Below are 57,671 nucleotides of genomic sequence, written 5' to 3'. Positions count from 1 at the left end.
AAAGTTGACTTTTTTGTATACCAGCAGCTTCACATTGCTGAATACGCTGCTGAAAAAAGTCCACAATATCTGCCACGACATCTTCGTAGTGCGGGTCTGCTTGCATCGTTCTGGGTTGGCCTTGCATATGCATCAGGCACACCTTCACGCCAGCTGCTGCCGCCGCGGTTAGCGCACCCGGCTCCTGCAGTGCACGAATGTCATTGATCATATGAGCACCAGCAGACACAGCTTCCGTCATGACATGGGCTTTGCTTGTGTCAACGGACACTTTAACGTCAAGCTGAGTTCGAATACGCTCAATCACTGGGATCACGCGATCCAGCTCCTCCTGAACTGACACTTCAGAGGCACCTGGACGCGTTGACTCCCCCCCTATGTCCAGCCAATGGGCGCCATCAGCCACCATTTGTTCGGCTTGAAGCAAGGCTGTATCTATATTATTGAATTGACCGCCATCGGAAAAGGAATCTGGCGTTACATTGAGAATACCCATCACCTCTATGGGCAAAGTAGGACCTGGCATGGTTTGTGACTCCGCTGCATGGGTTAAAAAAAGAAGCAAAAAAATACCCCGACTTGCGGGGTATTTTAACGTTAACCTGCTGGTGATTCACCGGGTTTTGTTAAACAGGCATCTGGTTTTTTCTCATCTTTTACAACTTTGTTGCCAGAGTCGCCCGACGAGGGGTCATTCGAGTTGTCGTGCCAACTTGCTGGCTCACGAACAGGACGACGTTCCATTAAATCGTCTATTTGTGCCGCATCTAACGTCTCGTATTTCATAAGTGCGTCTTTCATCGCATGCAGAATATCTTTGTTTTGCTCGAGAATCTCTTTTGCTCGGTCATAGTTTCTGTCACAAAGCTCACGAATTTCCGCATCAATTAAGTCCATAGTTCTGTCAGACATCTGCTTGTTTTGTGCAACAGAACGACCTAAAAACACTTGATCGTCTTCTTCGGCGTATAATAAAGGACCCATTTTCTCAGACAAGCCCCACTGAGTGACCATCTTACGCGCGATATCTGTCGCTCGCTCAATGTCATTTGAGGCGCCTGTTGTCACATGCTCGTCACCATAAATGATTTGCTCGGCAATACGGCCACCGTACAAACTTGAAAGCATGCTTTCTAAGTGACGCTTGCTGTGGCTCACACGGTCTTGCTCTGGCAAGTACATAGTGACACCTAAAGCACGTCCTCGCGGAATAATGGACACTTTATACACAGGGTCATGGTCTGGCACAATGCGCCCAACAATGGCATGGCCTGCTTCATGGTAAGCGGTCATTTCTTTTTCAGACTCTGACATCACCATAGACTTCCGCTCGGCACCCATTAAGATTTTATCTTTTGCCATTTCAAGTTCTGCCATTGAAATAACACGGTGTCCTTCACGCGCAGCAAACAGGGCCGCTTCGTTCACTAAGTTAGCAAGGTCCGCACCTGAGAAGCCTGGCGTTCCACGGGCTATCAGTGCCGCTTCCACGTCATCTGCTAAAGGTACTTTACGCATGTGTACCTTCAAAATTTGCTCTCGGCCACGAACGTCTGGCAGCCCAACCGTTACTTGACGGTCAAAGCGACCAGGACGAAGTAACGCTGGGTCTAGCACGTCTGGGCGGTTTGTTGCAGCAATAACAATAATACCTTCATTCCCTTCAAAACCGTCCATTTCAACTAGCATTTGGTTTAGAGTTTGTTCACGCTCATCGTGCCCACCACCTAATCCTGCGCCACGTTGGCGACCTACTGCGTCTATTTCATCAATGAAGATAATGCACGGAGCGGCTTTTTTCGCCTGAGCGAACATATCACGCACACGTGAAGCCCCCACACCCACAAACATTTCAACAAAGTCCGAACCTGAAATAGTGAAGAAAGGGACTTTCGCTTCACCTGCTACCGCACGCGCCAGCAAGGTTTTACCTGTACCCGGTGGTCCCACCATCAGAACACCTTTCGGTATTTGACCACCTAAACGCTGGTACTTCGACGGGTCACGTAGGAAGTCTACTAGTTCTGCAACTTCTTCTTTGGCTTCTTCACAACCTGCAACATCTGCAAGCGTGGTTTTAATTTGGTCTTCGCCCATTAAGCGCGCTTTGCTTTTACCAAAGGACATCGCGCCTTTGCCACCGCCACCTTGCATTTGGCGCATGAAGAATATCCACACCCCAATAAGTAGCAGCATGGGGAACCAAGAAATAAAGATAGAGCCTAGTAAACTCCTTTTTTCTGGCTCCGCATACACCACACGGACATTGCCTTGGGTTAACAGCTCATTCAGTAAGTCTGGATCTTGACTTGGCATAACAGTATTAACTTTTTCACCGCTACGCTTTGTCGCTGTTATCATTTTTTGCGCTTCGTTAATGCTGACTTCACGCACATCACCACGGTTTACATCACTGACAAACTCAGAGTATGCATAAGACCGTGTGTTCGTATCACTTGGACCAAACCCCTGGAATAGGCTCATTAGCACAACTGCTATGACCAACCAGAGAATGAGATTCTTAGCCATTTCGCTCAACGCGTTTACCTCTCGCTACTAAAATATCACTTTAGGGTACTATAATTTGTACCCAGTCGCCACCAAATACACCTCACGAGAACGGGCTCGCGACGAGTCAGGCTTACGTACTTTTACTGTGGTAAAAGTATTACGTACATCTTTCAAAAAGGCGTCAAACCCTTCACCTTGGAACACTTTGACGACAAATGCGCCGTTTGGTTTCAAAACTTGTTTGCACATGTCTAAGGCTAGCTCTACCAAGTACATAGAGCGCGGGATGTCCACGGACTCATTACCACTCATATTGGGCGCCATGTCAGACAGCACAACGTCTACCTTTGCACCACCTATGCGTGTTAGCAAGGCATTTAGAACAGCTTCTTCACGGAAGTCGCCCTGCAAAAAATCCACACCGGGTAACGAGTCCATTTCCAAAATGTCACAAGCAATCACTTCCCCTTGGCCATTTTGTAAGGTGGCAACATACTGGGACCAACTGCCTGGTGCGGCACCTAAGTCGACCACCACTTGCTTTGGTTTGAGTATTCGGTCTCGCTTTTGAATTTCTTCCAGCTTAAATACCGCCCGCGACCGCAAACCTTGTTTATGCGCTTTGTGAACATAAGGGTCTGAGAAGTACTCTTTTAACCAGCGGCGGCTGCTCGCTGAACGTTTTTTTTGTCCCATTTTACTCCACTCGCCGATTCTGACTGGTTCGTTTATATATATGGGGGTAGAATACAGGAAATTCAACGGCGACGGCAGTGGCCAATTCAAGCTATCGGGAAAATTATGGAATTAAGTAACAAACAAAAGCAGTTTTTAAAATCAGCAGCACACCCGTTAAAGCCCGTGGTTATGCTAGGTGGCAATGGTCTTACCGAAGGTGTGTTAGCAGAAATAGAACTGGCACTTGAGCACCATGAATTAATTAAAGTAAAGGTTCCTGAAGACGACCGGGAGCTTCGCCAAGCGATTTATTTAACGATTGTAGAGCATACCAAAGCCAACCTCGTGCAATCGATTGGCAAAGTCGCTGTGTTTTACCGCCCAGCAACAGAGCCAAAAATGCGCTTACCACGCTAACAACCCTGGCTTTTTTTGACTTTAACCGGCTGCACTTGCTTCCAGCCGGTTAAAATGCTCCACCAAAGCGTTTTGCACACCATGATCCGCCAAGATCTCTCCGCGACTTAACATCCAAATATCCACTAAGAATTTAATATAAAGCTCTTTTTCTGGCAGCCCTGCTCGCTCAAGAAACTTTTTGCTTTCAATGGCAGCCCGAATAATGTCGTCTTGGTACGACTCCTCATCGTAATGTGTCGACCGCTCCGCTAGCACCAGCTCATCAGGCACCTTTAACCTACTTTTCGGGGAAAAGAATGCATCGAGCGAAATCCCTTTGTCCAAGAGCGTACACACTATGGTGCGATACGGCACGCTGTTGTTGCGCTTCCAATTTGTGTACGTGGAACTCCCCAACCCCATCCAACGCATAATCTCAGTCGGCCGCTGCGTCCCCGCAAGTAATGCTAAACGCTCCATGGCTTGATCCAGGTCGATATACACTGACTTGATTTCGCTAGTGAGTTGTGGTTTATTCTGCTTATTCTTCATTTGAATACTTTTCCTCTTCAAATGAGCTGTTATTGAACTACGATTGAACTCATCATAAGAGAAACAATGGATAGAGATCAAATAAGAATGGCACTAGGCAAGCTTGGCTACGACTTTAGTATGCTAGCGGAAGCAATAGACAAGAGCCCTTCGCTTATTTCAAAAGTGGCGTCACGCCAAGCTAAATCGCGCTTTGTGGCTGAATCTATTGCCAAAGTACTAGGTATGTCGGTAGCAAAAGTATTTCCAGACGTACCCGAATACCAGCTTGCTAAACCCACCAGTCAACAAGAGCGCACCACCCGCGTTAACGAGCTGCGTAGCATCCTAGGCTCTGAGCCCAGAGAAAAGAAATAAATTGCATTGCGCTTGCACTTAAACTGAACCCACAAAAAAAGCGACGCTATATCAGCATCGCTTTTATCAGTTTTCTGTGAAGTCTCGCACTAAATGTGTTCGACTCTCACTATTTCGTACTCAATGTCGCCACTTGGTGTGCCAACAATGGTGACATCGTCCACGCTTTTTCCAATAAGTGCACGGGCAATGGGCGAATTCACAGACAATAAGTTCTTTTTAATATCTGCTTCGTCGTCGCCCACTATTTTATAGGTTACTTCTTCATCTGTGTTGGTGTTGTAGATGGTCACTGTAGTACCAAATATCACCCGTCCAGTTTCTGGAAGTTTCGTTACATCAATAATTTGCGCATTTGAAAGCTTAGCTTCAATTTCTTGAATACGGCCTTCACAAAAGCTTTGTTGTTCACGCGCTGCATGGTACTCAGCGTTTTCTTTTAAGTCACCATGCTCCCGCGCTTCGGCTATCGCATTAATAATGCGCGGCCTGTCTTCGCTTTTTAAACGTGCTAACTCTTCGCGGAGCGCTTCTGCGCCCGCGACTGTCATCGGTATTTGCCTCATATATCCTTTACTCGTTCATGTAAATCTTGCAAAGAAGACACTCTTGCTTTGTCATCTACTGTGTGTGCTTTTACGGTCGCAAAACCAGCATTCAACGTAATGGTATACACCACCCCACTCAGCAGGGCTTCACGACGTAAATACACAGAGTCTGTTATCGACTGGCGCCCTTCTACTGTATTCACAATATAGCTGTATTCACCATTTTTAATGGCATCAACAATATTCGGACGACCTTCTTGCAGCTTATTCACTATAGTACACTGAATGCCTGCTTCTTTTAAGGCGCTGGCTGTACCGCGCGTAGCTTCTACTGTAAAGCCTAAGGAAATTAAGCCGCGGGCAAGGTCCACCACGCGCTGTTTATCGCTTGGGCGTACGGAAAGAAGCGCTTTTCCTTTTTCTGGTAACGCTTGGCCACACCCTAAGTTTGCTTTGGCATAGGCCTCTTCAAAGCTTTCGCCCACTCCCATCACTTCGCCCGTTGAGCGCATTTCTGGCCCACGGATTGGGTCAACACCTTGGAACTTAGCAAAAGGCACCACCACTTCTTTCACCGAGTAATACGGTGGAATGATTTCCTTGGTATAGCCCTGTTCACGTAATGACTGCCCCGCCATAACACGCGCTGCTACTTTCGCAAGTGGAATGCCGGTGGCTTTTGACACAAACGGTACGGTTCGTGCTGCTCGCGGATTCACTTCAATTAAATAAATATTGTTGTTTTGGACAGCAAACTGCGTATTCATTAAGCCACGTACGTTGAGCTCAAAGGCAAGCTTACGTACTTGCTCACGAAGTTCGTCTTGTATCACTTCACTCAGCGAGTAAGGCGGTAGTGAGCAGGCAGAGTCACCCGAGTGGACACCCGCTTGCTCAATATGCTGCATAATGCCGCCAATGAGTACGTCCGTACCGTCACAAACCGCATCAATGTCCACTTCAATGGCGTTATCTAAGAACCGGTCAAGGAGTACAGGTGAGTCATTCGACACCTTCACAGCCTCTGTCATATAACGGCGTAAATCCGCTTCGTCATAGACAATTTCCATGGCGCGTCCACCAAGTACGTAGGATGGGCGCACAACAAGTGGGTAGCCAATATGACGTGACTGGATAATGGCATCTTCAAAGTTGGTTACTGTGGCGTTTTCCGGCTGTAATAAACCCAGACGGTTCACTGCACTTTGGAAGCGCTCTCTGTCCTCTGAACGATCAATTGCGTCAGGCGAGGTACCAATAATAGGCACACCGTTGGCTTCAAGCTCACGGGCTAGTTTTAGCGGGGTTTGCCCACCGTATTGAACAATCACGCCTTTTGGCTGTTCAACACGCACTATTTCAAGCACATCCTCTAAGGTAATGGACTCAAAATATAAGCGATCAGAGGTGTCATAGTCTGTGGAAACGGTTTCTGGGTTACAGTTCACCATAATGGTTTCGTAACCGTCTTCACGCATAGCTAAAACCGCGTGCACACAGCAGTAGTCGAACTCAATCCCTTGTCCAATTCGGTTCGGGCCACCACCTATCACCATAATCTTCTCACGGTCTGAAGGGCGCGCTTCGCACTCTTCATCATAGGTAGAGTACATATACGCCGTTTCCGAAGGGAACTCAGCTGCACAGGTGTCAACCCGCTTGTACACAGGGAAAATAGAAAACTGTTCACGTAGTTTGCGAATTTCTTGTTCACCTACGTGTAGAATTTCAGCAATGCGAGCATCTGCGAAGCCTTTGCGCTTCAAGTAGCGCAGTGCGTCAGCATCAAGGCCTGCCAAGCCTAGCTCTGAAACTTCCTTTTCAAGTGCAATCAGTTCTTCAACTTGCACAAGGTACCAAGGGTCAATGTGCGTCAGTTTATACACTTCCTCGACACTCATGCCCGCACGGAATGCGTCGCCAATATACCAAATACGCTCTGCACCCGCTTCCGTTAGCTCTCGGACTATTTTAGCCTGTGCGTTTTCATCCTTAGCCACGTCAAGCATGGGGTTTAAACCGGTCGCACCAAGCTCTAGGCCTCGTAGTGCTTTTTGCAGTGACTCTTGGAAGTTACGGCCAATCGACATAACCTCACCCACCGACTTCATTTGCGTGGTTAGGCGGTCGTTCGCGCCAGCAAACTTTTCGAAGTTAAAGCGTGGAATTTTGGTAACCACATAGTCAATAGTCGGCTCGAAAGAAGCAGGCGTAATGCCACCCGTAATGTCATTAGCTAGCTCATCTAAGGTGTAACCCACAGCCAGCTTGGCTGCAATTTTAGCAATTGGGAAGCCTGTTGCTTTCGACGCTAAAGCAGACGAACGGCTTACCCGCGGGTTCATTTCGATAATCACCATGCGGCCCGTGTTCGGGCACACACCAAACTGTACGTTCGCCCCTCCGGTTTCAACACCTATTTCGCGTAACACTGCCAGTGAGGCATCGCGCATAATTTGGTATTCACGGTCGGTTAAGGTTTGCGCCGGGGCAACGGTAATCGAGTCACCCGTGTGAATACCCATGGCGTCAAAGTTTTCAATGGAGCAAACAATAATGCAGTTGTCATTTTTGTCGCGCACCACTTCCATTTCGTATTCTTTCCAGCCAATGAGCGACTTATCTATAAGCAGTTCGTTGGTGCGGGAAAGGGCTAAGCCTCGACCACAAATCTCTTCAAATTCTTCACGGTTGTAGGCAATTCCACCCCCGCTCCCGCCCATGGTAAAGGAGGGCCGGATGATACAGGGGAAACCTACACGCTCGAGTACGTCAAAGGCTTCTTCCATGCTTTGCGCAATTTCCGCTTGCGGAGTTTCTAAACCAATCGACTTCATGGCTTTGTCGAAGCGTTCACGGTTTTCAGCTTTATCAATCGCGTCAGCGGTGGCGCCAATCATTTCTACATTGTACTTTTCTAATACACCGTACTGTTCAAGCTCGAGCGCACAGTTCAACGCCGTTTGCCCGCCCATTGTCGGTAAAATAGCGTCGGGGCGTTCAATTGAAATAATTTTCTCAACCACTTCCCAATGAATTGGCTCAATATAGGTTGCATCCGCCATTTCAGGATCGGTCATTATGGTTGCTGGGTTCGAGTTAACTAAGATAACTCGGTAGCCTTCCTCTCGGAGTGCTTTACAGGCTTGCGCACCTGAGTAGTCGAACTCACAAGCTTGGCCAATAACAATTGGCCCTGCGCCGATAATCAAAATGCTTTTTATATCTGTACGTTTTGGCATAGTGTGAGCAGGTCCTTAAGATTGTGCGTGTGTTGTTGCATGCTGTTTCATAAGATCAATAAACTGATCGAACAATGGCATAGCATCTCGAGAGCCTGGGCTTGCTTCTGGGTGCCCCTGGAACCCAAAGGCTGGCTTTTCGTTGTGGCGAATACCTTGCAAGGTACCATCAAAAAGCGACTTATGGGTCGCTGTTAATGTACTTGGTAGGCTGTCTGCATCAACCGCGAAGCCATGGTTTTGGCTGGTAATCATGACAGTCCCATGGGCAATATCTAATACCGGATGGTTTGCACCATGATGGCCAATCTTCATTTTCATCGTTTTTGCACCGCTGGCCAACGCCAGTAGTTGATGCCCTAAGCAGATACCAAACAAAGGAACACCCTGCTTTAAAAACTCTTGAATAGCATGAATAGCGTAGTCGCATGCACCCGGGTCACCCGGTCCATTGGAAAGAAAAATACCGTCTGGGTTCATGGATAATACATCAGCAGCGGGTGTTTGCGCCGGCACCACGGTGACTTTACAACCACGGTCCACGAGCATGCGAAGAATATTCATTTTGGCACCAAAGTCGTAGGCAACCACATGAAAGTCTGTTGAAGAAGGCTTTGTAAAGCCTTCTTCAAGCAACCAGCTTCCCTGGTCCCACTGGTAAGCTTCTGTGCAGCTTGTGACCTTCGCTAAGTCAAGTCCCGCCAAACCACCAAAACCTTGTGCCGCTGCTTGTGCTTCAGCTATCGGGGCTTCTGCATCCGCAGCATAGGTCATGACACAGCCATTCTGGGAGCCATGCTCACGAATGTGGTGGGTAAGTCGCCGCGTATCTACGTCTGCAATACCTACCACACCATGTTTCAATAAATAATCAGGTAAGCTTAAGTTGCTCCGGAAGTTACTCGCTACCATAGAGCGGTCACGAATAACCATAGCTTTCGCCCACACTTGGTTCGACTCAACGTCTTCATTGTTTGTGCCGTAATTGCCAATATGGGGATAAGTGAAGGTAATGATTTGTTCTGCGTAGGAAGGGTCTGTAAGAATTTCTTGGTAGCCTGTCATGGCTGTATTGAAAACGACTTCACCAACGGCCTGTCCGTCTGCGCCAAGGGCGCTTCCGTAGAAAACAGTACCGTCAGCAAGAACGAGAATTGCTTTGCGTGCGGTCTTGCTCTTTTTGATGCTCAAGTTAACCTCCGAACATAAAAAAACGGGCAAGTGACATCTACTCCCCCGTTTTCACCGTATCTTATACTACTTTACACACGAATGTATAAGGTAGCACACTGAGCTTGCCGGCGTTCGACAAATTTAGATTATTTTACGGAATTCTTGTGCAAGCGTCCACCCTCAGAACGTCATTCATACGATAAAACCCTGCATTTTTTCTTGTAAGCCAGCGTGCCGCGAAAATAGCTCCTTCGGCAAAGGTCGACCGTGCGCTCACCCGATGGGTAAACTCTAGACGCTCATTCTTAGTCACCATATACACAGTATGCTCGCCTATGATGTCGCCAGCCCTAAGTGTGGCGAAACCAATAGACCCTTTTTTATAGGCGGTTTCTGCTGCATTTCGGTGCAACTCAGCAACCTGTTCAAATTCTTGCCCACGCCCTTCAGCAGCGGCCTTCCCTAGAGCTAAAGCAGTACCCGATGGCGCGTCTTGTTTGCCCGTATGGTGCGCTTCTAAAATTTCAATATCTGCTTCTTCCCCTAACATGGCGCTTGCTTGCTGAACCAAAATGCGCAGCGCATTCGCTCCTAAGCTGGTGTTTTCAGCATATAACAGTGGCAATGTGACACTCGCTTTTGCGCAGGCCTGCATATCAGCTTGGCTAAGGCCCGTGGTACAAAGTACAACCGGCACCTGGTACTCAAGGTAGTATGACAAGCGCTCTGCACATCCAGCAGGGGTGGCAAAGTCTATTACCACGTCGGCTTCTTGTAAGCTGGCATAATCGCATGCCAGCAAAACATGGCATGGGCCTTCGTTTGCAAGCATGCCCACATCCAGTCCTAAACTGGTCGACTGCTCATGGGTTAAAGCGGCTACAAGCTCCACGTTATCAGCGTGCAATACCGAGCGAACGACTTCTTGTCCCATTCGCCCCGAAGCGCCCACTACCGCGATTTTTGTTTTGTGCGTTGTCATTGGTCACTCTTTCCTTTTCTCACTGCTCGCTCCATATTATGTATCCACCCTACCAAGCAATGTAGCGATATCTCAAAAGGCGTTCGCTATTTAGCAGTTTTGTACACAGGGCTTTTCCAGCTCGTAAGCGTTTTCCGTGTCCGGCGCTTCTTCGATCAAGCCTTCTTGGTAAGCGACAACCCGAGCGACCACCATGTCGCCTGTTATATTGGTGGTGGTTCTGATCATATCAATAATACGGTCGATGGCCGCTATAAAGGCAATGCCTTCAAGTGGCAGACCCACCACCGAGAGCGTTACTGTTAACATGATAACTGCTGAGCCTGGAATACCCGCGGTACCAAGAGAAGCCAGTGTCGCAGTAAACATAATCAGTAGGTACTGTTCCATGCCAAGTGGAATACCATAAAGTTGAGCAATAAACACAGCAGCAATTGCAGGATAAATCCCACCACAGCCGTCCATATTAATCGTTGCCCCCAAGGGCGCTACAAAGCTGGCATAGCGAGACGAAACTTTTAACCCCTCGGTCGTTGTTTTTAATGTAGACGGTAAGGTTCCGTAACTACTTGATGTAGTGAAGGCAATGAGCTGCGTGGGGAAAACGGTTCTGAAAAAGCGGCTCACTTTCATGCCGCCAAAGAAGTGCATTAAGCCACCATAGGTCAGCGCCATCTGCAACAAGCAGGCAATATAAATAGCAATAATGAACTTACCTAAGGGTAACAGCATGTCTAACCCAAAGCTGCCCACAACCCATGCCATTAAGCCGAATACGCCAAGGGGGGTAAGCTCTAATACCCAGCGCGTTAATTGAAACATAACTTCACGCGCCGCTTCAAAACCACGCTTTAATGGCGCAACGTGTTCGCCTAGGTGGTTTAACGCCAGCCCCACTAAAACTGCAAACACAATGATTTGTAATACGTTGCCCTCTGCCAACGCAGCAAATGGGTTGCGTGGAATGATATCCAGCAAAACCTGCGACACTGGAGGCACGGTTCTAATGGTGTTGTCTGCAGCGACAAGCTCAGAGCTAGGCGTGAGATTAATAAAGTAGGCTACAGAAAGACCAATTAACCCTGCCACAAAGGCCGTAAAAACAAACAGCAGTATGGTTTTTCCGGCAATTTTGCCAAAGCCCTTTTCAGCCCCAAGACTAAACATGGCACACACGATGGTAATAAAAACAAGCGGAGCAACCAACATTTGAATGGAGTGAATAAAAAGCTGCCCAAGTGGCTGCACTGCTACTCCCATTGAAGGTGCCAGTAAGCCTAAAGCGGAGCCAAACACAAAGGCACCTAGCACGCGTTGCCAAAAAGGGATTTTAAACCATATTGCTAACATGAACTTTTTTCCTACTACTATTGTTTGTTTTAACTTTTACTGTCGTCTGTTTTTTGCGCAAAACTTGGGCGTGGGCAGCTTGGTGCAGAACCTTGATGAACACGCTCTTGGTAGAGCGGCAATACACTTGGTACTTGCCTCGTTAAATCTTTCACGCGGGTTTTAGGCACTGGGTGAGTCGATAGCAATTCCGACTGAGCGCCCTCTGTGTTCTCTCCCATATGCTCCCACAGGCGCACCGCTTGCTCTGGCTTGAAACCTGCTTTGGCCATCAACTCTAAACCAATCGCATCGGCTTCCGACTCGTGTTTGCGGCTAAAGGGCAGCATCACCCCCACTTGTGCACCTAGCCCTAGGCCAGCCATAAGCAACCCTTGCTGTGCAGGTGGACGGTCTGATAGAAGGATATTCGCCGTCACCAAGGCACCTGACACCAGCATGTTCGTGCTTAAACGTTCTCCGCCATGCTCAGCAATAACATGCCCTATTTCGTGCCCTATCACGGCTGCTAGTTGGTGCTCGTTTTCGGCAAACTTCATCATGCCCGTGTACACGCCCATGTATCCACCAGGCAGCGCAAAGGCATTAATGGTGTCTTCGGCAAATACGGCCACTTCCCACTCGTACTCTTTATACGCAGGAGGCAAAACCTCTACGATGGCTGTCATGATGCACTGCGCATAAGCATTGAGCTCCGGGTCAGTAGAAACAGTTCCCTCGTCTTTCATTTGTTGAAATGAGCTTTTACCTAACTCGTTTAACTGCGAGCCACTCATAAAGTTCAAGGTATTTCGACCCGTTGGTGATGTACTGCATGCAACCACAACGAGAGCCGTCATTAATACGGCTAAGCGCTTCAAATAGTATTGCATTTCGGTCCTCCCAAAAAATAAAGCTCTGCTAATGCAGAGCTTTATTATGGCGTGATTAGCTAGTTAAGTCATCGAAGAACTTTTTCACCCCATCAAAGAAGCCTCGCTCTTTGGGGCGGTACTTAGCGGCTTCTTCACCTTTTCCCATCGAGTCTTGGAACTCCTGTAACAATTCCTTTTGACGGCTCGACAAGTTAACGGGCGTTTCTATCACTACTTTACATACGAGGTCGCCTGTGACACCACTGCGAACAGACTTCACGCCTTTACCCCGTAAGCGGAACATACGTCCCGTTTGCGTTTCGCTTGGAATTTTAAGCTTCACGCGGCCATCGAGTGTCGGTACTTCCACCTCGCCACCTAAAGCAGCATGAGTAAAGCTGATTGGCACATCGCAATAAAGGTTATTACCGTCGCGCTTAAAAATTGCGTGCTCGCGTACATGTACTTGTACATAAAGGTCGCCTGCCGGTGCGCCATGCTCACCTGCCTCCCCTTCACCCGACAACCGGATACGGTCGCCTGTGTCCACACCTGCTGGTATTTTCACACTCAAGGTTTTGGTGCGTTCTACGCGGCCTTCGCCGTGACAAGAACGACATGGCTTTTTAATCACCTTGCCTCGTCCACTACACTTCGGACACGTTTGCTGTACTGCAAAGAACCCTTGGCGCATTTGAATTTGGCCCTGGCCATGACAGTAGTCACAGGTTTCAGCTTTTGAGCCTTTTTCAGCACCCGAACCACCACAGTCGTCACAACTGACTAAGGTTGGTACCTTTAACTCAGCTGTTTTACCGCGCACTGCCTCTTCAAGTGACAGTTCTAAATTGTAACGTAAGTCTGAACCTCGCTGAGCTTGGCTACGTTGACGGCCGCGGCCGCCCCCAAAAATATCACCAAACACGTCGCCAAATACGTCTGCAAAGTCCGCTCCGCCACCGAAGCCACCGTGGCCACCTTGCGCTTGGTCGAAGGCCGCATGTCCATATTGGTCGTACGCTTGACGTTTTTGCGGATCAACCAAAACCTCATATGCGTCATTCGCTTCTTTAAACTTTTCTTCGAGCGCTTTATCACCTTTCGTACGGTCTGGGTGATACTTCATCGCTAAGCGTCTATACGCTTTTTTAATGTCGCGTTCGCTTGCGTTTCTGTCGACGCCTAAAACTTCATAGTAATCTTTTTTGGCCATAATGAGTCGGTCTTCTTCCCAGTCCCTAAAACAAATACACGGACGTTACCTAAAGAGGCAACGCCCGTGCGAGAAAGTTACGAATTCGGACGTTTACTTCTTGTCGTCATCTTTCACTTCTTCGAACTCTGCATCAACAACGTCGTCTGCAGCGTCTTCAGCTGGGTTAGCTTCACCCGCATCAGCACTTTGTTGCTGGGCTTTTTGCTGGGCAATTTCCATTAACTTCGCTGATGCTTCCATAAGCGCTTGAGACTTCACTTCTACTGCTTCTTTCTCATTGCCCTTCATGGCTTCTTCCAGCTCGCTAATCGCCGCTTCAATAGCAGACTTATCGTCTTCGCTTAGTGCGTCACCGGCTTCTTCCATTTGCGTCTTGGTGCCATGGATAAGCGCGTCGGCTTGGTTACGTGCCTGCACCATTTCTTCGAACTTGCGGTCCTCTTCAGCGTTTAATTCCGCATCACGAACCATTTGCTCGACTTCTTCGTCACTGAGACCTGAAGAAGCTTTAATAGTGATCTTCTGTTCTTTCCCTGTGTCTTTGTCTTTCGCTGACACATGCAGAATACCGTCGGCGTCAATATCGAAGGTGACTTCGATTTGTGGTGTGCCACGTGGTGCAGAACGAATTCCTTCCAAGTTAAACTGACCGAGCGACTTGTTGTCCGCTGAACGCTTACGTTCACCTTGCAGCACATGAATCGTTACCGCCGACTGATTGTCTTCCGCTGTTGAGAAGGTTTGCGACTTCCGAGTAGGAATGGTCGTGTTTTTCTCAATTACAGGAGTCATCACACCACCCATGGTTTCAATACCCAAAGATAGTGGCGTCACGTCTAGCAGCAATACGTCTTTCACATCACCTTGTAGAACACCTGCTTGAACCGCAGCACCTACAGCTACAGCTTCATCAGGGTTTACGTCACGACGTGGTTCTTTACCAAAGAAGTCAGCAACAAGCTGTTGTACCTTCGGCATACGGGTTTGACCACCCACAAGAATTACATCGTCAATATCGCTAATTTTCAGGTCAGCGTCTTCAATTGCTTGCTTCACTGGCTCAAGAGTTTTCTTCACCATGTCTTCAACAAGCGACTCAAGCTTCGAGCGTGTTAACTTAATAGCAAGGTGCTTAGGACCCGATGCGTCAGCTGTAATATACGGCAAGTTCACTTCTGTTTGCTGTGCCGATGAAAGCTCAATTTTAGCCTTCTCACCTGCTTCTTTCAGGCGCTGCATAGCAAGTGGGTCTTGCTTCAGGTCAATACCTTGGTCTTTCTTAAACTGTTCAACGAGATAGTTAATTACACGGTTGTCGAAGTCTTCACCACCTAAGTGAGTGTCACCGTTTGTAGCCAGTACTTCGAAGGTATGCTCGCCTTCTACTTCATCAATTTCAATAATTGAAATATCAAAGGTACCACCACCTAAGTCATATACTGCAACGGTACGGTCGCCTGACTTTTTGTCCATACCATAAGCAAGAGCAGCTGCAGTTGGTTCGTTAATAATACGCTTAACATCTAATCCGGCAATACGGCCTGCATCTTTCGTTGCTTGACGCTGAGCATCGTTAAAGTAAGCAGGTACTGTAATAACAGCTTCTGTTACTTTCTCACCTAAATAGTCTTCTGCAGTGGCTTTCATTTTCTTTAGAACTTCAGCAGAAATTTGTGGTGGAGCCTTCTTCTCACCTTTGGTTTCAACCCAAGCGTCACCATTATCAGCTTTTACAATGGCAAAAGGCATAATGCCAATGTCACGCTGAACTTCTTCGTCTTCAAAACGACGACCAATTAAACGCTTAATTGCAAATACTGTGTTTTGTGGGTTTGTTACCGCTTGGCGCTTCGCCGGTGAACCACAAAGAATTTCGTCATCATCTGTATAAGCAACGATCGAAGGCGTGGTACGCTCACCTTCTGCGTTTTCAATAACACGTGCATTGTCGCCATCCATAATAGCGACACACGAGTTTGTTGTTCCTAGGTCTATACCAATAATTTTGCTCATAATGTCTCCCAACTGCTTATTTCTTAATGCGATACCCTCTATTTGGGGGCATTCATAATTTTTTCAATAGTAAAAGCGGAATTTTTTACGCTTTTGTATCAACACCTTCAGTCGGCGCACGCGACACCATCACCATAGCCGGGCGCAGTAAGCGGCCTTTTAGCAAGTACCCTTTTTGCATGACATGCAATACGGTATTTGGTGGTACTTCAGTATTTTCTTGCATGCTCATGGCTTGGTGAAGTTGTGGGTCAAAAGGAGCGCCTTCAGGGTTCACAGCTTCAATACCAAACTTAGTGGTCGTATTGATAAAGCCTTTATAGGTAATTTCAACCCCTTCAGCTAAGGCTTTCACCGCTTCATCTTCTGGGTCAATAGCCTGAATTGCACGTTCCAGGTTGTCTATTACCTCTAATAACTCTCCGGCAAACTTCTCTAATGCAAAGTTGCTTGCCTTTTCCACTTCTTGCGCTGATCGGCGGCGCACGTTTTCTGCTTCAGCAGCAATCCGCAATGCTTTGTCTTTTTGCGCATTTACTTCTTCTTGCGCTGCAGCTAACGCAGCTTCAAGTTCAGCAATACGCACTTCAGGGTCTGCTTGCTCCGATTCCTGATTCGTTTCTGCTGCTGGCGTTTCATTCACTTCAACTTGCTCTTCAGTTGTGCGTTCGATGTCTGCGTTTTCCGACTCAGGTTGTGCAGGATTACTCATGCCTTGGCTCCATAATTAAACAAAATGTACGCTAAATCTGTCATTTCATACTACATGGGGGCTATTCCTTTCTTTTCAACTAAAATTAATCTTCTTTCTGTTGAAATTGTCACTTATAGTGCATAGCGTTACATACCTTACGGTTGATATGGGAAAATCATGAGCAGCAAAGCCCTTAGTATGACGCAGGCAAGTCATTCTGAATTCAAAACAATTGGCTTATTAGGTGTGCCTCTTTCAGACGGTGCCCAGCAAACCTTCCAAGACTTATGCGAAGCCTTGGGGAACGCAGGTTATCACTTGCTGGTCGATGAACGCACATACAACCAATATCAATTACCTCATGTTCAATCAGCAACTATCTATGAAATTGGTGAACAAGCAGCGTTGGCTATTGTTGTGGGTGGCGACGGAAACATGCTAGGCGCAGCTCGCATTCTAAGCCAGTACGACATTGGGGTCATTGGGGTGAACCGTGGCAATTTAGGCTTTTTAACAGACCTGCCACCCGAACAAGCGGTACCTATGTTAAGTGACGTGTTAGCTGGTCAGTACAGTACTGAACTCCGCTTCTTACTCCATGCAGAAGTACAACAGGAAAATGCACCCGCCACAGCCAGTAATGCCATGAATGAAGTGGTCCTGCATTCAGACAAAGTTGCCCACATGATAGAGTTTGAAGTGTTTGTGGACCACCAATTTGTTTTCAGTCAGCGTTCTGACGGTCTCATTATTGCCACGCCTACGGGCTCAACCGCCTACTCGCTTTCAGCAGGAGGGAGCATTTTGCACCCGGGGCTGGCGGCAATTAATGTTATTCCTATGTTCCCCCACACATTAAGTAGCCGTCCATTAGTGGTGCCTGCAGAAAGCAATATTAGTTTGCGTGTCGCTCCAACCAGCGAGCCTCTGCACATTAGCTGCGACGGGCATAACACCCTACCTGTGCCCTTGCACTCCACAATAAATATACGTCGGCAAGAGCAGCATTTACGCTTAATTCACCCATTAAACTATAACTATTACAAGGTGTTACGAAACAAGTTAAGTTGGGGTAGCCGACTCTTTTGAGTTTTTTTTAAACAAAACCTTGCAGTACTGGTTTTATACTGTATATTTACTGTATAAACAACCAGTACGAGGTGGCTATGTTAACTCAATTATCTGTCCGAAACTTCGCGATTGTTGATGACCTAACCGTCGACTTTGAACACGGCATGAGCGCTATAACCGGAGAAACTGGCGCGGGGAAGTCCATTGCGCTAGACGCCTTAAGTCTTTGTCTAGGGGCTCGTAGTGAAGCTGGCTATGTTCGCAATGGGGCTGACAAAGCTGAAATTTGTGCCAGCTTTCATGTTGAAGCCTTGCCCAGGGTTCAAGCCTGGCTGGAAGAACGAGAACTTGATGCTGAGGGCGAGTGCCACCTCCGTCGCACTATCACTGCTGAGGGCCGCTCCAAAGCTTACATTAACGGAGCACCTGCTCCGATAGCACTACTGAAAGAAGTCGGTAGCTATTTAGTGTGCCTTCATGGCCAACACGATCACCACCAGCTCATGAAGCCTGAGCATCAAATAAAACTACTGGACCAATACGCGAATCACCCTCAATTACAAACCAGTGTGGAAGAAGCTTGGCATACATGGAATGACTTACAGAAAGAGCAGCGTCAGCTACGACAAGCTGCTGAGCAAAACCTTGCTCGCAAGCAGCTGTTGGAATACCAAGTGAATGAGCTTGATGAGTTTTCTTTGCAACCTGGTGAATACGAGCAGCTTGAAATTGAGCATAAACGTTTAGCTAATACCACCTCCTTACAGGACGACGCACTCTTTGCGCTAAATTCTTTATTCGATGGTGAACACAATAATGCGTACAGCTTATTAGAAAGCGTAAACACCCGCTTAAGAGGCCACCAAGCATTAGATGCCCGGCTTTCTCCTATGGTTACGCTGCTAACTGAAGCCAGCGTTCAAATAGAAGAGGCCGTGCGCGAGCTTCGCCATTATCATGAAACCCTAGAAGCAGACCCCTTGGCTTTTGAAGAAGCCGACCAACGCATAAGTGAAGCATTGCAGTTAGCCCGCAAACACAAAGTACAGCCCGAGCAGTTGCCCGAACTCCACCAGGAACTAAAAGACGAATTGGCGAATATTAGTGCTTCTTCTGAGCGCTTAGAGCGAATAGCAGAAGAAATAAGCAAAGCGGAGTCGCGTTTTCTATCTGCTGCTAAAAAGTTGAGTGCTTCCCGTAGCAAGGCTGCAAAGACACTCGATCGCCAAGTGGTGGAGGTCATGCAGCAGCTAAACATGCCCGACGGCTTGTTTGTGACAGCTGTACGCCAACTACCATTACAAGAAGCAAGTCGAAACGGTATTGACGTAGTATGTTTTGAAGTTTCAGTCAACGCAGGGCAAAAACCACAGCCACTGCAAAAAGTAGCATCTGGCGGTGAGCTATCTCGTATTGGCTTAGCCATACAAGTGCTCACTGCAGAGCAAGACGGTTTGCCAACCCTTATTTTCGATGAGGTGGATGTTGGTGTAAGTGGCCCAACGGCCTCTACTGTCGGGCGACTTATGCGTCGCTTGGGCGAGTCGAACCAAGTCATTTGTGTCACTCACCTGCCACAAGTGGCAGCTCGGGCACATCATCAAATACAAGTGCAAAAGACCACCAAAAGCGGTGTAACTTACACGTCCATGCAAGCTCTCAGCGAAAAAGAACGAGTCAATGCACTGGCGCGCCTACTCGGTGGTGACACTATCACCCCAAATACACGAGCTAATGCTGAAGAACTTCTTGCCGGCTAAGGCATTTAATTGAACTTAATCGCGAGAAAAGCACCAAAAGTCTGGTTTCCTGGCTAGCAGGAGGCCAGGCTTTTAAGCTATGATTTGATTAATTCATTATTTGGGCGGTTTTCTTCATGAGACTCATTGGTATTTTAGTATTAACATTGGCCTTAACGGCTTGCTCAGCTTTTAGCTCCTTGGTGTATCGTATTGACATACCGCAGGGTAACTACATTGAGCAAAAGGACGTCGACAAACTTCGAATTGGTATGACCCAAGAACAAGTGGAGTACGTTCTGGGTACCCCTGTAGCCGATAACGCCTTTCGGGGCGATGTTTGGCACTATGTGTACCGTCTAAAGCCTGGGCGCGGAGACATTGTTACCCGAGAGTTGGTTATTTATTTTAATAACCAAAAGGTGCAACGCCTAGAAGGCGACTTCGACATTCCTGAGGAGTTTTACACGCCCCTCGACGCTTAACGTGTATGGGTGGGCACTCTCAACAAATATTCCAGACTAAAGCTAAGGAGGCAGTGCATGAAGTATCCTTTTTCAGCGCTGCCTGAACAGCCTGAATCAAGCCCTCAAGATCATCGCCAGTATCAGCTTATACGGCTTGCTAATGGCCTGACTACTCTGCTTGTCCATATCCCCGATGCTCAACAGGCCGCAGCCTCTGTAGCTGTGAACGCAGGCCACTTTCAAGACCCTGAAGATACTCCGGGACTGACTCACTTTCTCGAACATATGCTGTTTTTAGGCAGCGAGCCCTATCCAGAAGCAGCGTCATACTCAGACTTTATTAGTTTTGCAGGTGGTCATCACAATGCTTGGACCGGCACAGAACACAGTAACTATTACTTAGAGCTGCCTTTACAGCATTTTGCAGAGGGCCTTAAACGCTTTAGCTCCCTACTTTCTACTCCTTTGTTCAATGAACAATGGGTTAATAAAGAGCGCCAAGCCATTGAGTCCGAGTATCGTTTAAAGTTAAAAGATGAGTTGCGCCGCTTATACGATGTACACAAAGAAACCAGCAATCATGCTCACCCCTTTTCACGCTTCTCCGTTGGCTCTGAAAAAACTTTAGTCGACTCCAGCGACGCCAGCTTGCTAGATAAACTTAAAGACGTATTTAACGGCTATTACCATGCGGGCAACATGGCCTTAACCCTTGTTGGCCCCCAGTCCTTAGACGAGCTAGCTGAGCTTGCAGCGGAACATTTCCAAACCATTGCTCCTGCCAAACAGCAAACTGAACCTCCTCAGGTTCCTTTGTACACTGAGGAGCAGCTTGGCACTTGGATTTACATTAAGCCGTTGAAGCAGGCGAACCGTTTGCTTATTACCTTTGCCTTGCCCGAAATTAACAGTGACTACTTGCATAAAACCACTAGTTTTATCGCTCATTTATTTGGCTATGAGGGCCCACATTCACTGTTTTCAATGTTAAGAAGTAAAGGCTGGGTTACCAGCTTGTCGGCGGGTGGGGGTGCAAGCGGTAGTAACTTTAAAGACTTCACAATTAATATTCATCTGACCGAGTTAGGTCGTGAGCACTTAACCAGCGTTATTCAATCGTGTTTCCGGTATGTAAGGCTGGTGCGAGACGAAGGACTTGTTGACGCATTGTATGCAGAGCGCAGACAAATGGTGGAACTTGCTTACTTATTCCCTGAAACCATGCGTCCTGTTGATTTAGCTTCACAACTGTCGGTCAACATGCTGCATTACAAGCCTGAGCATGTGATTTCAGGTGACTTCCGTATGGATGCGTTGAACAAACCGTTTGCGCAAAAGCTACTCGCTCATATGACCCCAGAAAACAGTCGAATAACGGTCATTCACCCGGACGTGCCGACCAACAAAGTGTCTCGTTGGTATGCAGCAGACTACGCCATAAAAGCTTTTACTGAAGAAGAAGTTGCTGCATTCACAGCACCATTCCCCATGAGCACTGACACGCAAGGTGAGCCACTGCCTTTTGCTATTCCCGGGAGCAACCCGTTTATTCCAAAGCGTACTCAACCGCATCCCCTAGACCAAACATCAACAGGCATTGAGCGCATTCCTCGTCAAACCCAAATAAGTCCAGCGTTAGAGTTGTGGCACTTGCAAGACCCTGACTTCCGCGTGCCGAAAGGTCATATTTACTTAATGCTACGCATGCCTTTTGCTAATTCAAGTGCACGAAACTATGCCTGTAGCCAAATATGGTGTGAGCTTGGCTTAGAGCTACTCAATGAAGCCTTTTATGACGGGGAAGTGGCAGGAATGCATTTCAACCTGTATCCACAACAAGGCGGCATTACTCTGCATATAGCTGGTTTTTCCTGTCGGCAAGCACAACTTTTCAAAGCTTTAGTAAGTAAGCTTTCCGACTTTGAACCAAGCCCAACCATGTTTGCTGAAATTCGACAAGAGCTATACAACAACTGGTCTGAGGTTCACAAAAACAGCCCGGTAAACCATTTATTTGCCATGCTGCATCATCATTTGCAGCAAGGCTCCTTTACTGCCAAGCAAATGGCCGAAAGCCTTGAAGATGTTGACTATGAGCACTTCATTAATATTCTTCCTGGGCTTTTCCGTGACGCTCAAGCCACCATGCTGGTGCATGGTGACACGCCTTTTGCGGAAGCAAAAGCCATGGCCAAGCACGCTGCCTGTACCTTGCCTGTTACGGCAGAGCCAGAAACGCAAGCGACGCGTTATGTTCGCAGGCTCTCCCTTGGCATTAAGCAGGCTGACTTTCCGAGCAGCCACCCCGACCACGCTACAGCGTTTTTCCTGCAAGGTGAAAACACGACAGCCGAAGAAAAAGCGGTATTTTTGCTGTTCAATCATTTAGCCAACCCATTGTTCTTTAGTGAGCTACGCACCCGTCAACAGCTAGGCTACCTTGTTGGTAGTAGCTATGTTCCAATGTACGGACTGCCAGGCATTCTTTTTTATGTGCAGTCTCCAAACTACTCTCCAGAACATCTTGCAGAGCGCATTCAAGCTTTCTTAGCGACGTTTCTTGAACAAGTGCAACACCTTGAGCCAAACCAGTGGCAAGCGGCTCAACAGGCGGTTTCTCATCACCTGCGGGCAAGCGCACCCAGCCTGCGTATTCGGGCACAACGCTTATGGCAGTCTATTACTCACAATAAAAGTGAATTTGGACTTGCACTAGAGCTTGCCGACACCGTATGTTCGCTTCGCTTTGACACCTTCCTTCAACGTATGCAGCACCACTTACATGACAATATGGCCGCTATGGCTCTGTATACGGCACCAAGTAAGGCATAAAAAAACCGCCTGACAGACTCTGCTCAGGCGGTTCGTACATGCGTGTTTAAGAACTAGTAAAAGCTGCTTTCCTTCTCAGCCATTTCTTTTAATAAATCGCAAGGCTCAAAGCGGCTGCCTTCTTTTTCTGCATAACTTTCTAACCGTGCAACCAAGGTTTTAATGCCAAGGGTGTCCATATAACGGAACGGTCCTCCTAAGAAAGGCGGGAAGCCAATGCCAAAAATAGCACCTATATCACCGTCTCGCGGCGACTGGATAATGTTTTCCTGTAAACACCAGGCTGCCTCGTTTAACATGGGCAACACACAGCGCTCAGCCATGTCATGGGTAGACATGCTCCCATTTGGTGACACGCCTAACAGTGAGTAGACAGATGTGTCCACTTCTTTTCCTTTCGCCTTACTGTCGTAACGGTAAAAGCCCTTCTTCGACTTCCGGCCTTTGCGACCGTCGTCTATTAATTTCTGAAAGGCTTCAGGGGCATCAAACCGTTCCCCTAGTTCATTACTTAAAATAGGCGCGACTTTACTGGCTACATCTATGCCTACCTCATCGAGCAAAGCAATAGGTCCCACTGGGAAGCCAAACTTCACTAATGCCTTGTCTAACGCTTCAATGGGCTCTCCAGCGAGCAGCAAGCGAGCAGCCTCATTCATATAAGGAGCTAAAATACGATTCACGTAAAAGCCAGCACCGTCAGCGACCACAATGGGGGTTTTACCTTGCCGTTTAGCAAACTCAACCGTGGTTGCAATTGTTTCAGGCGAAGTTTTAGCATGCGTAATAATTTCTGCTAGTGGCATTTTCTCCACAGGTGAAAAGTAGTGTAAACCTATCACCTGCTCTGGCCGTTTCGCTTTCGCAGCAATCTGTGTGATCGGCAACGACGAAGTATTCGTAGCGAAAATAGTATGCTCTGCGCCATGTGTTTCCACGTCTGCTACCATTTGTTGTTTTAGCTCTAAGTCTTCAAATACCGCTTCAACCACAATATCTGCGTCTTTAAAGCCTGAATAGTCCAACGTACCGGTCAGCATGAGAATTTGCTTTTCAAACTCAGCCTTTGTCAAATGTCTGCGCTTTAACCGAGGCGCCAACAGTTTATGATGATATGCCAGCGCGTTATTTACGCCATCATTGCTAATGTCTTTTAAGCGTACGGGTAACTTGGCTTTGTTAATTGTCACATGAGCAATACCACCACCCATCAAACCACCACCTAACACAGCAGCCTTTTTAATAAGCGCAGGTTGCACACCTTCAGCACCTGTTTCCCGTTTCATTTCTGTGGTAGCAAAAAATATGCCTCGTAATTGCTTCGACACAGAAGTCATGGCCAACTCACCAAATTGCTTTGCTTCATAAGCAAGTCCAGCTTCAAACCCTTGGGTCGCACCAATGCGTACCGTATCAATAATGCGGTCGATAGCCGGGTAGTTATTTAAGGCTTTCTTTTGGGCCTGTTCGCGGGCCTTGCTAAACAAAACACTTTTCAGAGGACCTTCAAGAACTTTCCCCATGGTGTTTAATTTTGCTTTGGGCGCTGTTGGCTTGCCTTTCAAAGCAAGCTCCATCGCAGCTTCTAACAAAATACTTTGTGGTACCACTTCATTCACTAAGCCTAGCTTATACGCTTGCTTCGGGCGTAATTGCTTGCCTGTTAACATCATGGTGAGGCCTTGTTGAAGGCCTACTAAGCGTGGCAGGCGCTGCGTGCCACCCGAGCCAGGCAATAAACCTAGCTGCACTTCAGGTAAACCTAAAACCGTTTTCGGGGAGTCACTCACCACACGACCATGACAGGCTAAGGCTAACTCTAAACCACCGCCTAAAGCCGGTCCGTGTATGGCAGCGATAACTGGAATGGGTAATGACTCCAGTTCATTAAATAGCGCTTGCCCTTGGCGAGCTAGGCTTTCCGCATCGGCGGCCGTACGGCAGTCATTGATCATCCGTATATCGGCACCGGCAACAAACGAAGTTGGCTTCCCACTAATAAACACCAAGCCTTTCAACTCGCTGTTCGCTTTAATGGTTTCAAGCAACTCGGTTACTTCGTCTGCGAAGCTGGCTTTTAAGGTATTCATGCTTTCGCCTGGTACGTCAATGGTAATGACACCTATGCCATTCTCTTGCACCTCAAGCGTAAATGCATTTTGCTTTGCTTCTGTCATTATTCTGTCTCCAATATTACCGCTGCACCTAATCCGCCTGCTGCACATGCGGTTGTTAAGCCAATGCCACCACCACGGCGCTGTAACTCACGTAGCATTTGCGTCATCATGCGAGCTCCCGTTGCCGCAAACGGGTGACCATAGGCTATCGAGCTGCCTAACACATTGAATTTGTCTGGGTCGATTTCCCCAATAGCTTCACTTCGGCCTAGCTTTTCTTCCGCAAATGTTTTGCTACCAAACATTTTCACGTTGGCTAAAGTTTGTGCAGCAAACGCTTCGTGCATATCGATCAAGTCAAGATCCGAAAGCTTCAAGCCCGCCTTATCCAAGGCCTTAGGTGTTGCGTAAGAAGGTCCCATCAACATGTCTTCATGCACATCGATAGCAGCAAAGGCATAACTCCGAATATAGCCCAGTGGGGTATAGCCTAACGCTTTAGCACGACTTTCAGTCATCATTAACACCGCAGCGGCACCGTCAGTGAGTGGCGTGGCGTTTGCCGCTGTAACAGAGCCGTGCTTACGGTCAAAGACAGGCTTTAACTTACTGTAACTGGCCAACTCTGAATTCCCTCGCACGTTATTATCACGCTCGAAATACTCTTTATAAGGGGCTAGGTAAGCGGTCATTACTTCATCAGCTAAATAACCTTTTTCCCATGCGTCGTGCGCTTTTAAGTGTGAGTTATGGGCTAATTCATCTTGCGCTGCGCGTGAAATATTGTGGCTTTTAGCCATCTGCTCGGCTGTTTGCCCCATACTCAAACCTGTTGAGTACTCTGCCACCGCCGGTGGTACAGGAAGCAAGTCCTTTAGGCGTAAGCGTTTAAAAATAGCGAGCCGCTGGCCAAGGCTACGGGCTTTATTTAAATCGACTAAAGCACGGGCGAGCTTTTTCGACACGCCAATAGGAAGCACTGAACTTGAGTCAGCACCGCCCGCAATTCCTACATCTATTTGCCCTGCTATCATCGACTCGGCAATATTGACAGCCGACTGAAAGCTTGTGGCACAGGCACGGCTTACGCTATAGGCGTCCGTATGTACAGGCAAACTGGTGCCTAGTACAATTTCGCGAGCAATATTCGGCGCTTCAGGCATTTGTACTACCTGCCCAAACACCAACTGCTGCACTAGCTCGGGGTCAAGGTCATTGCGCTGAATTAATTCTTGAACAACCATTTTCCCCATATCAAGAGCGGACACGCCATGAAAAAAAGTTGCTTGTTTTGCAAAGGGCGTTCGCAAACCCGCTACAATAGCGATACGCTCGCCATTCGGTGTTTGCACACGCTGCTGTGGTGTTGACATAATCTTCCCCTCTTGTTTGCTGGTCTGACCACAAATGTTTACCTGATTCTAGCATGTATCAGCCTGAATGAAAGCTTGGAAATATTATGGTGAAGCCCTATATATACACACGGCCCCTATAAATAAGCTGAGGTAGCCTGCATCAATTCGTGAACCAAACACGTACACTAAGGTCTAGTAACAAAACTTAATAATAAGGAGCTGCAAACCTATGAGTCCTGCTGACCAATTTGGGCAATTACGAACCCATTTAGAAGGCCAAGTAATAGGCCAACCCGAACTCATTGAGCATTTACTCATTGCGATTCTTGCAGACGGCCACCTACTTGTTGAAGGGCCGCCTGGACTGGCTAAAACCCGTGCCGTACAAGCACTCGCTAATGGTATTGAAAGTGACTTTCATCGGGTCCAGTTCACCCCAGACTTATTACCAGCCGACTTAACAGGTACAGACATTTATCGCCCCGAAACGGGCGAGTTTCAGTTCCAACCCGGCCCCTTATTCCACAACCTAGTGCTGGCGGATGAAATTAACCGTGCACCTGCGAAGGTCCAGTCGGCACTTTTGGAAGCCATGGCCGAGCGTCAAATAACGGTAGGGAAAACCACCTACCCTTTGCCGCCCCTGTTTACTGTTATGGCCACCCAGAACCCCCTGGAGCAAGAAGGCACTTACCCTCTCCCAGAAGCACAGCTTGACCGTTTCTTAATGCATCTGAATGTTGATTACCCGAATGCAGAAACGGAGCAGAAAATTCTTCGCTTAAATCGCCAAGAGTCCGTGGCTGGCGACGGTGTGCCACTCACAAAGCTAAGCCAAGAGAAAATTTTCCAGGCTCGTAAAGAAGTCTTAAATGTGTATATGGATGAGGCCGTAGAAACTTATTTGGTGGCCCTCATTATTGCCACGCGCCAACCCCAGCATTACGACGCCGAACTTGCTCATTGGATTCAAGTGGGTGCTAGCCCACGAGCAACCATAGCCCTTGACCGCTGCGCTCGTGCGCGGGCGTGGTTAAATGGCAATAACTTTGTTTCGCCTACCGACGTACAAGCCATATTGCCACAGGTTTTACGTCATCGAATTATTTTAAGCTATGAAGCTGAAGCCGATGGTATTCAAAAAGATACCGTCATTGAACGTATTTTAGCACAGGTCCCTGCGGTGTAATGATGCAGCTCACACCTTCTTCCATTACCGCATGGTTGCAGAAATGGCAAAGCAACGGAGTACGTGTAAACAGCCGTGAACTGCTGTATTACCGTCAAGCACCGTTACGCCCTCCTTTTCGCATGAATAAAGGTGTTTCTTCACAATTGGGCACGCTCAAAAGCGCTTGGCGCGGACGCGGCATGGAATTTGATGAGGTTCGTCACTACCAACCCGGCGACGATATTCGAAGCATTGACTGGCGTGTCACCGCACGCACAGGGAAAACCCATACTAAGTTGTTTCATGAAGAAAAAGAACGCCCCGTTTTTGTTTGCGTCGACTATAGCCATAGCATGCACTTTGGTAGCCAGCTTCTTTTTAAGTCGGTGTTTGCTGCCCATGTGGCTGCTGCCATCGGCTGGGGAGCCATTAAAAGTGGTGACCGTATTGGTGGGCTTATTTTCGACCAACAACAAGCGCGTGAGCTAAAGCCACTCGGTCGTCAACGTGGGGTGCTAAGCCTGATTCAACACTTAGTGACGTTATTTCCTGAAACAAGCACTGAACCCGCTTCCCAAAACTTGAATCAGCAACTCCAGCGTTTGCTTAAGTTAGCCCACCCTGGCTCTGATGTTTTTATTATCAGTGACTTTCGCCAGCTCAATAACGACAGTGTGGCCTTATTAAAGGGACTCAAACGGCATAGCAGTGTAACAGCCTTGCATGTCAGCGACCCTTTTGAACACGCTTTACCGCACGCCCCCATGCAGATCACAGCGCAAGATGGTACCACGCAGGTTCCCCTCCCCCTGCACAACAACGCGTTTTTGTCTGCTTATCGCGCCCACAGCCAATCAGAGCGGGAACAACAACAGGCGCTATTCAAGCAAGCTGCAGTGCCGGTGCTCGGTTTAAGCGCGGCACTACCTTTACAACAGCAACTTTGGTACGGAAAAAGCCCGACTTCTATGCAGTCTAGAGGATAAGAATATGGACCCACTTGCCCAACTTCATGACATTGTTGAACTCGAGCAGGTTTCATACTGGCCCTTAGCTTGGGGGTGGTGGCTGCTCATAACCGGTATTATGGCCGCTGTTTTTCTGGCAAGTTATATGTTATTGCGCCGCCGGAAGGCCAGCGCAGTGCTTCGCCATCACCAGCGCACAATCCGCCACGCAGGCTCTGTTGCCGACATATCCTATGCATTAAAACAGGTCGTGCTTCATTATTTCCCAAGCCAGCACTTAAAAGCAGCCACAGGTTTGGTTTGGTTGTCACTCCTAAACCAACAATTACCAGCAAAGCGGCAATATAGCGAAACTCAGTTACAACGCATAGCAGACCATATGTATCAAGCAGACCATGCACAAGTATTTGCCGAGTACCATGCATTTGCCTGTGCTTGGTTACATTCTGCACCTATGCTTCGCAAGGGGAAGCTAGCAAATAAAGGAGGCGAGCATGTTTAGCTTTGCTTGGTCCTGGGTGTTGTTACTACTGCCTCTACCCTTGGTGCTACTGTTTGCTAAATCCTCGGGTGTAGACACGGCAAAACTGCACTTTCCTGGCAGTGCTAGCCGTGGGCTTACAGGTACGCAGGCCCCTTCCTTAAGTAACCTGCAGCGCTTACGCCAACTCTTTTTACCGTTTATTGTGTGGTGCTGCGTTGTTGTTGCAGCCGCTCAACCGCGCTGGCTGGGCGAACCCATTCCAACCCAACAACAAGCCCGTGAGATTCTTATTGCTATGGATTTATCGGGCAGTATGCGCCAGGAAGATATGCGCATGAACGGTCAGCCCGTGTCACGGCTATATGCAGCCCACCATATATTGGCCGACTTTATTCGTCGGCGCCAAGGCGACCGCATAGGGCTTATTATCTATGCCGACTCGGCCCATATGTATGTACCACTCACTTCTGACCTAGACACTGTTGCACGCTTAGCTGAAGAAGCAGAGCTTGGCTTAGTTGGCTCACAAACAGCCCTGGGAGACGCCATTGGCCTTGCTATCAAGTCTTTTATTACAAGTAACAGTGAACAACGGGTTATTTTAATGCTGACCGACGGCATGATAAACGCCGGCCGAATTGGCCCAGAAGAAGCCATTCTGCTTGCAAAAAACAATGATGTACGTATTCACACCATTGGGATAGGTGCCGATGAAATGGTGGTGCCAAGCTTGTTTGGGGAGCGCCGCATTAACCCCAGCCAAGAGCTGAACGAGCCCTTTTTAACCGAGGTAGCCCATGCCAGCGGTGGTGAATATTTCCGCGCACGTAATGTGCGAGAAATGGAACGCATTTATAGCCTCATTGACCAATTAGAGCCAGTACAGAGCGAGCAACAGCAGTTTCGACCACAGCGCAGCCTCGTCCACTGGCCACTTGGGCTAGGTTTACTTTGTGTGTTACTGCATGCTGGATTATTTTGGCTGAAGCAGCGCAGCCTACAAGGGAGGGCCTTATAATGGACGCTTTACACTTTCTGCGCCCTTGGTGGTTACTTACACTTCTACCTTTATTGGTTTTGCTACCCACTTGGCGCAAGCAATTAGCACGTAGCCATAGTTTGAAAGCCCTGGTCGCACCCCATTTATTGACAGTACTGACCGAGCCGGCAAAGCAGCACGGCAAGCATATTCTTTGGCTTGCTGCTAGCTGCTGGCTTATCGCCAGTCTTGCTGCAGCGGGACCAAGCTGGCTACGCGTGCAAGTGCCTACTTATAGTTTGGACTATGGTCGAGTAATCATCATGGATGCCAGTTTGAGCACACGCGCAAATGATGTAAGGCCGGACAGATTTGAACAGTTAAAATTTAAAGCACATGACTTACTCAGTCAGGTTGCAGACGGACAAACAGGTCTTATTGCCTATGCTGGTGATGCATTTGTTGTCTCCCCCTTAACCCAAGACCCTGACACCATTCTTCATATGTTGTCGGCTCTCAGTCCGGAAATTATGCCCGAACCAGGTAATCATCCGCTATTGGCCTTTCAACAAGCACAGCAACTGCTTGCTCAGGCGGGTTACCAGCGAGCTGACATTATTTGGCTTACAGGAGGTATTGACCGTGACCAAGCTGAGGAAGTAAAGCAGTTTATTCACCAACTGCCAGAAACTCAAAGCTATCGAGTGTCCGTCATCGCCGCTGGTAGTCAAGAAGGTGCTCCCGTGCGAACACAACAAGGTGAGTTACTCCGCGACCGACAAGGGCGTCTTGTTATTCCAAAACTGTACCCGGAGTACTTACAGCAAATCACCCGACTTACTGGAGGCCGTTACTTTCATGCTCAAGCGGACGACAGCGACATTCATAGCATTGTTCATCAGCTCCCTAAACAGACACAGGCACAGCAGGCTCAGTCCCCTGGAAACTACGACGAATGGCTCGACCTTGGGCCTTATTTTGCGTTATTGCTGCTCCCTTTGCTGTTTTGGCTAGGTCTTGATTTATTCGGATTTAAGCCCCGTTTTATCCAACGTAATACGGCGACTCAACTGCTAGTGCTTCCTGCCTTCGCCTGTTTAATAGCGTTCAGCTATGCGCCCTTTGCACAGGCCCAGGATCAAATAAAAGAGCCCTTTCTGGCATCAGCCTTTAAAAATAGTCAACAGCGCGCTCTAAGCCTCTATCAACAAGGCCACTACCATGCAGCTTCTAGTGCGAGCGCAAACCCCATGCTCACAGGCATGGCTTACTACCGCTCAGGAGACTACCAACAAGCAGCTTCCACCTTTGCTCAATTAACATCAGCGGAAGCAGACTTTAATCGCGGTAACAGTTTAGCGAAAGCGGGAGAGCTTGAGGCGGCTATTCAAGCATACCAGGACGCTCTTTCCAAACGCCCCGGTTGGTCTCAAGCAGAGGCGAACAAAGCCCTCGTTGAGCAGCTTCTGGACTCATCGAGTCAGCAACAACAAGGCGATACAGAACAAGCGTCAAGCGACCCTCAGCAAAGCCGTGAAGACGAGCCTGGACAAGAAAGCCAAGAACAGTCCACATCCAATTCTCAGCAGGAGCAACGTGAAGCTGACCAACGCGAGGCGGCACAAAACGAGGCTGAACCCAGTCAACCTTCGCAAACCGAGAACGAGCAAAACTCAGAACACGCTCCATCGCTAGAGCAAGAACAAGAGCAAGAAGAAAGCCAGCAGGCTGAAGGTGGTTTTCCTGCAGCTTGGGCTGATTTATCTGAAGAAGAGCGTGAACAGTTGCAGTCTTTACTGAAGCAACTAGACGATGACCCTGCGGCTCTCTTGCGAACTCGGCTGCTGCGCGAAGCTGAGCGCCGTCGTCTGCAACGCCACTACTAACTGAAAAGAGGACATTACCATGCCTTTGTTTAGGCTTTTTTATGCTGTTATTTGCCTTATAGGTCTGATCAGTCTGCCCGCTTTCGCAGCACTTCAGGTAGATGTGTCCGTTGATCGCAACCCGGTGATCATGAATGAGTCCTTTAATCTCATTATCACAGCGAACGAGGACCTACCAAACTGGGCCTTCGACACCTCTCCCTTACTAAAAGACTTTATTGTAGGTGCGACCGCCTCAGAAAAGTCCCATTCATTGGTGCAAGGGGTAATGACACAAACAACTCGTTGGCAAGTCCGTTTAACAGCTCAGTCACCGGGTACCTACACTATTCCTTCATTGAACATTCAAGGATACACAACAGAGCCGTTAGACATAGAGGTTATCCAAGCCACTATGTCTGCAAGTGGCGAACAGCGTCCATACTTTATTCAAGCAGAGCTTTCCAACGAACAGCCCTACGTGCGTGAGCAGCTTATGTATAAAGTAGAGTTGTATTTACAAAACAACACCGCATTAGACAGTGGCACCATCAACGCCCCAGAAGCAGCAAATGCGGACATACAAATGGTGACCCAAAACCGAGAGCGCCAAGAAATCATCAATGGCCAGAGGTATCGTGTAATAACCCAGGAGTATGCAATTACTCCTCAACGTAGCGGTGAGCTTGACATCAAAGGCGCAGTTTTTAATGGTATTTCACGTACTCGCAGCAGCCGAGGCCTTTTGGGATTTGGTCGACCAGAACAAGTGACTCTCCATACCCCCAGCATTCAGCTAGAGGTGAAGCCAAAGCCAGACAACTTCCCTGGTACTTGGTTTATTAGCGAGCAAGTGACTTTAGAAGAAACATGGGACACTGAACGCGCTGTTTTCCCTGTCGGTGAGCCTGTCACCCGCACGATTACCCTTACGGCTGCGAATGTTGCAGCAGAAAGCTTACCTGAGATAACGCTGCAGTGGCCTGAGTCACTTCGGACTTACCCAGAACGTCCGCAATTAACAAATGCTGTGAAGAACGGCATGCATGTTGCTCAGGCCCGCTATACGGTTGTCATTATCCCGTCACAAGCAGGAACAGTGACCTTGCCCGAAGTAAAGCTTCCTTGGTTTAACAGCCGAACCGAGTCCATAGAATATGCTGTACTTCCAGAGCGGGAGTTCTCTATAGTTTCGCCCCCTGCAGGACTTGCTTCACCTCAAGCGGTCCAACTTGAGGAAGACACAGGAGCAATAACTGAGCTCGTTCGTCCTGAAGAAAGCAGCGTTGTCGTCAGCCAGCCCACGCAGACACCCCCTTGGTTACCCATTGCATTTGCTGGCATGAGTCTATTGTGGCTGGTAACACTTTCCGTCTTAGTCGTGGCTCTACGAAAGCTAAAACGTGCCCGTGTAAGCGATGACATGCCCGCTCATACGGTACCAATACGTGCTCGCGATGCATTAAACCAGCTAAAACGAGCCTGTGACAAAAATGACAGCACCTTGGCAATACAGGCTCTTAACCAATGGCAAAAGGCGCGAGTAGGCTCTCATGGAAGCCTGAACAATCTAAAACAAGCCTTCCCCCACGACTCGCTACTCTTGGAGCAAATAAACCTACTTGAGAGCAGTCTATACAGTGCGCAGAAGCAACCCTGGCGACATGGTAAACAGCTATGGACAGCCATTGCGCACTTGCATAGCCGAGCACACCATGGCTCTGCAGCCACTGCAGGCTTATATCCCCGCTGATCCCGCTTTATTTATCGAGCCCATAAAAAAAGCCCTCTCACCTGAGAGGGCTTATGTTTAATAACCCGGTATTACAAGCGGCGAACTATCTTCGCCTTCGCTTTTAAGCTTTCCATCAAACCTGTGTAAGCTCGGTCCGTGAAGTCATTCGCTAAACGAGACTCAAATTGCTCGTTCATTTCAGCGTTCACTACCCCAGCGGACACGTCAGTCAGCTCTAGCACGGCAGCGTCACCATTACTAAGTGCCACAGCAGTTACCTGTGCTGACTCGGACTCTTTCGCAAACGGCATTTTAAAGAGTTGTTGGCGAACCGCGCCAGGTAATTCTGAACCAAAACGACCCGCCGCCTCAATATAGGCAAACTCCACATCCACTGGCTCGCCACTGCGCAAGCTTTGCGCTAATTGCTCAGCTTGTGCTAAAGCCATTTCTTGTGCTTTCTCAGCGGTCAATACTGACACAATTTGCTCACGCACTTCTGCTAATGGTCGTGTATGCGTTGGCTGGTATGAATGGTTGCGAACCACCAAAGAACGCTCATCAAGCTCTACAAGCTCACTATTCAACTCACGCTCCGTCACGTCTGGAGAAAATGCTTGTGCGAGTAAGGCTGCGTCATTAAATCCTTCTGGTGCATTTACCCGCGTGATAACAGGGCTCGTTTTTACCTCTAAACCAAGCTGTTCTGCGGCAATTTCCAAAGTGTCAGGCACTTCAAATGAAATACGCGCCAACTCTTGTTGCAGGCGGAAGTACTCTGTTTCACCAGCCACACGTCGCAGGTTTTCGCGAATATCATCGGCAACATCAGCAAAGCTTTGCTGAGTTCCAGGCTCAAGGTCGGTCAGCTGAATAATGTGAAAACCAAACTCAGAACGCACCACGTCCGATATATCGCCTGCTGCCGTTAACGCAAAACCTGCTTGCTCAACGTCGGGGTCGATGCTGCCTCGTTCAAGCACACCTAAACGACCACCGTCTTCGCCACTGAATGTGTCGTCTGAAAGTTCAGCCGCTAACTCTGCGAAGGACTCTCCCGCTTGCAGTCGTGCTAGTGCAGCTTCAGCGCGAGCACGTGCGGCTGCTTCATCGTCACCAAACTCAAACAGAATGTGGGCAATTCGGCGCTCTTCATTTGTGCTATAAGCATTCGGGTTGTTGTCGTAGTACTGACGCACTTCTTCGTCACTAACTGTTGCCTGTGCCATCACATCTTCATAGCGAAGCTCAATATACTTCAGTTGAATTTGCTCTGGTACTTCAAACCGTTCTGCATTGTCGTAGTACCAAGCTTCTATTTCTGCATCACTGAGTGTTACTTGCTCGGTAAACTGCTCGCCTGTCACAACAGCATAACGACCACTGCGGCGCTCATTCTGCAACTGTTGGAAACGGGTCACTTCATTTGGCAAGCTAAACTCTGAGCTCAACACGCCTTGAAGCATGAGCATGCGCACCATTTGTTCTTCCATATAGCCGATGAATTGTGCCGAGTTAAAGCCGAGCATCATTAATGTACGATTGTACACGTCGTTATTAAACTGACCATTCACTTGAAACTCAGGCATGGTACGAATGGTTCTTCGTAACGCCTCGGGCGACTGCTGCAGGCCAAGCTCTTGTGCAAACTGCACGGCTAGCTTTTCTTCAATCAGCTCTTCCAATACGCTTCTACGCAGCTGCTGCATGTAGGTGTCATCGCTCGCAAGCATAGCGAACATATCACCAAACTGCTCTTCCATACGACTACGCTGACTTTGGTAAGCACGGTCAAACTCTGCGCGTGAAATCTCTGTATCATTGACTTTCGCAACATAAACATCGGCATTGCCACCCAAATAGGCATTCACACCCGTCAACGCAAAAGCAATAATAATGACACTTAAAATAATTTTAACTATAGGCCCTTGTGAGCCTTCACGAATCTTCTCGAGCATAAAATGTCTCTTTATGGCTAACCACTAAACAATATTGTTTTCTAAGTATACCAACACAATGGTTGCGCTTCACTCAGAAAGAAGGAGGCAAAAGTATATCATAGAATCAATGCGGGTTATTTACCCTGTAATAACAACAAAGGCGCCAAACGGCGCCTTTGTAAACTAGATTAACAAATGCTTAGTTCACAGCATCTTTTAGCGCTTTACCAGCCTTGAATGCAGGTACTTTAGCAGCTGCGATTTGGATGGTTTCACCTGTTTGTGGGTTACGGCCTTGACGTGCGCTACGCTCGCGCACAGAGAAAGTACCAAAACCTACTAGAGCAACTTGATCATCATTCTTTAATGCTTCAGTTACCGCGTTAATCATTGAATCTAATGCGCGGCTCGCTGCGGCTTTAGATAGTTCTGCGTCTTCTGCGATTTTGTCAATAAGCTGAGACTTGTTCACAGTATCATCCCCTTCGATTGTTATTATGGAGTTCTTTAGCCCATTCACATTAATGGCTAACAAAGTTTATAACAAGCTTATAGCGTTAGTTCAAGAGCTCGGAATACAGTGTTTGTACATAATTCCCTTAAGAGCCTTGCCCTATATGGCTTTTCATAGCTTGCATAAGGCTATCACAGTAATCGCTGATGAAAAGCATTTTTCGTTAAAATTTAACACTTTTTTCCATTAAATTTTGGGGCGTTCCTTCACCCCAAATAAAAATACTTACTTATCAGCTACTTAAACGGGTTCTCTGCAAGGGACAATTCGAGCACTTCATCCACCCACTGGACCGCGTGAATGTCTAAATCTGCCTTAATATTGTCCGGAATCTCTTTTAGCTCACGTTTATTCTCTTTCGGAATGATCACCCGACGGATACCACCACGGTGTGCTGCTAGTAGTTTTTCTTTCAATCCTCCTATAGCAAGCACCTCGCCTCGAAGCGTAATTTCCCCCGTCATCGCCACATCCGCACGGACTGGTATTTCAGTTAAAGCCGACACTAAGGCTGTTACCATGCCAATACCTGCGCTTGGTCCATCCTTCGGTGTGGCTCCTTCTGGTACATGCACATGTATGTCTTTATTCTCATAAAACTTAGGGTCGATACCCAGCTTTTCAGCACGGCTACGCACCACAGTAAGCGCTGTGCTAATAGACTCTTTCATGACATCGCCAAGCGAACCTGTGCTCAGGTTTTTCCCTTTACCTGAAACTGTCGTTGCTTCTATGGTTAATAGGTCACCGCCAACTTGTGTCCAAGCTAAGCCATTGACCTGCCCCACTTGGTTGCTTTCTTCAGCGCGACCAAAGTCAAAGCGGCGTACCCCTAAAAAGTCTTCTAAGTCGTTTTCTGTAATGGTGATTTTCGTTAGCTTTTTGTCCAACAAAATACGGCGCACCGACTTACGACATAAGGTAGAAAGCTCTCGTTCAAGGTTACGCACTCCGGCTTCACGGGTGTAGTAACGAATAATACCAAGAATAGCGTCATCCGTGATGTCGATTTCTTTCGTTTTCAACCCATTTCGTTCAATCTGTTTATTCAACAAATGACGCTTTGCAATGTTTAGTTTTTCGTCTTCTGTGTAACCTGACAGACGAATGACTTCCATACGGTCTAATAAAGGAGCTGGAATATTCATGCTGTTCGAGGTGGCCACAAACATCACATCCGACAGGTCGTAGTCCACCTCTAAGTAGTGGTCATTGAAGGAATTGTTTTGTTCCGGATCAAGCACTTCTAGCAATGCTGATGCAGGATCTCCCCGCATATCCGACGCCATTTTGTCGATCTCGTCCAACAGGAACAATGGGTTGCGTACTTCTACTTTGGCCATTTGCTGCATTAATTTACCTGGCATAGAGCCAATGTAAGTGCGGCGATGCCCCCGTATTTCAGCTTCGTCACGAACCCCACCAAGGGCCATGCGAACATATTTCCGACCTGTAGCACGGGCAATAGAGCGCCCAAGAGAGGTTTTACCCACACCCGGTGGCCCCACTAAGCACAGAATAGGACCGCGTACTTTCTTACTCCGTTGCTGAACCGCAAGGTAATCAAGAATCCGCTCTTTAACTTTCTCTAAGCCGTAATGGTCTGCATTCAGAATTTCTTCCGCCTTGGCGAGGTCACGCTTAACTCGGCTGCGTTTATGCCAAGGAATATTTGTCATCCATTCAATGTAACTACGAACCACGGTGGCTTCTGCTGACATCGGCGACATCATGCGTAATTTTTGCAGTTCAGAGCGGGTTTTTTCTTCCGCTTCTTTAGGCATTTTGGCTTCGGTAATACGTTGGCCAAGTGCCTCAAACTCATCCACACCGTCTTCACCCTCGCCGAGTTCTTTTTGAATAGCTTTCATTTGCTCATTCAAATAGTACTCGCGCTGGCTTTTTTCCATTTGCTGCTTGACCCGGTTTCTAATTTTGCGCTCGATCTGCAAAATATCTATTTCGCCTTCCATCAAAGCAAGCAAATACTCTATGCGCTCACGCACATTCGTAAGCTCAAGCACTTGTTGTTTGTCGGCCAGCTTTAAGGGCATATGCGCAGCCATGGTGTCTGCTAATCTGTCAGCGTCATCAATACCAGACAAAGAAGTCAGTACTTCAGGTGCGATTTTTTTATTCAGTTTCACGTACCCTTCAAACTGATTCATCGCAGAGCGGCTCAGTACCTCTTCTTCTTTTTCTTCTAACCCTTCACTGTCAAGCATTTCAATGTCGGCCGTGAAATAGTCTTCGTCTTGTTTCCAGGCACTCACCTTCGCTCGCTGTGTCCCCTCAACCAGAACTTTCACTGTACCGTCAGGTAGTTTCAGCATTTGCAAAATAGTTGCGAGTGCACCGATTTCAAAAATATCGTCTTCTTCCGGCTCATCGATAGCAGCGTCTTTTTGCGCTACTAAAAATACTTGTTTGCCAGCTTCCATAGCTGCGTCAAGGCAGCGAATTGATTTTTCACGACCCACAAAAAGTGGGATCACCATATGTGGATAAACCACTACATCGCGTAGCGGCAATACAGGCATAGTTAAGCGTTCAACGCTCTTATCAGTCATCGCATTCCCCATGTGGAGCGTTCCAATTATTAAATGTTATGTATTAATATGAGGTTAAAGCTGCAAACTTCAATGGCAAGATAAAAAAAGGGGCCAATTTGGCCCCTTGACTGCTGATTTAACCGCCTGAGGCATGGGCATCATTGTTGCCGTATATAATAATAGGCTCTGACTCGCCACCTATTACGGTTTCGTCTATCACCACTTTGTTCACATTTTCCATGGACGGCAATTCATACATGGTCGTCAGTAGAACGTCTTCAACAATTGAACGTAAACCACGTGCGCCTGTTTTTCGCTCCATCGCTTTACGAGCAATGGCACGCAAAGCGTCTTCACGAAACTCTAGGCTAACGCCTTCCATGTCAAATAAAGCGCCATACTGCTTGGTTATCGCATTTTTTGGCTCTTGTAGTATTTGTAACAAAGCGTCTTCATCTAGCTCTGTCAAGCTTGCCACAACAGGTAAGCGACCAATAAACTCTGGTATAAGGCCAAATTTTATAAGGTCTTCTGGCTCTACTTTTGTCAGCATGTCTGGGGTTTCTTTTTCCTCCGCAGACTTCACTTGGGCTGAAAAGCCAATGCCTGTTCCTGTGGCTAAGCGCTGCTGAATAACCTTTTCTAAACCGGCAAAAGCACCACCGCAAATAAATAAAATTTTCGACGTATCTACCTGCACAAACTCTTGCTGGGGATGCTTACGGCCACCTTGCGGAGGAACAGAAGCCACCGTCCCTTCAATCAGCTTCAAGAGCGCTTGTTGCACCCCTTCACCCGACACATCTCGCGTAATAGAAGGGTTGTCCGACTTCCGAGAAATCTTGTCAATTTCATCAATGTAGACAATGCCACGCTCTGCTTTCGCCGGGTCGTAGTCGCACTTCTGCAATAGCTTTTGAATGATGTTTTCTACATCTTCCCCCACATAACCGGCTTCGGTGGGTGTGGTTGCATCCGCCATTGTAAAAGGTACATCTAAATAGCGGGCTAATGTTTCAGCCAGTAAGGTTTTACCGCTACCTGTTGGACCAATCAATAAGATATTGCTTTTACCAAGCTCAACGTCTTCGTGCTTTCCATCGTTATTCAACCGTTTATAATGGTTGTATACGGCAACCGACAAGACCTTTTTAGCCCAGTCTTGGCCTATAACATAGTCATCTAAGTGTGCACGAATGGCTTTCGGCGTTGTTTCTGCAACGGCACTGCTTTCTGATACAGCTTCTTTTAGCTCCTCATGTAAAATGTCGTTACACAAGTCAACACACTCATCGCAAATGAACACCGAAGGCCCTGCAATAAGCTTTTTTACCTCGTGCTGGTTTTTCCCACAGAAAGTGCAATACAATGTTTTGCCACCTTCTGCGCCACCACTCGTGTTATCAGTCATCTAATTCTCCAGCACTTTACGTTACTTTGTTTCTTTTAAATCTCGTTTACTTAATATGGAGTCAACTAATCCATATTCAACTGCGCGCTCTGCGCTCATGAAGTTATCGCGGTCTGTGTCCTTGGCGACAACGTCAATATCTTGTCCTGTATGCTCAGCAAGCATCTGGTTTAGACGCTCTTTGATATATAAAATTTCTTTTGCGTGAATTTCAATATCAGAGGCCTGGCCACGGAAACCACCCAGTGGCTGATGTATCATCACCCGAGAGTTTGGCAAGCAGAAACGTTTGCCCTTCGTGCCCCCTGCTAATAAAAAAGCACCCATGCTTGCGGCCTGACCAATACAGACAGTGGACACATCATTCCGAATAAACTGCATGGTGTCATAAATCGCAAGACCCGCAGTAACAGAGCCACCTGGCGAGTTAATATAAAGGTGAATATCTTTCTCTGGGTTCTCTGACTCTAAGAACAGCATTTGCGCAACAATTAAGTTGGCCATTTGCTCTTCAACAGGTCCCACCAAAAAGATAACACCCTCTTTTAAAAGGCGTGAATAAATATCGAAAGAACGTTCGCCTTTTGCGGTTTGCTCTACCACCATAGGGACTAAAGCGGCCATTGGGTCGAATGTAGAATCCTGCATTATTCCTTAACTCCTTAAACAAAAATGGCTCGAATGCGAACACTCGAGCCATTAAACCAATTCCTGACAATTTCAGCAAATGCTTATTGCGCAGGTGGGTTCATGATGTCGTCAAACGTAACTGTTTCAGTTGTCACTTGCGCTTTCTCAAGGACGAACTCAACCGCTTGCTCTTCCAGAGCCACATTACGAACCTGTTGCATTAGTTCTTGGTTGCTCTTGTAGTGTTCTACAACTTGCGCTGGGTCTTCATAAGCAGAAGCAACGTCTTGGATCAGTGTATCAACACGAGCGTCGTCTACTTTTAGCTCATTTGCACGAATAACTTCACCAAGTAATAAGCCTACCTTTACGCGCTCAATGGCTTGCTCATCAAACAGCTCTGCTGGTAGTTCAGGCATGTTTTTAGCGTCACCACCAAACCGTTGCATAGCCTGTTGACGAAGCACTTGAATTTCTTGCTCTTTCATTGCATTCGGAACAGGAATGTCTGGGTTCGCTGCAACTAAGCCGTCGAGCACTTGCTGTTTTACTTTGTTTTTAATGGCGTTGGCAAGTTCGCGTTCCATGTTTTTGCGAACTTCTGCTTTCAAAGCTTCAAGGCCACCGTCAGCAACACCGAACTGGCTTGCAAACTCGTCGTCTAGCTTAGGCAGGTCTGGCGCTTCTACTGACTTAATAACTAAGTCAAACTCAGCTGCCTTACCCTTTAGGTTTTCAGCATGGTACTCTTCAGGGAAAGTCACTTCGATGGTTTTCTCATCGCCAGCTTTTAACCCTTGAACGCCGTCTTCAAAACCCGGAATCATACGACCTGCACCCATTTCGAGGGAGAAGTCTTCTGCTTTACCACCATCAAAAGCTTCACCGTCTACACGGCCTAAGAAGTCCATCACAACACGGTCACCGTCTTTAGCGCCACGTTTAACTTCTTTCCATCCAGCGTGTTGCTTCTGCAAGGTCTCAAGCATTTTGTCAAGGTCTGCATCAGTTACTTCAGCTTCAGGCTTAGACACTTCAACTTTGTCTAAGTCTTTTAGCTCAATTTCTGGGTACACTTCGATGACAGCAACAAACTCAAAGTCTTTGCCTGGCTCGTCGGTTTTTGGCTCAAAACGCGGCGCTGCCGTTGGGTTGAGTTTTTCTTGCACCAACGCTTCAACGTAGTGGCGCTGCATTTGTTCCATAATAACGTCCTGGCGAATGCTCGGGCCAAAACGCTTTTCAACCATCGACAGGGGTACCTTACCAGGACGGAAACCATCCATACGCACGGTACGTGCTTGCTGGCTAATTTGCTTTTTTACTTCAGAGTCAATCTTATCAGCAGGGATAGAAATCGTAATGCGACGCTCTAGCCCTTCAGTTGTTTCAACAGAAACCTGCATTGCGTTGTTACCTCAGTATTTCGGTAGTAAATAAATATTAGTACGACGTTTTAGCCAAGCTAGTGTCGCTTCATATCAAGACTAAACTTAGCGAACGATCACAGGGCGGTTACCTTTGCGCTCTGTCGCGATGAAAAAAAATGACGTCGCATTATAGCGAGGCTACGCATCAGAGTCGACCCAGAAAATAAAATTCGTTTTAATTTAGTACTATCGTTCAGTTCAGAGATAAGTATACTCATAGAAAAGATAACTATGGAATACCTTGCAAATAAGGAGCCAAGCCTATGCCCTATGACGAGTCAATGTACGAGCATCAGCTCGCATCCCTTGGCTTTGGATTCTTAGAGCAAGCGCATATTGGTATTATTGTTCAGCTCAGCGCAGTCGATGACGGCCAAACGAACGATATACGCTACTATGCCAATAAAGCAGCTCAAGCGCTTCTTGATCTGCCCTCGGCAATTCTTGACCGTGTTCAGCTTGCCTCTATTCCGTTTACTATTGACCCTGGCCTTGTTGCCTCGACAGACGTAAAGCATCCGCTTCATGCGCCTATTCCGTACGCTCTTTCCCATCCAAACCAAGAGCAACGAAACTTGGTTTTGCATGCTCGGGCTATTTGTCTTGAAGGCCAGACCATTCAAGTAAATAACCAAACTTACTCTTCAGTGTTAATTTTTGAGCGAGACCACCGACTGTTTGTACAACAGCGGCATGTGACCGACTTGCTAACAAGCGAAATTTCTCTCAAAGACATGATCGCTTTTGATAAGCTCATTTCTTCACTATCGACCACGCTTATTAATGTGGACATGCAGGACGCGAAACATGAAATACAAGGCGCATTGGCTGCTCTTGGTGAGTTTACTCAAGCCGACCGAACTTACATTTTTCAGTTTAGCAGTGACTTCTCAGAAATGAGCAATACGTATGAGTGGGTTCGTGAAGGTGTGACCAGCCATAGAGACGAATTGCAAAATGTGCCCCGCGAAGCTTTACCCTGGTTTTCGCAAGTACTAGAAACAGAGGGTTTATTTGTTATTCACGACGTCCGTACCATTCCTCCTGAAGGACAAGCGGAACGCAGTGAGTTTGATAAAGAAAACATTTGTTCTGTTTTGTGTGTCGGTATTTATAATCACCAAAAGCTTGTCGGTATGGTTGGCTGCGACATGGTAGCCCGACGTCGACGCTGGACTGAAGCAGATATTCGTCGCTTAAAGCTAGTAGGCGAAGTCATTACCAATGCCTTACAACGAGAGCATTACATTCATTCATTAGAAGAAGCACAACTCGAGCTGACTAAAGCGAACGAAGCTTTGAAACGCCTTGCGCAAATCGACGGTTTAACCGGCCTAGCCAATCGCCGCCACTTTAATGACACGCTTCAGAAAGAGCTGTCACGGGCTGTACGACACAAAACGCCCTTATGTTTAGCTTTACTCGATATCGACTACTTCAAAGCATACAATGACAGTTATGGCCATTTAGCGGGTGATGCAGCCTTGAAACGAGTTGCAAATATACTAAGCGACCAGTTTCGACGCAGCGGCGAAATGGTGGCGAGGTTTGGCGGCGAGGAGTTTGTCGTGATCATTCCTGGCATGCCCCTTGCGGAAGCTCGTCAACAAGTTCAACATGCATTAGACACCTTGTATGAAACCGCTGTCGTGCATGCAGAAAGCCCCTTTAATCAGCGCCTGACCCTAAGTGCCGGCTTAACGGGCTGTACTGAAGCACAGCAATTAACGGCAGACGCTCTCATTACACAAGCAGACCAAGCCTTGTATGAAGCTAAAGCCAAAGGTCGTAACCTGCTTAGTGTCAAAAAATATATTGAATAAATTTATGCACTCATTATTTAAGGACGTTATAAAATGGTAGTAGACAGAAGCCGCATAAAAAAAATTAAACGAGCTGTCGCTATTTTTATCTTACCTTTCATGCTTATTGCTTGCGCTTCCACCGTCGAGCAAGACCCTAGCGCCAGCGTATTTCTTGAGGGGGATACCTTGGTGCTGCATGGGCCCGCTGACAGACCTGCTGTTGAGCAACTTCTCAACACTGCAAAACTTAACCCAAACATTCGGCACTTCAGAGTACGCAGTGCCGGTGGTGAACCTATGGCAGCAATGGATTGGGGCTACTACTTGTATAAGCACCAACTCAGCTTAGAGGTTGAGGGCTATTGCTTTGACAGCTGTGCCAATTACCTTTTCCCAGCTGCCGCCTCACGTACTTTACAGCCAGACGCCCTCGTCGCCTGGTCTGGCGGCGTGCAACACGAAAGCTGGCTGTACAAATGGACGTTCTCTAGTTTGCCCGGTATGCAAGCAGTTGTAGGTCAGTACTTAAACGCTTCCGCTCGTCGCGAGCGCCGTTTCTACCACAGGATCATGGTATACCAGAAAATGAATATGTTTGGTTTCGACGACAACGTTGGCTGTATGAATAAAGGCAACCACACAGGCTTTTACTATTCTGTCGCCGACTTACTCATGCTGGGCATTGGCCGTGTGACTCGAGAAGGTGTTCCCTGGGACAAAACCTTTGACCACTACCCGGAAGAGCTTTGTCGTGTTGAGCTAGATCCCGTGGAGATGTTGCAACGGTACTATAATTAAGAGCTGACAAACCTTGCCCCCTGGCCTGCTAAAAAAGCAAGTAGGGTCGGCTGCAACTCTTCAACGATGTCTACCGTTAAGAACACCTCGTTCTGATAATCCACCTGTTTTATATCGCCATTGTGCTCACTGAGCCAATGGCGAATGGGCTGCTCTTTAGAAAAGTCGCAGGCTATTTTAAGCGCAACTTTAGGTTGGTATAAGGAAAGCTTGAGTGCACTTACCGCCTGTTCAGCAGCGGCCGAGTAAGAGCGTACCAGACCTCCAGCCCCAAGTTTAACCCCGCCAAAATAACGGGAAACCACCACCATTAAATTACCAATTTCTTTATGCTGAATCACATTCAGAATAGGCCTGCCTGCGGTACCCGAAGGCTCACCGTCATCGTTCATAGCTGCACTATAAGGAGAGTGTGGTGAACCTAATTGGTAGGCCCAGCAGTGATGCCAGGCCTCTGGGTAGCGCTGCTGCATCAGTGCCAATATTTCCATTGCCTGCTCACGACTTTCTGCAACCCCGGCACGAGCTATGAATCGGCTTTTCTTTATTTCGAACTCAACTTCAACTTGAGAAACAGGAACCCAAAAAGATGTACTCATAATGAAATTCACAACTCCACGTAAATCGTCTTATAATGCTTTCCCTATAAAGACTATCCGACATTGACCAAGGCGTCCTTGAACATGAATGAAGCACAAGCAATAGAGGCAACGCAGCGCTGGTTAGAATGGCTTGTCATAGGCCAAAACCTATGCCCTTTTGCCCACAAAGAGTTCGCCCGCAAGCGCATTCATTATGCCTATCAAGCTGACCATTCAGACGATGCCTACTATGATAGCTTAATTCTTGAGGTAAAACGGCTTATTGAACAGCCAGAAATAAGCACTAGCCTGCTCATCTGGCCCAACGCCAAAGACTTCGAAGGTTTTTTAAGTTTAATTGGTATGGCAGAGCAGGTACTACAAAGCCATGGTTGGCATCACCACTTTCAGTTGGCTCACTTTCATCCAGAATATTGCTTTGCTGACACGTCAGAAGATGACCCTTCAAACTATACAAATCGCTCGCCAGTTCCCATGTTACACCTACTGAGAGTAGACCAGGTGGCGCGCGTGCTGGAGAAGTACCCTCATCCCGAAAGCATTCCCGAACGGAATATTCGCCACACACTTGCGATGGGCAAAGAAAAGCTGGAGCAACTATTAGTAACGTGTAAAAAGGGAAAGTAATTCGTAAAGATGGTCGGCGATGCAGGATTTGAACCTGCGACCCCTTGGACCCAAACCAAGTGCGCTACCAAACTGCGCTAATCGCCGATACATAGTATTGAAAAAGATGGGGTGGATGATGGGACTCGAACCCACGACAACCGGAATCACAATCCGGGGCTCTACCAACTGAGCTACACCCACCACTGAGGTATTCTTTGTTGTAGTGACCTACAGTGTACAGAAAAGTGCTATTCCATCGCTGGCGCACCCGGCAGGATTCGAACCTGCGACCGACGGCTTAGAAGGCCGTTGCTCTATCCAGCTGAGCTACGGGCGCGCGGTTTGCAGCGACACTATGTCCTTACTGCGACGTCCTATACTGCCGTTTTCTGTTGCATAAATGGTCGGCGATGCAGGATTTGAACCTGCGACCCCTTGGACCCAAACCAAGTGCGCTACCAAACTGCGCTAATCGCCGCTTACACTTACTTGCATTGCTACCTCTAGTGCCTTTGAAGCGCTAGGTGATAACGGGAGCGAATATTACCTATCCGATGTCGGGTCGTCAATCCTTTTTTACGAAGAAAGTACCGTTCGCTCACTTTTAAGCCACACTTACTGCATAAAGTACTATTATTACCCAGTTAGCTGTTTTTTAGCTTCTTTTTTTGCGAAAATAGTAGGCCTGTTCTGCTCTTACTATTCTAACCTTGGATAAATGCTCATGAGTAACCCATCACACGCACAACTTATTGACGGCAAAAGCATTGCCGCACATATCCGTCAGTCTGTCGCCGAGCGTGTTGCTTTACGCCGCAAAAAAGGTTTGCGCGCTCCTTGCTTAGCTGTTGTTCTTGTTGGCGAAGACGCAGCTTCAAAAATATACGTTGGCAGTAAACGACGAGCCTGTGAAGAAGTCGGCTTTGAGTCACGCGCATATGACTTGCCTGTCACCGCGTCTCAAGAAACTTTAGAGAAGCTTGTCGATAAGCTAAATGCCGATACAAGCGTTGATGGCATTTTAGTGCAGTTACCCTTGCCAGCGGGCCTAAACGCAACGACTATTCTTGAACGTATTTCACCCAGCAAGGACGTAGACGGCTTCCACCCATATAATATTGGCCGCCTCACCCAGCGTATTCCGTTGCTGCGCCCATGCACGCCATGGGGGGTTATTAAATTACTAGAAAGCACAGGTACCGACTTACACGGGCAACACGCTGTGGTCGTTGGTGCATCCAACATCGTAGGGCGTCCTATGAGTCTGGAGCTTTTGCTGGCCGGCGCGACTACCACTGTATGTCACCGTTTTACCAAAGACTTACGCCACCATGTGGAGCAAGCTGATATTGTTGTAGCCGCCGTAGGGAAACCTGCATTTATTCCTGGAGAATGGATTAAGCCTGGTGCGATTGTTATCGACGTGGGTATTAACCGGCGTCACGACGGTAGCCTCTGTGGCGATGTGGAATTTGATGTGGCACAACAACGAGCAAGCTGGATTACTCCCGTGCCTGGCGGTGTAGGCCCTATGACCGTCGCCTGCCTCATGGAAAATACACTAACAGCCTGTGAAATGTTTCACTGCAAATAAGCCTATAGTTATTAATAGTGCCACTCTCTTTTCCTATGGAGTGGCACTTTCGCTGTCGAGGTTAGGGGTACATAGACCCCTGTCAAGAGGAGGCTTTCCACTCCGCAGGCTCCGTCCCCCTGACTAAACGCCTTTTTTATTAATTTCGCCACAACGGGCACCTTGAGCTTAAAACACCAGCGTACTTGCACCTCCAGGTTGGACAATTGCAGCCATTGTTCTGCTTCCTCTAAGCTCACGTCGTATTTTTCTTTTAATTGCAGCTTCGCGTACACAGGGTCTAGCGTAAACGTTTGTGTATTTGCGTTGTAATCAGCCACAGCCTGCGCCTGTTTCTTGTCTGGTAATACCAAATGAATATGCGGTAAGGGTACGTGCTGGCCAAGTGGCTTTATTCGCTGTTGGAAAACGGCTTGCTGCGCCAATGTGTCTTCAGGCGCTGTTGCAGCATAGAGTGCCACATAGCTTGTTGCAGATATTAATAGCTGCTGCGCCAGAAATAGCCAAATCAACTGTACAATAGCCGCAGCCAGCAAAAAGAATAAGGGCAAGGCCACCAATCCTTCCACTAAGCTTTGCCCTTTCTGGTGCTTAATTGGGTTTCCTTTTAAAGAAGAGATGCTACGGAAAAGCATTACTGACAGCCTCCAGCAGCTCGACACTCCATCCAAGCAAGCTCCAGGCTCTGTAAGCGTTGCTGTGCATCCACTAAGGCCCCCTCTGGGGTTATTACATCTGTTGCTTGTATACTGCCTACAGCCAACGAGTCGACCGTTAAGTACTCCGCTTGCAGCTGTTCCACTTGCAGTGTGTGAGCCTGAGCGGTGTCAGCTGCCAAGTCATTCACAAGTAAAGTCCCGACTTCCACTTCACCCAGTACGCCATGGGTGACAGATACTTGTTCGGCTTCCAATAATAAGCTTTGCACATACTGAAAAGTGGCTGTGTCAACGGTTAGCATGCTTGCATTGAGCGCTTCCACATCTAGCTGGGTTACGAAAGCCATATCTGCTTCAATCTGCTCCACTGTGGCTGCATTCACTGCTAGCTGATCAAACTCCAGTAAGTTATTTCCCCCCATATTTAAGTCAACACTCATGGTATTCAACTCTGGTTTATTTGGCACCGCAACACGGTGCAGTGCAAAGTCTGTAGTTAACGCTTGGATAGGTTTTGGAATAGGTACAGCAACCCCACTAGCTGTCACTTCACTCTGTACTAGGCGCGCTAATAACCATGCCTGCACCTTGTCGTTCGGCGTTGGAGTGACAAGCAACAAGCGATCCTGGTCTTTTTCTAAGAACAAACTGCTTTGCCAAGGCGTTAAAACTTGCTCTGGGGAAAGCACTTCTTGTAGAGCTTTCGGAAAGTTATGGTGGGTTTCATAGAACTGATACAAAGCCACTTTAGCTGCTTCAACCGTCGCTAATAAATGTCCCTGTACCTGTTGCCTGTGTTGTAAGCTTTGGACTTGGCTATAGGTCAATAACAAGCCACTTGCTAGTGCCAATACGGCAACAAACTCCAATAAACTAAACCCCCTATTTTTGCTTACACTGCTGTTCATGTGACTCTCCAAACATCCATTGTTCGTCAAATCTTTGTTGGGACTGCCAGTAACCGTACCCGCACACTAACTGGGGTTGTAACGACGTGTTAGGTTGTTTGCTTGCTACCAACCCAAGCAGGCTCAAACAGAGCCCGCTTACAAGCGCCAACGTTAAAAGTAGCTCAAACAAAGTATACCCAACCAAGTGCCTGCTATTTGCTTTAACCTTGGAACGTGACATACAGGGTGTTTCCAGAAAAACTTACTGACGTGGCAATTTCGGAGTAGTCACGCACGAGTCGCTGCCCTTCTTCTGCAACCCGTATGTTGGTAAAGCTCACAACATAACGCGTAGCATCGTCTCCATCAACAGACACGCTAATGTCTCCCCCCCAAGGGTTAATACTAGAGCCAGACTTCCAGTCGGTTGGTACTGCTGCAACTTTAGACAGCTCGTCAATAGAGATGTTGGTATACGTGCCATTACGAGGGCGCCACTGCTGTACACCTGACTGTATGGTTGCTATTTGCACCTTTGCGTCGGCCACCCGTGCATTGCTTGCGGCCCAGTCGCGTAATGCCAATACCCCAATCGTGGCCAGGGCAATAATGCTAAGCACTGCTAAAACTTCAATAAACGTAAATCCTGAGTTGTTTCGTTTCATGTTCACCATCCTTAGTTAATCATTAATCCCTCGGTCTAGACCCACTCGGTCACCATGCTGCTTACCGCTTGTCCTAGGCCAAGTCCAAGTAATGCTATAAGCCCTAAAGCGAGGCTGTAGCAAATAACTGACAGCAACCAAAGGTGCTTTTGCATACGCCGCACGGCTCGTTGTTGAAGGCTTGAGGCTACATCTTGCAGTTGTTCGCTGCGTTCACGGACCGAGCCTGCGGACATTTGTAATTGCATAAGAGTAATACGGTCTACTAAGGTCGATCGCATGACGTCAGTCAACGAGAGTACCCCGAGTGCAAGGGCCTCTTGCATATGAGCATAATGACGCTTCGCTTGACCTGTTGCGCGCTCTTGTAATAACTGCACCGCTCTATTCAAGCTCACTTGCTGCCCCAATAACATACCTAACGAGTAGCAAATTCCGGCCAAAATAAAAAGGCGATAAACTTGGCTTTGGCTAATCTCTCCAACGGATTGAGCCAAACTATAGCCATGCTTGATAGCTGCAGAGCTTGCCAGCACGAGAAAGCCAACAAGAGCACCTGCTCCAACAAATAATAACCAGGGAACAAGTTTGGCCGCCCCTTTTAAGTAGCTTGACCAGTGCAGTGTTACTGGGCCACTTGCCATAGCCTCAAGCCGTGGCAATATGATGGCCCCTGCAAACCACACGGCCACAACACTGGCTAGCAGCAATATGCATGGGTACAGCAGTTTCTTTATTCCTTCCTGCGTTAACCCTTTTCGCTCTTGGTGCATAGTCCCAAAAGCCAACATCGCTCTTTTTAACTGATTCGGGTCATGACTGCTTTTCATGACCAAGACTAAATCTGCGTCAAAGTGCCGTAACAAAGACTCACTTAAACTGCGTCCTTGAGCTAGCTTCTCCTGGATATGCACCACCACTTTGCTCATCTGCCTTGCCGCTATCTCCTCTGCGCAAGCATGCATGATCTGTAATGCTTGCGACAAACTAAAACCTCGAGTCAAGCTGTCGCTTAAATCTATTAGAAACTGTATCTGCGTTTGTCTATTTAGCTTTTCCCTATGTAACTGCAGCATGTTGCATTCTCGCCTTCGACTGTTGTTGAGCAACTTGCAGTAACCCCGGCACCAGCTCTTCCGCATGGTGTGGGTCAATCACACCTTGGTAAATAAGAGCAGATGCATTAAATGCCATGGAGTCCCAGCCTTGCTCCAACAAAGCCTCTTGCCAGCTCACAAAGTCTTGTTGCTGAATCCATTTCATCGCATATGCGTCAGGAATAATAAGTTATGATATAGCGAGGCGGCCCTGTAAGCCTGTGTGTTGGCACGTTTCGCAGCCGTCTATGCTTTGTAATGACACCTTCCCCCAAGTGGCGTGCTGCCCTTGCTGCTTGCATTGCGGGCATAATTTTGGCAGAAGTCGCTGTGCAAGTAGACCGGCAAATAAACCTGGCTGGCTTAATTGTGTTGGGGCTATACCTAAGTCGATCAGGCGAGAAATAATCCCCATAGCGTCATTTGCATGGATAGTGGAAATAACCAAGTGCCCCGTTAAAGCAGCCGTTATGCCGGCTTTTGCCGTTTCCACGTCGCGAATTTCACTGACCTCAACAAGGTCAGGATCTTCTCGCAGGACCGATTTGATCATATGAGCAAAAGCCAAAGGATCTTGGTCTGTAGGTACAAACTTCTGCTCTATATGAGGTTGAATAATCTCCACTGGGTCTTCTAGTGATATCACCTTGCGGGACTCAGGTACGAGCCGGTTTAGGGCTGCTAGGGTTGTGGTTTTGCCATGCCCTGTTGGCCCTGATATCAATAACAAGCCCGTTGCTTGTGCCATGACCTGCTGCAACTGCGTCACGCGGCTCGGCGAAAATCCAAGGTTGTATAAATTAGGTATGCGTTGCTGTTCGCTCGCTTGAATACGCATGGTGACAGAAAAGCCGTCTCGACATGGTGACTTCTGGGTCCGAATGCGCAGGCGTTCACCACTGTCTGGCAGCGTAAGTGAAATACTAGCGCCACTCATTTGCCGTTCGTCAAACACTTCACGAAAGTCATCCGACTGTGTATTCAATGCTGCTGCAACAGCTTCTGTAACGGACGTCCTGCTCCGTGTAGCTTGATGATATAACAAACCATCAATTCGGTAAGCGATGCGTGCCTCGCTCCCCGTCATGCGCAAGTGAATGTCTGTTGCACGTAAACGATAGGCGTCCACTATAATATCGAGCAACGCACGCTTGGCCATACTTTGTGTTTCTCCTACCAAGTTAGCTCGCGCCAGCCGATCCCGACGAAAGGCGTCTGCGTCAGCCAAGTATTTGCGAATAAGAGCAATGGGCGCCGTGCCCCAAGTTAGTGCCGGGTAGTGGCGCTCTGCTTGCGCAGTTAAATTGCACAAGCTTTGCATATTTGTATGCCAAGCAGGGGCCGAGGCGAGCAAAAGGCCATTATCTAAAATAACCGCCCCCTGTTCGTGGCTATTCCAGTCTTCCTGTGCCGCTAGGGTGATGTCTAACAGCACTGGACAGGCTTGCACCGACCCTAGTTCTGAGGCTTCTTCTATGCTGCGCACTTTAACCCCCTACCTTTAGCGTATGCCTACGCTCTTGATGCTGTAAAATAACTCTATCCGAGCGGACAATGACTCGAATATCGCCCAAAATAATGTCGTTGTGTGCGGTTGAAAAAATATGTTCCCCATAGGCAAGCCGGGCTAACCATTGGTTATTTCGCATAAACAAAGCCAATAAACGAAATCGGTGCAGGTCCACCTGGAAAGCGACCTGAGTGTCGCTCCTGGGCTCTTCAGCATGGGCAACATCCGCTGCCGAAACTAAAACAGATAGTTGCCGCATGGCATGTAAGGCTTCTGCTGCCTGCAGCTGATACTGCATTTGACGAGCACGGCTTTCCGCTTGTTGTTCTAGCAACCGTTGATTTCGAAGTGACAAAGCTAGCTGTTGGTGTTGCTGCCCTTCTGCAGGAAACATTGCATGCTGTGTGAGCTGCTCTTGCTGTTCCTCTACGGTCAAGAGGTAGCTGTCCTGTGCCGTAACAGCCGCCGTAAGTAATAGCCAGTACATTACCCTAACGCTCCTATTGCTTGCATGGTTATTTGCCCTGAAATCAAATGACTTTGCACCTGGAAAGCGCCTTGAGTTAATTGCAAAGGAAGGCCATCAAGAATCCCGGCTAAAGTCAGCAGATCAGGCAAGTGGTAATCGTGCAGTTCAATCGTTATTTGTTGCTGTTGCCAGTTTGCTACCCGCTGCAACTTACCAAGCTTTAAGCGACTCGATGGCAACCAAAGGGTCAGTTGAAAGTCAAGCCAGTCGGTTAACTCCGTAACGGTATGCCACTGTACGTCACTCGGGGCAGAGATGGCACTTGGCAGCTGTATTGCCCGCGTTAACTGGGCATATCCTTCATTCAGCTGCACGGCCAGTGCATGCTTGCGAGCATAGTCTCTTAAACTTTGTATACTGCCGGTCTCGCGACGAAGACGGTAGCGCACGGACTGAGGAGAATACTCAACGCGCTCAAGCTGCCAGCCAAGCAATTGTTGCAGCATAAGTTGCTGATTATAGTCGAGCCTTAATAAGGGAATAATATTCGCCCCTGTTGTCGCCAACCGCGCTTCAAAGGCTACGCCAGGGTCTTGCCATTCAGGTTCACTGTGCCAAGGTGCCCACGTATTCAGACCATACCCAATAAACACCAACAGACTAATAATACTCACCAACCCCAGCCATGGCTTCGACGACAGGCGTTTTACAGAATACATTTTCAGTTTCTGCTGCTCCCTGTCCGAAAGAGTAGGCCACGGGTGTTTATCTTCGTTTGGTATTTCGGCAGTTACATCTAACAAGGCTGCCTGGCTTGCATCATCTAGCCAGAGCTGAGGGCGAAAATGCTTTCGTTGTAATAGTAAGGTCACCAGCGCACTTACTTTTTCTTTATCCCCCAGGAAACAGACCAGCACACCTACTTTGTCCCATGCATAGATAAACTTTCGCCCTTGTAACTGGCACACAGCAATACCCTGAGGACTTGTTTTGCCTTGAGCAAAGAACTTCGGGTAAACCAGTACGTTCGCAGATGCACAGAGTAACCAAGACTTACCACCCCAGATAAAGCGCTCCGCATAGCCGCCTGGGTATAGTTGTGCTGCTTGTTTTAAGCGCTTATTAAAACCGCCACGGGGAACAGGAAACAAGGCCAGCGTTTGACTCATAACATATTCCCCGAAGGTAAAATGCGCGGCGTTAACAGGACGATTGTTTCCGTGTGTTGGTGTTGGCTGCTGCGCTGACCGCCAAACAACCAAGGCAGCAACCCTTTCTTTCCTTTCCATTGACGACGCGTATTTTGTAAGCCTGAAATTAAAAGCGTTTCTGCATTGCCAACAATTGCCTTCATAAAGAACTTTTTACGGGTGGTTTGTGGCGTTTGTATCAGCTTGTCGCCCGAATTGATTTGGTCAATACCAAGTAAGTCGCTCAAGCTGGTGGAGAGCTGTAGCAGAATTTGCTCGTTGGATATTTTAGGCAGCAAATATAACTCAAAGCCCGTTCGCACCACACCAGGTATCAATAAGTCACTACTGCCCACGTTTGCGGTTGAACTACTGCCCGCTGAGGCTAAATAGGTCACGTTTTCTTCGAGCACAACTTTGGATATTTGGTTATTGAGCGACACCATGCGCGGATGGTTACTTACTTCCACCACCCCTTGTTCCTGCAACGCTTGTACTAGCAGTTCAGACCCAGCAAAACGACCTGCCGTTTGCATAAAATGCACCCCAGATGCACCTTGTTGTATGCTTTGTGTGCCGCCCCCAAATAAATTCAATATATTCGCCCCAGACACGCGCTCGGACAGCAAGCTCCAGTCTATGCCCCGTTGGTCTTGATCTGTAAACACCACATCAATCACTTGTATATCTACAGCTACCTGACGTGTAAGCCGTGCGTTTTGCTGCAATAAGTATTCCCGCACAAGCTGCACATGCTGAGGTAAGTCTCGCACCAATATGGACGTTGAGCTCTGATTGATGGCTATCGACCCCTGGCTAGAAAGTAGCATGGTCAAAGCCGAAGTTAAGTCCTCCCACACGGAAAGCTCTTGGCTGGTAAAGTTTAAGTATTGGCTGGAATCGTCGTTGACGCTTCCACCCGTCACCATAAGTTGCCCTTGCTGGCCACTGCCCTGACTTTGTCGCGAGCCGTCGTCCCCGAGAAAAAAACTGGTTTCACCTGCTAAAAATGCCACATCAAATTCAGCTATCTCGTATTGTCGCCATACCACCAGCCCCTCTTCAGCCGTATAAGACAGCCCAGTCGCTAACGCAATGCGCTGCAAGGCTTCCCCTAAAGTCCCTTGCAGGCGGAGAGACAATGGTATGGTTGCGTCGATGTCATCAAGTAAGCGGATACTAACCCCCTCGGGAGAAAGTAAGTCTTTTAACGCGTGCTCTAGTGGATATTCATCAAACGCAAAATGAACGGGGCGCTGAAACCACTCTGGGCCTTCTGTGCTTGGCAAGTTAAGAGGCGGGACAAAATAACCTTGGGATCGCACTACGTGACGCAGCTCTGTTGCTGGCGACTCTTGGTTACGCGCGTCAGCTAAGCGTTGCACGGCACTCCCTTTCACTTCGTCGAAGGGCGTGGGCGACTGGCAACCCGCTAACCCTATTAAAAAACAAAAAAGGAAGCGTTTCATGGCTGGGTCGCCTGTGGCATATAATCGACAACCGCCGTGTGGTTTGGGTGCAAAGCCACTCGAAGTTGATAAGGTTTCAGCAAGTTTTCAAGCAGCTGATCCCAGCTAGGCGCAACAAGCTCAAAGTAGGTAGGCCAAGTGTGGTGGTTGTCCGCATACCAAACAACACGTTGAACACCCCAATGCTCGGTGAGGAGCTTTTCTAATTGCGGCCGCAATAGAGCCGCTTCAAGCTTGTAGCGCACAGGAGGCTCAAAGCGAGCTGATGCAAACTCGGTAGGCTGGGTAAAAGGTAAACAATCATGATCTAACGCAGGCACTGCAAATGAAGTACTTGCAAGAGCTGCGCCGACGACAATCCGTGTCATCCGTCGCATAGTTCACTCCACTATTCCATTAAGACTTTTTAGTTGCTGGTTTCCTCTTTTTGGCCCCGGCCGCTGCGGCCTTTTTTTTCTTTGCCGCTACCTCTGTCCAGGTACCATGCTCATAGTGTGCTTGCCAACCGGTCGCTTTGCCATCAACTTCAGACATAACGTACTGAACTTTATTTTTCCGGCTATAGCGAACGATGGCCTCATTACCCTCTGGGTCCATTGCAGGAGCTTCCGTTAAGTATTTAAACTTGTCCGGTAAGCGGTCTGCAAACCGCTGTAATTCTGCTACTTTGACTGCACGCGTTTCCCGTGAACGTGGGAAAGTACTGGCCGACATAAAAATGCCAGACGCCCCGTCGCGAAGCACAAAGTATGCGTCAGACTTCTCGCAAGGTAGCTCTGGTAAATGCACCGGGTCTTCCTTCGGAGGAGCCGCCTCACCATTGCGGAGTAACTTGCGGGTGTTTTTACAATCTTCGCTGGTACAGCCAAAATACTTGCCGAAGCGACCCGATTTCAACTGCATATCAGCACCACACTTGTCGCACTCAATAACAGGCCCTTCATAACCTTTAATGCGGAATGTGCCCATTTCAACTTCGAAGCCATCACACAGTGGGTTATTACCACACACGTGCAATTTGCGCTTTTCGTCTAATAGATAGCTGTCCATAGCGGTGTCGCATTTCGGGCAGCGGCGGCGCGCCATTAAAGCTTTTACTTCTGCTTCTTCCTCGTCGCCGTCGGTCACCTTTTCGGCTTCGTCGCCCGGAGTTAAGTTCATGGTTTGAGTACACTTGTCGTCTTTAGGCAAGTCATAACCTGAACAACCTAAAAACACACCTGTCGACGCGGTGCGAATACCCATAGGACGCGAACATTTTGGACACTCAATGTCTGTTAGTACCATTTGATTGGCACGCATACCGCCTTCGGCCTCGTCCGCTTCCGCTTGCTCTAGGCGCTCTTTAAACTGTTCATAGAATTGGTCAAGTGCTTCTTTCCAGTCGGTTTTCCCTTCTGCTATGTCGTCTAAGCGCTGTTCCATTTCTGCAGTAAAGTTGTAGCTCAATAAATTCTCAAAGTTCTCGGTGAGCCGATCCGTTACTATTTCACCCATTTTCTCCGCATAGAAACGTCGCCCTTCAATCCGAACGTAGCCTCGGTCTTGGATGGTGGAAATAATTGAAGCATAGGTTGACGGTCGGCCAATGCCGCGCTTTTCTAGCTCTTTAACAAGAGAGGCTTCATTAAATCGGGCCGGCGGCTTGGTGAAGTGCTGCTGCGGATCAAGCGCGATCAACTTCAACTGTTCACCCTTCTGAATATCAGGTAATGCCGAGTCATCCGCACCCTTACGGTTCACTTGTGGTTGCACCTTTGTCCAACCATCGAAACGTAACACGCGGCCACGAGCGCGCAGTTCATACGGCCCAGCAGCCACAGTTAAGGTGGTCGAGTCGTATCGAGCGGGTGGCATTTGGCACGCCACGAACTGTCTCCAAATCAATTCGTACAAGCGCTCAGCGTCACGGTCTACTCCCTTTAGCTGATGCGAGCGAACGTTCACATTGGAAGGGCGGATCGCTTCGTGCGCTTCTTGGGCATTACTTTTCTTGCCAAAAAAGTTGGGCTTTTCTGGTAAATAGGCTTTCCCGAATTCTTTTTCTATAAAGCCTCGACAGCTTTGCAGTGCGTCTTGGCTCAAGTGCGTAGAGTCTGTACGCATATAGGTAATATAACCCGCTTCATATAAGCGCTGAGCCATCGTCATGGTTTTCTTTACCCCAAAACCAAGGCGTGTGCTCGCCGCTTGCTGCAAGGTGGAAGTGATAAAGGGAGCACTCGGTCGGCTTTGTGTAGGTTTATCTTCACGCCCAACCACCTCGTAGTCTGCACCGCTTAGTGCAGCCACAGCCTGGTCAGCTTGTTCTTTATTAACAGGTTTAAAGGCTTTGCCAGACTCTTTATTGACTTGGAAGCGAGCTTGCCCTTCGGCGGCTTGTAAGTCTGCGTGAACGTCCCAAAACTCTTCTGGGTTAAACGCTTTAATTTCTCGCTCTCGCTCCACCACGAGACGGACAGCGACCGACTGTACCCGGCCAGCC

General features: G+C 48.0%; 49 protein-coding genes and 4 tRNA genes (2 of these 53 only partly in view). 16 read left to right on the top strand and 37 right to left on the bottom strand.

The genetic code is table 11. The annotated features are described in order from the left end of the window. The 3 genes from folP to rlmE form a co-directional block, all read right to left on the bottom strand. Positions 1-526: the 5' portion of a dihydropteroate synthase gene (gene folP, locus CWE15_RS01300; RefSeq protein WP_126756253.1), read on the bottom strand. It extends 299 nt beyond the left edge of the window; the window shows 526 of its 825 coding nt (coding positions 1-526); its start codon is at positions 524-526; its stop codon lies beyond the left edge, outside the window. Between the two features lie 71 nt (positions 527-597). Beyond that, a complete protein-coding gene (gene ftsH / locus CWE15_RS01295) occupies positions 598-2,538 on the bottom strand; it encodes an ATP-dependent zinc metalloprotease FtsH (protein WP_126756252.1) in 1,941 nt (646 codons plus the stop codon). Between the two features lie 39 nt (positions 2,539-2,577). Continuing rightward, positions 2,578-3,207, bottom strand: a complete 630-nt coding sequence (rlmE, locus tag CWE15_RS01290) for a 23S rRNA (uridine(2552)-2'-O)-methyltransferase RlmE (protein WP_126756251.1) — start codon at positions 3,205-3,207, stop codon at positions 2,578-2,580. Positions 3,208-3,312: 105 nt separating this feature from the next. Here rlmE and yhbY point away from each other — a divergent pair, with 105 nt between their 5' ends. Further along, the gene (yhbY, locus tag CWE15_RS01285; RefSeq protein WP_126756250.1) at positions 3,313-3,606 is read left to right on the top strand and encodes a ribosome assembly RNA-binding protein YhbY; all 294 of its coding nucleotides are present in this window, start codon (positions 3,313-3,315) and stop codon (positions 3,604-3,606) included. Between the two features lie 21 nt (positions 3,607-3,627). Here yhbY and CWE15_RS01280 read toward each other — a convergent pair whose 3' ends face one another. After that, complete coding sequence (locus tag CWE15_RS01280) at positions 3,628-4,140, bottom strand: hypothetical protein (RefSeq protein WP_126756249.1); 513 nt, start codon at positions 4,138-4,140, stop codon at positions 3,628-3,630. A 66-nt stretch (positions 4,141-4,206) separates the two neighbouring features. Here CWE15_RS01280 and CWE15_RS01275 point away from each other — a divergent pair, with 66 nt between their 5' ends. Next, the gene (locus CWE15_RS01275) at positions 4,207-4,497 is read left to right on the top strand and encodes an XRE family transcriptional regulator (protein WP_126756248.1); all 291 of its coding nucleotides are present in this window, start codon (positions 4,207-4,209) and stop codon (positions 4,495-4,497) included. 89 nt (positions 4,498-4,586) lie between these two features. Here CWE15_RS01275 and greA read toward each other — a convergent pair whose 3' ends face one another. The 9 genes from greA to grpE all read right to left on the bottom strand — a co-directional run bounded on the left by greA (position 4,587) and on the right by grpE (position 16,587). Next, the gene (gene greA, locus CWE15_RS01270; RefSeq protein ID WP_126756247.1) at positions 4,587-5,063 is read right to left on the bottom strand and encodes a transcription elongation factor GreA; all 477 of its coding nucleotides are present in this window, start codon (positions 5,061-5,063) and stop codon (positions 4,587-4,589) included. Continuing rightward, on the bottom strand, positions 5,060-8,287 hold the full coding sequence (gene carB, locus CWE15_RS01265; RefSeq protein ID WP_126756246.1) for a carbamoyl-phosphate synthase large subunit: 3,228 nt from the start codon (positions 8,285-8,287) through the stop codon (positions 5,060-5,062). The genes greA and carB overlap by 4 nt, the downstream gene beginning before the upstream one ends. A gap of 15 nt (positions 8,288-8,302) precedes the next feature. Next, the gene (gene carA, locus CWE15_RS01260) at positions 8,303-9,478 is read right to left on the bottom strand and encodes a glutamine-hydrolyzing carbamoyl-phosphate synthase small subunit (RefSeq protein ID WP_126756245.1); all 1,176 of its coding nucleotides are present in this window, start codon (positions 9,476-9,478) and stop codon (positions 8,303-8,305) included. A 133-nt stretch (positions 9,479-9,611) separates the two neighbouring features. Next, positions 9,612-10,442 carry a 4-hydroxy-tetrahydrodipicolinate reductase gene (gene dapB, locus CWE15_RS01255; protein WP_126756244.1) on the bottom strand — a complete coding sequence of 277 codons (831 nt, stop codon included), beginning with the start codon at positions 10,440-10,442 and terminating at the stop codon, positions 9,612-9,614. Between the two features lie 90 nt (positions 10,443-10,532). Next, positions 10,533-11,792 carry a dicarboxylate/amino acid:cation symporter gene (locus CWE15_RS01250; RefSeq protein ID WP_126756243.1) on the bottom strand — a complete coding sequence of 420 codons (1,260 nt, stop codon included), beginning with the start codon at positions 11,790-11,792 and terminating at the stop codon, positions 10,533-10,535. Between the two features lie 29 nt (positions 11,793-11,821). Continuing rightward, positions 11,822-12,664, bottom strand: a complete 843-nt coding sequence (locus CWE15_RS01245; RefSeq protein WP_126756242.1) for a M48 family metallopeptidase — start codon at positions 12,662-12,664, stop codon at positions 11,822-11,824. Between the two features lie 55 nt (positions 12,665-12,719). After that, on the bottom strand, positions 12,720-13,859 hold the full coding sequence (gene dnaJ / locus CWE15_RS01240) for a molecular chaperone DnaJ (protein WP_126756241.1): 1,140 nt from the start codon (positions 13,857-13,859) through the stop codon (positions 12,720-12,722). Between the two features lie 93 nt (positions 13,860-13,952). Further along, on the bottom strand, positions 13,953-15,875 hold the full coding sequence (gene dnaK, locus CWE15_RS01235; protein ID WP_126756240.1) for a molecular chaperone DnaK: 1,923 nt from the start codon (positions 15,873-15,875) through the stop codon (positions 13,953-13,955). A gap of 85 nt (positions 15,876-15,960) precedes the next feature. Continuing rightward, a complete protein-coding gene (grpE, locus tag CWE15_RS01230) occupies positions 15,961-16,587 on the bottom strand; it encodes a nucleotide exchange factor GrpE (RefSeq protein ID WP_126756239.1) in 627 nt (208 codons plus the stop codon). A gap of 159 nt (positions 16,588-16,746) precedes the next feature. On the opposite strand from grpE, the gene nadK reads away from it, so the two are divergent. The 4 genes from nadK to CWE15_RS01210 all read left to right on the top strand — a co-directional run bounded on the left by nadK (position 16,747) and on the right by CWE15_RS01210 (position 22,678). After that, positions 16,747-17,658: an NAD(+) kinase gene (gene nadK, locus CWE15_RS01225; RefSeq protein ID WP_241971824.1), complete on the top strand. Its 912-nt coding sequence runs from the start codon at positions 16,747-16,749 to the stop codon at positions 17,656-17,658. A gap of 77 nt (positions 17,659-17,735) precedes the next feature. Further along, entirely contained in the window at positions 17,736-19,400 is a 1,665-nt protein-coding gene (gene recN, locus CWE15_RS01220; RefSeq protein ID WP_126756238.1) for a DNA repair protein RecN, read from the top strand. A gap of 116 nt (positions 19,401-19,516) precedes the next feature. After that, complete coding sequence (locus CWE15_RS01215) at positions 19,517-19,864, top strand: outer membrane protein assembly factor BamE (protein WP_126756237.1); 348 nt, start codon at positions 19,517-19,519, stop codon at positions 19,862-19,864. A 57-nt stretch (positions 19,865-19,921) separates the two neighbouring features. Further along, on the top strand, positions 19,922-22,678 hold the full coding sequence (locus CWE15_RS01210) for an insulinase family protein (protein WP_126756236.1): 2,757 nt from the start codon (positions 19,922-19,924) through the stop codon (positions 22,676-22,678). A gap of 53 nt (positions 22,679-22,731) precedes the next feature. Here the strand turns inward: CWE15_RS01210 and fadJ are convergent, their stop codons facing one another. Together fadJ and fadI are read right to left on the bottom strand one after the other, a co-directional pair. Next, positions 22,732-24,855, bottom strand: coding sequence for a fatty acid oxidation complex subunit alpha FadJ (gene fadJ / locus CWE15_RS01205; RefSeq protein ID WP_126756235.1), 2,124 nt, complete (start codon positions 24,853-24,855; stop codon positions 22,732-22,734). Then, a complete protein-coding gene (fadI, locus tag CWE15_RS01200; protein ID WP_126756234.1) occupies positions 24,855-26,168 on the bottom strand; it encodes an acetyl-CoA C-acyltransferase FadI in 1,314 nt (437 codons plus the stop codon). The genes fadJ and fadI overlap by 1 nt, the downstream gene beginning before the upstream one ends. A gap of 211 nt (positions 26,169-26,379) precedes the next feature. Here fadI and CWE15_RS01195 point away from each other — a divergent pair, with 211 nt between their 5' ends. From CWE15_RS01195 to CWE15_RS01170, 6 genes are read left to right on the top strand one after another with little or no spacing between them, the layout of a single operon-like run. After that, the gene (locus CWE15_RS01195; RefSeq protein WP_126756233.1) at positions 26,380-27,339 is read left to right on the top strand and encodes an AAA family ATPase; all 960 of its coding nucleotides are present in this window, start codon (positions 26,380-26,382) and stop codon (positions 27,337-27,339) included. Further along, entirely contained in the window at positions 27,339-28,307 is a 969-nt protein-coding gene (locus CWE15_RS01190; protein ID WP_126756232.1) for a DUF58 domain-containing protein, read from the top strand. Before CWE15_RS01195 ends, CWE15_RS01190 begins: the two co-directional genes overlap by 1 nt. A gap of 4 nt (positions 28,308-28,311) precedes the next feature. Further along, positions 28,312-28,791: a DUF4381 domain-containing protein gene (locus CWE15_RS01185; protein WP_126756231.1), complete on the top strand. Its 480-nt coding sequence runs from the start codon at positions 28,312-28,314 to the stop codon at positions 28,789-28,791. Beyond that, positions 28,784-29,791 carry a VWA domain-containing protein gene (locus tag CWE15_RS01180; RefSeq protein ID WP_126756230.1) on the top strand — a complete coding sequence of 336 codons (1,008 nt, stop codon included), beginning with the start codon at positions 28,784-28,786 and terminating at the stop codon, positions 29,789-29,791. The genes CWE15_RS01185 and CWE15_RS01180 overlap by 8 nt, the downstream gene beginning before the upstream one ends. Next, on the top strand, positions 29,791-31,638 hold the full coding sequence (locus CWE15_RS01175; RefSeq protein WP_126756229.1) for a vWA domain-containing protein: 1,848 nt from the start codon (positions 29,791-29,793) through the stop codon (positions 31,636-31,638). The genes CWE15_RS01180 and CWE15_RS01175 overlap by 1 nt, the downstream gene beginning before the upstream one ends. A 19-nt stretch (positions 31,639-31,657) precedes the next feature. Then, entirely contained in the window at positions 31,658-33,370 is a 1,713-nt protein-coding gene (locus CWE15_RS01170; RefSeq protein WP_126756228.1) for a BatD family protein, read from the top strand. Between the two features lie 71 nt (positions 33,371-33,441). Here the strand turns inward: CWE15_RS01170 and CWE15_RS01165 are convergent, their stop codons facing one another. From CWE15_RS01165 to tig, 6 genes are all read right to left on the bottom strand, one after another. Continuing rightward, the gene (locus tag CWE15_RS01165) at positions 33,442-35,310 is read right to left on the bottom strand and encodes a SurA N-terminal domain-containing protein (RefSeq protein ID WP_126756227.1); all 1,869 of its coding nucleotides are present in this window, start codon (positions 35,308-35,310) and stop codon (positions 33,442-33,444) included. Between the two features lie 181 nt (positions 35,311-35,491). Next, positions 35,492-35,782: an HU family DNA-binding protein gene (locus tag CWE15_RS01160; RefSeq protein ID WP_126756832.1), complete on the bottom strand. Its 291-nt coding sequence runs from the start codon at positions 35,780-35,782 to the stop codon at positions 35,492-35,494. Positions 35,783-36,042: 260 nt separating this feature from the next. Then, positions 36,043-38,376 carry an endopeptidase La gene (gene lon / locus CWE15_RS01155; protein ID WP_126756226.1) on the bottom strand — a complete coding sequence of 778 codons (2,334 nt, stop codon included), beginning with the start codon at positions 38,374-38,376 and terminating at the stop codon, positions 36,043-36,045. Between the two features lie 118 nt (positions 38,377-38,494). Then, positions 38,495-39,769 (bottom strand): ATP-dependent protease ATP-binding subunit ClpX, encoded by a 1,275-nt coding sequence (gene clpX / locus CWE15_RS01150; protein WP_126756225.1) that lies wholly within the window; start codon positions 39,767-39,769, stop codon positions 38,495-38,497. A 21-nt stretch (positions 39,770-39,790) separates the two neighbouring features. Continuing rightward, positions 39,791-40,417 carry an ATP-dependent Clp endopeptidase proteolytic subunit ClpP gene (clpP, locus tag CWE15_RS01145; protein WP_126756224.1) on the bottom strand — a complete coding sequence of 209 codons (627 nt, stop codon included), beginning with the start codon at positions 40,415-40,417 and terminating at the stop codon, positions 39,791-39,793. An 83-nt stretch (positions 40,418-40,500) separates the two neighbouring features. Continuing rightward, a complete protein-coding gene (gene tig / locus CWE15_RS01140; RefSeq protein WP_126756223.1) occupies positions 40,501-41,805 on the bottom strand; it encodes a trigger factor in 1,305 nt (434 codons plus the stop codon). Between the two features lie 287 nt (positions 41,806-42,092). On the opposite strand from tig, the gene CWE15_RS01135 reads away from it, so the two are divergent. Next, complete coding sequence (locus tag CWE15_RS01135) at positions 42,093-43,652, top strand: sensor domain-containing diguanylate cyclase (protein ID WP_126756222.1); 1,560 nt, start codon at positions 42,093-42,095, stop codon at positions 43,650-43,652. Between the two features lie 33 nt (positions 43,653-43,685). Then, positions 43,686-44,432 (top strand): hypothetical protein, encoded by a 747-nt coding sequence (locus tag CWE15_RS01130; protein WP_126756221.1) that lies wholly within the window; start codon positions 43,686-43,688, stop codon positions 44,430-44,432. On the opposite strand, the gene CWE15_RS01125 is transcribed toward CWE15_RS01130, so the two are convergent. After that, entirely contained in the window at positions 44,429-45,031 is a 603-nt protein-coding gene (locus CWE15_RS01125) for an IMPACT family protein (RefSeq protein WP_126756220.1), read from the bottom strand. The two genes, CWE15_RS01130 and CWE15_RS01125, sit on opposite strands and share 4 nt — an antisense overlap. 84 nt (positions 45,032-45,115) lie before the next feature. On the opposite strand from CWE15_RS01125, the gene CWE15_RS01120 reads away from it, so the two are divergent. Then, positions 45,116-45,661 carry a DUF1415 domain-containing protein gene (locus CWE15_RS01120; RefSeq protein ID WP_126756219.1) on the top strand — a complete coding sequence of 182 codons (546 nt, stop codon included), beginning with the start codon at positions 45,116-45,118 and terminating at the stop codon, positions 45,659-45,661. Positions 45,662-45,671: 10 nt separating this feature from the next. On the opposite strand, the gene CWE15_RS01115 is transcribed toward CWE15_RS01120, so the two are convergent. From CWE15_RS01115 to CWE15_RS01100, 4 genes are all read right to left on the bottom strand, one after another. After that, positions 45,672-45,748, bottom strand: a tRNA-Pro gene (locus tag CWE15_RS01115). Between the two features lie 20 nt (positions 45,749-45,768). After that, a tRNA-His gene (locus tag CWE15_RS01110) sits at positions 45,769-45,844 on the bottom strand. A gap of 59 nt (positions 45,845-45,903) precedes the next feature. Beyond that, positions 45,904-45,980: transfer RNA gene (locus tag CWE15_RS01105), tRNA-Arg, on the bottom strand. Between the two features lie 64 nt (positions 45,981-46,044). Then, a tRNA-Pro gene (locus CWE15_RS01100) sits at positions 46,045-46,121 on the bottom strand. Positions 46,122-46,367: 246 nt separating this feature from the next. Between CWE15_RS01100 and folD the strand changes: the two genes are divergently transcribed. Next, on the top strand, positions 46,368-47,237 hold the full coding sequence (folD, locus tag CWE15_RS01095) for a bifunctional methylenetetrahydrofolate dehydrogenase/methenyltetrahydrofolate cyclohydrolase FolD (RefSeq protein ID WP_126756218.1): 870 nt from the start codon (positions 46,368-46,370) through the stop codon (positions 47,235-47,237). Positions 47,238-47,248: 11 nt separating this feature from the next. Here the strand turns inward: folD and CWE15_RS01090 are convergent, their stop codons facing one another. From CWE15_RS01090 to topA, 11 genes are all read right to left on the bottom strand, one after another. Continuing rightward, on the bottom strand, positions 47,249-47,872 hold the full coding sequence (locus tag CWE15_RS01090) for a TadE/TadG family type IV pilus assembly protein (RefSeq protein WP_126756217.1): 624 nt from the start codon (positions 47,870-47,872) through the stop codon (positions 47,249-47,251). Then, the gene (locus tag CWE15_RS01085) at positions 47,872-48,804 is read right to left on the bottom strand and encodes a type II secretion system protein (RefSeq protein WP_126756216.1); all 933 of its coding nucleotides are present in this window, start codon (positions 48,802-48,804) and stop codon (positions 47,872-47,874) included. Before CWE15_RS01085 ends, CWE15_RS01090 begins: the two co-directional genes overlap by 1 nt. 203 nt (positions 48,805-49,007) lie before the next feature. After that, positions 49,008-49,451, bottom strand: a complete 444-nt coding sequence (locus CWE15_RS01080) for a type II secretion system protein (protein ID WP_198674952.1) — start codon at positions 49,449-49,451, stop codon at positions 49,008-49,010. Between the two features lie 35 nt (positions 49,452-49,486). Continuing rightward, positions 49,487-50,527: a type II secretion system F family protein gene (locus CWE15_RS01075; protein WP_157980688.1), complete on the bottom strand. Its 1,041-nt coding sequence runs from the start codon at positions 50,525-50,527 to the stop codon at positions 49,487-49,489. Beyond that, entirely contained in the window at positions 50,511-50,714 is a 204-nt protein-coding gene (locus CWE15_RS01070) for a hypothetical protein (protein WP_126756213.1), read from the bottom strand. The genes CWE15_RS01075 and CWE15_RS01070 overlap by 17 nt, the downstream gene beginning before the upstream one ends. 24 nt (positions 50,715-50,738) lie before the next feature. Continuing rightward, positions 50,739-52,034 carry a GspE/PulE family protein gene (locus CWE15_RS01065; protein WP_126756212.1) on the bottom strand — a complete coding sequence of 432 codons (1,296 nt, stop codon included), beginning with the start codon at positions 52,032-52,034 and terminating at the stop codon, positions 50,739-50,741. 1 nt (position 52,035) lies between these two features. Next, on the bottom strand, positions 52,036-52,545 hold the full coding sequence (locus CWE15_RS01060) for a hypothetical protein (RefSeq protein ID WP_126756211.1): 510 nt from the start codon (positions 52,543-52,545) through the stop codon (positions 52,036-52,038). Further along, entirely contained in the window at positions 52,545-53,696 is a 1,152-nt protein-coding gene (locus CWE15_RS01055) for a hypothetical protein (RefSeq protein WP_126756210.1), read from the bottom strand. Before CWE15_RS01055 ends, CWE15_RS01060 begins: the two co-directional genes overlap by 1 nt. After that, positions 53,693-55,186: a hypothetical protein gene (locus CWE15_RS01050; protein ID WP_126756209.1), complete on the bottom strand. Its 1,494-nt coding sequence runs from the start codon at positions 55,184-55,186 to the stop codon at positions 53,693-53,695. The genes CWE15_RS01055 and CWE15_RS01050 overlap by 4 nt, the downstream gene beginning before the upstream one ends. Continuing rightward, the gene (locus tag CWE15_RS01045; protein WP_126756208.1) at positions 55,183-55,563 is read right to left on the bottom strand and encodes a hypothetical protein; all 381 of its coding nucleotides are present in this window, start codon (positions 55,561-55,563) and stop codon (positions 55,183-55,185) included. Before CWE15_RS01045 ends, CWE15_RS01050 begins: the two co-directional genes overlap by 4 nt. A 19-nt stretch (positions 55,564-55,582) precedes the next feature. After that, a protein-coding gene (topA, locus tag CWE15_RS01040) for a type I DNA topoisomerase (RefSeq protein ID WP_126756207.1) crosses the window boundary here: on the bottom strand, positions 55,583-57,671 show its 3' portion. It continues 593 nt past the right edge of the window; only the last 2,089 of its 2,682 coding nucleotides appear in the window; the start codon falls outside the window, past its right edge; it ends in the stop codon at positions 55,583-55,585.

Origin of the sequence: Aliidiomarina taiwanensis (assembly GCF_003987015.1) — a bacterium.
Lineage (GTDB): Bacteria > Pseudomonadota > Gammaproteobacteria > Enterobacterales > Alteromonadaceae > Aliidiomarina > Aliidiomarina taiwanensis.
This window is presented reverse-complemented; position numbering and strand designations above follow the sequence as displayed.

What these genes read in the sequence shown, in the direction of transcription:
- folD (WP_126756218.1), top strand. Translation starts at nt 46,368, where the DNA reads ATGAGTAACCCATCACACGCACAACTTATTGACGGCAAAAGCATTGCC.
- CWE15_RS01250 (WP_126756243.1), bottom strand. Translation starts at nt 11,792, where the DNA reads ATGTTAGCAATATGGTTTAAAATCCCTTTTTGGCAACGCGTGCTAGGT.
- CWE15_RS01245 (WP_126756242.1), bottom strand. Translation starts at nt 12,664, where the DNA reads ATGCAATACTATTTGAAGCGCTTAGCCGTATTAATGACGGCTCTCGTT.
- recN (WP_126756238.1), top strand. Translation starts at nt 17,736, where the DNA reads ATGTTAACTCAATTATCTGTCCGAAACTTCGCGATTGTTGATGACCTA.
- clpP (WP_126756224.1), bottom strand. Translation starts at nt 40,417, where the DNA reads ATGCAGGATTCTACATTCGACCCAATGGCCGCTTTAGTCCCTATGGTG.
- rlmE (WP_126756251.1), bottom strand. Translation starts at nt 3,207, where the DNA reads ATGGGACAAAAAAAACGTTCAGCGAGCAGCCGCCGCTGGTTAAAAGAG.
- dnaJ (WP_126756241.1), bottom strand. Translation starts at nt 13,859, where the DNA reads ATGGCCAAAAAAGATTACTATGAAGTTTTAGGCGTCGACAGAAACGCA.
- CWE15_RS01080 (WP_198674952.1), bottom strand. Translation starts at nt 49,451, where the DNA reads ATGAAACGAAACAACTCAGGATTTACGTTTATTGAAGTTTTAGCAGTG.
- CWE15_RS01050 (WP_126756209.1), bottom strand. Translation starts at nt 55,186, where the DNA reads ATGAAACGCTTCCTTTTTTGTTTTTTAATAGGGTTAGCGGGTTGCCAG.
- fadI (WP_126756234.1), bottom strand. Translation starts at nt 26,168, where the DNA reads ATGTCAACACCACAGCAGCGTGTGCAAACACCGAATGGCGAGCGTATC.
- tig (WP_126756223.1), bottom strand. Translation starts at nt 41,805, where the DNA reads ATGCAGGTTTCTGTTGAAACAACTGAAGGGCTAGAGCGTCGCATTACG.
- dnaK (WP_126756240.1), bottom strand. Translation starts at nt 15,875, where the DNA reads ATGAGCAAAATTATTGGTATAGACCTAGGAACAACAAACTCGTGTGTC.
- dapB (WP_126756244.1), bottom strand. Translation starts at nt 10,442, where the DNA reads ATGACAACGCACAAAACAAAAATCGCGGTAGTGGGCGCTTCGGGGCGA.
- grpE (WP_126756239.1), bottom strand. Translation starts at nt 16,587, where the DNA reads ATGAGTAATCCTGCACAACCTGAGTCGGAAAACGCAGACATCGAACGC.
- CWE15_RS01120 (WP_126756219.1), top strand. Translation starts at nt 45,116, where the DNA reads ATGAATGAAGCACAAGCAATAGAGGCAACGCAGCGCTGGTTAGAATGG.
- CWE15_RS01085 (WP_126756216.1), bottom strand. Translation starts at nt 48,804, where the DNA reads ATGAACAGCAGTGTAAGCAAAAATAGGGGGTTTAGTTTATTGGAGTTT.
- CWE15_RS01190 (WP_126756232.1), top strand. Translation starts at nt 27,339, where the DNA reads ATGATGCAGCTCACACCTTCTTCCATTACCGCATGGTTGCAGAAATGG.
- fadJ (WP_126756235.1), bottom strand. Translation starts at nt 24,855, where the DNA reads ATGACAGAAGCAAAGCAAAATGCATTTACGCTTGAGGTGCAAGAGAAT.
- CWE15_RS01125 (WP_126756220.1), bottom strand. Translation starts at nt 45,031, where the DNA reads ATGAGTACATCTTTTTGGGTTCCTGTTTCTCAAGTTGAAGTTGAGTTC.
- CWE15_RS01185 (WP_126756231.1), top strand. Translation starts at nt 28,312, where the DNA reads ATGGACCCACTTGCCCAACTTCATGACATTGTTGAACTCGAGCAGGTT.
- CWE15_RS01215 (WP_126756237.1), top strand. Translation starts at nt 19,517, where the DNA reads ATGAGACTCATTGGTATTTTAGTATTAACATTGGCCTTAACGGCTTGC.
- CWE15_RS01175 (WP_126756229.1), top strand. Translation starts at nt 29,791, where the DNA reads ATGGACGCTTTACACTTTCTGCGCCCTTGGTGGTTACTTACACTTCTA.
- greA (WP_126756247.1), bottom strand. Translation starts at nt 5,063, where the DNA reads ATGAGGCAAATACCGATGACAGTCGCGGGCGCAGAAGCGCTCCGCGAA.
- carB (WP_126756246.1), bottom strand. Translation starts at nt 8,287, where the DNA reads ATGCCAAAACGTACAGATATAAAAAGCATTTTGATTATCGGCGCAGGG.
- CWE15_RS01130 (WP_126756221.1), top strand. Translation starts at nt 43,686, where the DNA reads ATGGTAGTAGACAGAAGCCGCATAAAAAAAATTAAACGAGCTGTCGCT.
- CWE15_RS01280 (WP_126756249.1), bottom strand. Translation starts at nt 4,140, where the DNA reads ATGAAGAATAAGCAGAATAAACCACAACTCACTAGCGAAATCAAGTCA.
- CWE15_RS01070 (WP_126756213.1), bottom strand. Translation starts at nt 50,714, where the DNA reads ATGAAATGGATTCAGCAACAAGACTTTGTGAGCTGGCAAGAGGCTTTG.
- CWE15_RS01090 (WP_126756217.1), bottom strand. Translation starts at nt 47,872, where the DNA reads ATGCTTTTCCGTAGCATCTCTTCTTTAAAAGGAAACCCAATTAAGCAC.
- CWE15_RS01275 (WP_126756248.1), top strand. Translation starts at nt 4,207, where the DNA reads ATGGATAGAGATCAAATAAGAATGGCACTAGGCAAGCTTGGCTACGAC.
- CWE15_RS01045 (WP_126756208.1), bottom strand. Translation starts at nt 55,563, where the DNA reads ATGCGACGGATGACACGGATTGTCGTCGGCGCAGCTCTTGCAAGTACT.
- CWE15_RS01180 (WP_126756230.1), top strand. Translation starts at nt 28,784, where the DNA reads ATGTTTAGCTTTGCTTGGTCCTGGGTGTTGTTACTACTGCCTCTACCC.
- CWE15_RS01055 (WP_126756210.1), bottom strand. Translation starts at nt 53,696, where the DNA reads ATGAGTCAAACGCTGGCCTTGTTTCCTGTTCCCCGTGGCGGTTTTAAT.
- clpX (WP_126756225.1), bottom strand. Translation starts at nt 39,769, where the DNA reads ATGACTGATAACACGAGTGGTGGCGCAGAAGGTGGCAAAACATTGTAT.
- CWE15_RS01075 (WP_157980688.1), bottom strand. Translation starts at nt 50,527, where the DNA reads ATGCTGCAGTTACATAGGGAAAAGCTAAATAGACAAACGCAGATACAG.
- CWE15_RS01060 (WP_126756211.1), bottom strand. Translation starts at nt 52,545, where the DNA reads ATGTACTGGCTATTACTTACGGCGGCTGTTACGGCACAGGACAGCTAC.
- CWE15_RS01165 (WP_126756227.1), bottom strand. Translation starts at nt 35,310, where the DNA reads ATGCTCGAGAAGATTCGTGAAGGCTCACAAGGGCCTATAGTTAAAATT.
- nadK (WP_241971824.1), top strand. Translation starts at nt 16,747, where the DNA reads ATGAGCAGCAAAGCCCTTAGTATGACGCAGGCAAGTCATTCTGAATTC.
- CWE15_RS01195 (WP_126756233.1), top strand. Translation starts at nt 26,380, where the DNA reads ATGAGTCCTGCTGACCAATTTGGGCAATTACGAACCCATTTAGAAGGC.
- CWE15_RS01210 (WP_126756236.1), top strand. Translation starts at nt 19,922, where the DNA reads ATGAAGTATCCTTTTTCAGCGCTGCCTGAACAGCCTGAATCAAGCCCT.
- lon (WP_126756226.1), bottom strand. Translation starts at nt 38,376, where the DNA reads ATGACTGATAAGAGCGTTGAACGCTTAACTATGCCTGTATTGCCGCTA.
- yhbY (WP_126756250.1), top strand. Translation starts at nt 3,313, where the DNA reads ATGGAATTAAGTAACAAACAAAAGCAGTTTTTAAAATCAGCAGCACAC.
- CWE15_RS01170 (WP_126756228.1), top strand. Translation starts at nt 31,658, where the DNA reads ATGCCTTTGTTTAGGCTTTTTTATGCTGTTATTTGCCTTATAGGTCTG.
- CWE15_RS01135 (WP_126756222.1), top strand. Translation starts at nt 42,093, where the DNA reads ATGCCCTATGACGAGTCAATGTACGAGCATCAGCTCGCATCCCTTGGC.